This window comes from Burkholderia sp. AU28863, from assembly GCF_002223195.1.
Classification (GTDB): domain Bacteria; phylum Pseudomonadota; class Gammaproteobacteria; order Burkholderiales; family Burkholderiaceae; genus Burkholderia; species Burkholderia sola.
This window is the reverse complement of record NZ_NKFE01000005.1, coordinates 2,111,442-2,169,112: the sequence shown is the minus strand read 5'-3', so window position 1 is coordinate 2,169,112 and position 57,671 is coordinate 2,111,442. Positions and strand designations below refer to the sequence as shown.

Sequence of the window (57,671 nt, the reverse complement as noted above, 5' to 3'; positions counted from 1 at the left end):
CGGGCTGCGTGAGCGACAGCGCTTGCGCGGCTTGCGTGAAGCTGCGTGCGTGTGCAAGGACGACGAAGTGCTGGACCTGCCGCAGCGTGAGCGCGGGGAGTAGCGACGAGCGGTCGGACATCGGGCAATGACGGTCGGGATGCGGTACGCGGCAGTATAAGACCGCGCTGCACGCCCCGACACAGGACAATATTCGGAATCACAGGAGAACCACCATGTCAGCGACTGACACGATGCCGGCGCGCGCGCCGGCCAACTGGCTCGAGCGGCGCTTCGCGCTCGCCGCGCGCGGCACGAGCGTGCGCACCGAGACGATCGCGGGCGTCACGTCGTTTCTCGCGGCCGCGTACCTGCTCGTCGTGATCCCGTCGCTGCTCGCGACGGGCGGCATGGACCGCGGCGCGGCCACGACCGCGACGATCGTCGTGTTCGTGCTGTTCACCACGCTGATGGGGCTCTACGCGAATCTGCCGTTCCTCGTCGGCCCCGGTATCGGCGGCTCGGTGATCATCGGCGTGACGCTCGCGACGACCGAGCACGTCGGCTGGCAGACGGGCCTCGGCATCGCGTGTGTGTCGGGCGTGCTGTTCTTCCTGCTGACGATCCTCGGCGCGCGCGGTGTCGTGGTGCGGCTGATTCCGGTGCAGATCAAGCTCGGGCTCGGCGCGTCGATCGGACTGTTCGTCACGATGCTCGGGCTGCGCAATGCGGGGATGGTCGTCGCGAACGCGAAGACCAACGCGTTCGCGCTCGGCGACTTTTCGCGGCCGGGCGCGCTCGTCGCGCTGATCGGCCTCGCGGTCGCGATCGTGCTGCAGGCGCGCAAGGTGCCCGGCGCGATCCTGATCGCGATTCTCGTCGCCGCCGCGGCCGGCGTGCCGCTCGGCGTCACTCACCTGCCCGCGTCCTTCATGTCGCTGCCGCACGGCATCGCGCCGATCGCGTTCAAGCTCGACATCGGCAGCGCGTTGAGCCTGGCCGCCGCACCGTACCTGTTCGCATTCTTCGCGGCGGAGTTCTTCTCGACGCTCGGCACCGCGCTCGCGGTCGGCGCGAAGGCGAACCTGCTCGACGAACAGGGCAACCTGCCGAACATCAACCGGCCGTTTCTCGTCGACTCGCTCGCCGCGACGCTCGGGCCCGTGTTCGGCATTCCCGCGCTGACCGCGCTGATCGAATCGGCGGCGGGCGTCGAGTCGGGCGGCCGCAGCGGGCTGTCGTCGGTGGCGGCGGCCGTGCTGTTCGCCGCGATGCTGCTGTTCGTGCCGGTCGCGCTCGCGATCCCGAAGGAAGCGACGGCGCCGGCGCTGATCCTGATCGGGCTGTCGATGTTCGCGACGATCCGCCATACGCATTTCGACGACTTCACCGATGCGCTGCCCGTGATGTCGATGGTGCTGCTCACGCTGATGTCGAACAGCTTCGGCACCGGCATCGCGGGCGGGCTGCTGTGCTACGTGCTCGTCAAGCTGCTGGCCGGCCGCTGGCGCGACGTGTCGTGGGGGCTCGTCGTGCTCGCGATTCCGCTCGGCTATTACTTCTGGACCGTCGTGAAGCCGCACTGAGAGACGGCTTCGCGACGCAATGGCACTACCGAAAAGAGACTGACATGAAGGGAACACCAGGCAACGTCCCGGCCGCGCGCACGGGTATCGACATCACGCCGGCCCATCGGGCCTTCTTCCGCGCGCTGCCGAAAATCGAACTGCATTGCCACCTGCTCGGCGCGGTGCGGCATGACACGTTCGTCGCACTGGCCGAACGCAGCGGCGCGCCGATCGAGCGTGCGGAGATCGACGCGTTCTACGCACGCGGCGAGAAACCGGTCGGCGTGCTGCACGTGCTGCGCGCGCTCGACAAGTATTTGCTCACACGCCCCGACGATTTGCGGCGCATCGCGTATGAGTATCTGGAAGACGCAGCCGCCCACAACGTGCGGCACGCGGAATTCTTCTGGAATCCGACGGGAACGGTACGCGTGTCGGGCATCGCGTATGCGGATGCGCAAGCCGCGATCGTGACCGGGATCCGCGATGCCGCGCGCGACTTCGGGATCGGCGCGCGCCTGATTCCGAGCATCGACCGTGAGCAGGATCCTGATGAAGCCGTGGCGATCGTCGAGTGGATGACGGCCAATCGCGCGGACGAAGTCGCAGGGATCGGCATCGACTATCGCGAGAACGACCGGCCGCCGGAACTGTTCTGGAAGGCATATCGCAACGCGCGCGCGGCCGGCTTTCGCACGACCGCGCATGCCGGCGAGTTCGGGATGCCGTGGCGCAACGTCGAGACGGCCGTCGACCTGCTGCAGGTCGATCGTGTCGATCACGGCTATACGATCGTCGACAACCCCGAGCTGTGTGCACGCTATGCGGAGCGCGGCATCGTGTTTACCGTCGTGCCGACGAATTCGTACTACCTGCGCACGCTGCCGCCGGAGCAATGGGCCGAGCTGCATCCGATGCGCAAGATGCCGGGGCTCGGGTTGAAGATCCATCCGAACACCGACGATCCGGCGCTGCACAAGGTCAATCCGAGCGAGGCGTGGGAACTGATGCTCAGCCATTTCGGCTTCACCGTGGCCGAGTTGAAGCAATTCATGCTGAACGGGATCGACGGCGCATGGGTCGACGATGCGACGAAGGCGGTGTGGCGTGCGACGTGGGCGCCGGAGTTCGATGCGCTGGCCGATACGCTCGCGGCGGGCTGAGCGCGCCCGGTCGGCACTTCGTCCAGACGGCCTCGGGCCGTGCACGGCGGGAACAGGATGCCGCGCACGCGTCCTGTCGTCTGTCCGCACCACGCTGTGCGTGTCGGGTTGGCATACCTCGATCGCATTCGCTATATTGGCGTCCGGCAGCGCTCGAGCGTGTCGCTGCCGCCGCGCGCGCCCGCGCCGGCATTCCGACAATAATTCGAATCCGAGAGGCTCCACGTGCGTATCCCTGTCTTCTGTCTGATGTTGTTCGTCTCGCTGTCCGCGCGAGCCGGCGGTGCCTGCGATGGGCTGCTCGGCGATTACGCGCCGGCCGCCGGCAAGCCCGCGACCATGCGGGTCGAGAAGGTGGGGGGCGACATCGTGCTGCGCGGCCGCGAAGCTGGCCAGTGGAGCGCCGAAACCGCACCGACGCACGTGGCGGAACTCGATATGGACGGGCCGGAGAAGCCGCCTGCGGACGCATGCGTGCTCGAGGTGCCGGGCGGCCAGCTGATCAGGATGCGGATCGGGACCCCGTATCAGGTCACGTCGATCACGGGCAGCAACTTCACGACGAAGCATTCAACCACCGGCGTTCTGCTGCTGATGACACAAGGCTTCCAGGTCGACGGCATCGAGCTGTATCGGGTCGCGCGCAGCGGCGATTCGCCGACGGCGCCGTGAAGGCGGGCGCCGCGCGCTGACGGCGAGCGGGCCGGCATGTTGCTGCACACGACGACACAACAACGAGGCGACCCCTTCCGATGGGCAATCGAGCATGGCTGTATCTCCAGTCAGGTGACGGAGACGACGCGCGAACGATCGGGTTCGCGGAATCCAACAATCACTTCCCGCTTCTGTGGCGCGTGCTGCTCGCCGACGGCGGCGCGGGCGGCGCGATTACTGACCAGCGTGTGTTCGGCGACGCAGGCACGCCGAATCTCGCCAGCGACGCGCGGGCCGCGCATGCGCGCCTGAGCCGGCTCGCATCGTTCGTCGTCGCGCATCCGCTGCACGGCGACGATCCCGCACTCGCGCGTCAGTTCGATGCGCTCGTGCGTCATCTCGGCGAATCGATCGACGCGCTCGGCGATGCGCATGGCGCGCCGCGGTTATCCGCGAACCTCGACGAACTGTCATGGCTCGACGACGGCGATCCGAACGACTACATCGACGAGGAGCGCGATGCCTGTACGCGCCTGTGGTGGCGCGTCGCGAACTGCATGGACTTCCGAGACGTGCGCGGCGTGCGCGAGGTACTCGAGATCGACACGCCGGCCGACTGGCGCGACTGGGCGTGGGGCTTCGGGTTCGGCGGGGTGTCGCATCACTATTTCGTCCGTCAGAATCCGCCGCGCCGCGTGACGTTCGCCGAGATGTTCGACGCCGGCGAGCTGCACGGCAACTGGCTCGGTCACGGCACGTTCAGCTTTCGCGGACGCAACGGCCTCTGGGGCGTGCGGCGCGAAACCGACGACGCGTGGGACGTGATCGTGCCGCCCGAGTGGACGAACCTGTGGGCCAGTGGCGCGCGTGACGACCGGCTGTTGTGGGCCGCGCGCGACGGCAAGGTCGGCCTGCTGCTTGCCGATGGCGACGATGAAGGCGACGGTGTCAGGATCGTGCGCGAACCGGCGTTCGACGCGGTGTGGGATTTCAACGGCGACGTCGCCTGCGTACGCGTGGGCGAGCGGTTCGGGCTCCTGCGCACGGATGGCGTGTGGGCGCTCGAACCGTTGCTCGACAACTTCGGCGAATTCACGGGCGGGATTGCGTCCGCGAGCATGGACGGCCGCTGGGGCTTCGTCGATACGCATGGCGCGTGGGCGATTGCGCCGCGCTTCGACGATGCGCACGAATTCGTGAACGGCGCCGTCGCGGCGGTCGCCGAAGGCGAGCAGTGGGGGCTGATCGGGCGCGACGGAAAATGGCGCGCGGAGCCCGAGTGGGCGGCGCTCGAATGGTCGTCCGAGTGCGGCGCGTTCGTCGCACGGCGCGACGGTCGCGTCGGTCTCGTCGATGAGAAAGGTCGGATGATCGTCGAACCGCATTACGCGGAAGTCGCTCCACTGACCGACGGCGAACGAGCGGAGATGCTCGACGAACTCGGCGCGATCCGCCATATCGTGCGGCGCGAAGACGGCCGTTGCGCGATCGTCGACGGGCAGGGCCGCGTGCTCACGCCGTTCGACTTCGTCAACATGGGCGCGCTGTCGTGGCTGCCCGACGACGAGATGGTGCCGGGCGAGCTGTTCACGCGTTATGCGATCGGCGTCCTGCCGGGCGAGCCGGTGCAACTGGCGATTTGCGATCTCGAGACGGGCGCGACGATCGCCCTGGGGCGCTACGACGATGTGGCCGGCCTGTTCTGGGGCGCCGACCATGGCTGGCTCGCCAGCGTGCAGGACGACGACGGCCACGACGTGCACGCGACGGCATTGCGCGCGGACGGCACCGTGCTGCATCCGGCGCGTTACACGCGAATCGGCGACGATGCGCTGTTCGACGACGATCGCGACGACGATGCACGGCATGCGACGTTGATGCCGTGGTTCGTTCGCCGTGTCGAGATCGCGCGGCGCTGGAGCACGGACGAACCGGTCGCCGCATTGCGCGACGACGGCGTGCCCGTGTGGCTGTACGCGGACGGGCACGCGACGACGACGCCTCGGTAGCCCGGTACGCAGCCACCCCGATCAGCGAAACAACCTCAGCCAGTCGAACAGGCCCGAATGCTGCGGCGCGCGCCGCCTCGACGCCGGCGCGCTGCGCGGCCGGAAATCGGGCGAGAACTGCACGTGCGGATCGATCGCCTGCGCACGCAGCGCCGCATCGTAGAACGACCCGACGATCGGCAGCGCGCTGTGCGCGCCCGCGCCCCAGTAGTCGCTGCGCAGCGTCACGCTGCCGTCGTCGAAGCCGACCCATGCGCCGGCCACCAGTTGCGGATGCATCAGGATGAACCAGCCGTCCGTGTTGTCCTGCGTCGTGCCGGTCTTGCCCGCGACGTCGATCCGGATCCCGTAGCGCGAGCGGATGTCCGCGCCGGTCCCGTAATCGACGACGCCACGCATGGCGTCGACGAGCGTCTGCGCGGCAGGCGCGGGCAACGCGCGTTCCGGCGGCGCGCTGCCGAACGCGGCGAGCACCTTGCCGTCGCGATCCTCGATGCGCGTGATCATCTGCGGCGCGACGTACACGCCGCGGTTCGCGATCGTGCCGTACGCGGACACCATCTCCTTCAGCGTGACGGGGCTCGTGCCGAGCGCGAGCGACGGCACCGCATCGAGCGGGCTGTCGCGCACGCCCATCGCGCGTGCAAGCTGCGCGACCTTCGCGGCGCCTTCGTGCTGCATGACCTGTGCGGTGATGCGGTTGCGCGACAGCGCGAGCGCGTCGCGCAGCGTCATCGGCTCGCCGGTCGGCGGTTCCGCATCGGTCGGCCGCCACACGGCGCGGCCGTCGATCGGGATCGCGACGGGCCGGTCGACGAACGTATCGCCCGGCCGCATCCCGTCCGCGAACGCGGCGCCATAGACGAACGGCTTGAACGTCGAACCCGGCTGGCGCCGCGCCTGCACCACGTGATCGAACGGCTCGCTGCCGAAATCGGGGCTGCCGACCCACGCGCGAATCGCACCGTTGCGCGGATCGATTGCGACGAAGCCGGCCTGCACCTGCGTCTTGCGCTCGCACAGTGCACGCATGAATTCGCGATTCGCGCCGAGCTGCTTCAGCGCTGCCCCATCGGCGAGCCCCGTATCGCGCGCCTGGCGATACTCGGGCGTCTGCCGAACGAAGCCGAGGAACAGGTCGTTGCGCAGCCCGCAACCGGACGGCCCGCGCCATGCGCTGTCGGCGACCGCCTGCAGTCGTTCGGTCTGCCGCGTCAGCGCCTGCGTGGCCATGTCCTGCAGACGCGCGTCGAGCGTCGTGCGCACGACGAGGCCGTCCGAGTACAGATCGTAGTTGTTGCGGTCGGCCCATGCGATCAGCCACTTGCGCAGTTGCACCGCGAAATGCGGCGCGAGGCCCGGCTGCGCCGTCTGCGGTTCGAAGTCGACGCGCAGCGGCCGGCGCTGCAGTTTCGCGAGCTGCTGCGGCGACAGCATGCCCATCTGCGCCATCCGGCCGAGCACGATGTTGCGCCGCTGGACCGCGCGTTCCGGGTTCAGCACCGGGTTGTAGTAGCTGTTGCCCTTCAGCATTCCGACGAGCGTCGCGCTTTCCGTGATGTCGAGCTGGTCCGCCGACTTGCCGAAGTAGGTGCGCGCGGCCATTTCGACGCCGTACGCGTTGTACAGGAACGGCACGGTATTCAGGTAGGTTTCGAGGATTTCGTCCTTGCTGTACACCGCTTCGATCTTGAACGCGGTGATCAGCTCCTTCAGTTTGCGCGTGAGCGTCGGCGCGCGGCCGACTTCGTCGGGATACAGATTGCGCGCGAGCTGCTGCGTGATCGTCGAGCCGCCCTGGCGGTCGCCCGAGAACGTACGCAGCCCGGCCGCGAGCGTGCGACGCCAGTCGATGCCGTGATGCGCGTAGAAGCGGTGATCCTCGGTTGCGATCAGCGCATCGACCATGTGCGGCGAGATCTGCTTGAGCGGCACCCATTCACGGTTCACGGGCCGGAATTCGGCGATCAGCTGGCCGTCGGCCGACAGCACGCGCGCGGGGCGGTCGATGCGCGCCTTGCGGATGTCGCCGATACTCGGCGTGAACGGAACGAACGCGAGCAGGACCAGCAGGCCCAGCACCGGGATCGCGGCGAGCGTCAGCGCGACGCCGCGTCGGGTCGGATGGCGCAGGCGATGCAGCGCGCCGGCGCCCAGCGCGCGGACGCGCGTGCGGCACGCGGCGGCGAGCGGCGCGACACGGGCGCGGCAACGGAGCCACGCGTCTCGGAGAAACGGCACGAAGCGGTTCAAGGCGGCAGGGGCGCGGATGGAAGACGCGCGATCCTAGCAAACGGAACCCGCGCGCCGACGGCCGAAACGGCCGTTTGCTTGCAGGATTTACAGACGATTACGTTTGTTGCCCGTCGCCAACCTTTTACCGCGCGCGGGGCCGCGATTCCGCCGACGAAACGACGTCCGCGAGCCGCTGCGCGGCCGCTTCCATCTGCGCGCGGCCGAACCCGCCGAAGCCGAGCACGAGCCCGGGGCGCGCGGTGCCGGGCGCGAACATCGGCGACACCGCGCGCACCGCGACACCGGCCCGGGCGGCGCGCGCGACCACGTCGAGATCGTCGATGCCTTGCGCGAGCCACAGCACGACGTGCATCCCCTGGTCGCCGGGCTGCACCCACGCGCGTTCGCGCGGCAGGCGCGCGCCGAGCGTGTCGATCAGCAGCGCGCGCTGCTCAGCATAGACGCCGCGCACGCGGCGGATGTGGCGATCGAGGTGACCCTCCGCGATGAACGCGGCGAGCACGTGCTGATCGGCGGTCGGCGCATGGCGGTCCATCAGCACGCGCGCGCCGCAGAACGCGGGCACGAGATCGTCGGGGGCGATCACGTAGCCGAGCCGCAGCGACGGAAACAGGATCTTGCTGAAGGTGCCGAGATAGATCACGCGGTCGGGCGCGAGGCCTTGCAGCGACGGGAACGGATAGCCTTCGTAGCGCAACTCGCTGTCGTAGTCGTCTTCGACGACCCAGGCGCAGTGCGCGCGCGCCCACGCCAGCAGCGCATTGCGCCGCGCCATGCTTAGCGGCATGCCGAGCGGGTACTGGTGCGACGGCGTGACGAATGCGGCGCGCGCATCGGGTGCGACGCGGATGCCGGCGTCGACGTCGAGGCCGTCGGCGTCGACCGGCACGCGCACCATCGCATCGCGTCGCCCGGTGCTTTCGAGCAGGGCGGTGATGCCGCGATAGGCCGGATTCTCGACCCATGCGCGGTCGTTTTCGCCGAGCAGCACCTGGCTCGCGAGATGCAGCCCTTGCTGCGTGCCGCTCGTGATCACGACCTGGCCGGCGTCGCAGCGCACCGAGCGCGACCGGCGCACGTAATCGGCGATCGCGTCGCGCAGCGGCAGCGCGCCTTGCGGGTCGGCATAGCCGGACGGCGCGCCGGCGCCGCGGGCGCGCAGGCGATTGCCGAGCCGGCGCCAGATGTCGTCGGGCGCGGTGAGGCCGACCGGCACCGAGATCGCGAACGGCATGGCCGGCAGCGGACTGAATTCGCGGGCGATCCGCGCGAAGGTGGCGGCCGGCTCGGGCAGGCGGTCGCGTGCCGCGTGCCGACGGCTGGCAGCGGGAGCGGGGGCTTCGACGGGCGGCGGTTCCGCGAGCGCGTTCGCCACCCGCGTGCCCGCGCCGCCGCGTGATTCGAGAAAGCCTTCGGCGATGAGCTGCGCATATGCGTCGACGACGGTGCCGCGCGCCACCTGCAGCGACGCGGCCAGCAGCCGCGTGGACGGCAGCGCGTCGCCGGGCCGGACGTCGCCGCGGCGCACCGCGTCGCGCAGCGCCTGCGCGAGTTGGCGGCTCAGGTCGCCGGCCGCGCGGTCGAGCGCGCCGAGCGACGGGATTTCGACGATCCGGGCCGTTCTTGCCATGATTCTGGTCCGCTGAAATTGTTTCAAACCGGCTCTACAGAATAAACCAGTTCGGGCTCACAATCGGCGCATGACGGGCCAGCACCCGCGCCATTTCCCACCCCGCACGATCGTGGAGCCGACATGTACGTCCCCGCCGATTTCAACGAACCCAACCCCGACGTACTGCGCGAACTGATCGTGCGGCACCCGTTCGGCAGCCTGATCACGCACGGCAAGAGCGGGCTCGACGCGAACCACCTCCCGTTCGAGCTGATGCCCGACGACGACGGGCTCGGCGAACTGCATGCGCACGTCGCGCGCGCGAATCCGGTCTGGCACGACGTCGCGGACGGCGACGAGGTGCTCGTGATCTTCCGCGCCGGCGACGCATATATTTCGCCGAACGGGTATCCGAGCAAGCACGTCGCGCACCGGCAGGTGCCGACGTGGAACTACCGGGTCGTGCATGCGCACGGCCGCATCACGGTGCGCGACGACGCGAAGTTCGTGCGCGGCGTGGTCGCACGGCTGACGCGCACGCACGAAGCGTCGCAGCCGGTGCCGTGGAAGATGGGCGATGCGCCGCCGGACTATATCGATACGATGCTGCAATCGATCGTCGGGCTGCAGATCAAGATCACGCGGTTCGTCGGCAAGCGCAAGCTCGGGCAGAACAAGGCCGAGGCTGATATCCGCGGCGCGGGCGAAGCGCTGGTCGCGGCCGGCAATCTTGCGATCGGCGAGGCGATGCTCGCGGAGGCCGACGCGAAGCGCGAATGAGCGCGCGACGCGAGCGGGCGCGGCGAGTATCGCGCCCGCTCGCCGCTCAGGTCACTGCGTGCGCGTCGAACCCTTCGCCCCTTCGCCCGCCTGCGCGAGCGCCCCCCGAATCGCCGCCTCCGTCTTGTCGTACCCGCCCTCGCCATACCGCGTATAGACGATCTTGCCGTTCGCATCGATCAGGTACAGCGCGGGCCAGTACTGGTTGCCGTACGCGCGCCACGTGTCGTAGTGGTTGTCCTGCGCGACCGGATAGCGGATGTCGAAGCGCTTGATCGCATCGGCGACGTTCTTCGCGTCGCGTTCGAACGGATACTCCGGCGTATGCACGCCGACCACGACGAGCCCCTGGTCGCGATATTTCCGATACCAGTCGTTCACGTACGGAATCGTATGAATGCAGTTGATGCACGAGTACGTCCAGAAATCGACGAGCACGACGTTGCCGCGCAACTGGTCGAGCGTCAGCGGCGGGCTGTTGTGCCAGCGGTCGATGCCGGTGAGACCGGGCGCCGTCATGCCGGCCGGCGACGCCTGGATGCCCGCGTCGTCGCGGGTGCCGGCGAACGCGGCAAGCCCGGCCGTGGCGGCCAGGGCGAGGACGAGGGCGGCGGTCTTGAGTCGGGACAGCATGGCGTTCTCCTGATCTTTGGCGGCCGCGGCGCGAGGGCGGCGGCCCGACGTGTTTCGACAGGCCCCATTAGGCGGCGCCGACGTATCTGCGATGTGTCCGGCCGGTCGCGCGTGTGCAATGTTGTGTGTCGTCGCGGTCGCGCGATACATTGGGATACAAACGCGTGCCCGCCGTGCGGTATAAAAGCGGACATCGCCCGCCCGAACCCCGATACCGATACCGACCACGACTCATGGACAAGATCGACCACGTGCTGATCGTCGACGATGATCGCGCGATCCGCGAACTGATCGCGGACTACCTTGAGAAGAACGGCATGCGCGTGTCGCTCGCCGCAAACGGCCGAGAGATGCGCAACGTGCTGGACGACGGCGCGCCCGACCTGATCGTGCTCGACCTGATGCTGCCCGGCGAGGACGGCCTGACGCTGTGCCGCGACCTGCGCGCCGGCAAGTTCCGCACGGTGCCGGTGCTGATGCTGACCGCCCGCGGCGAGGAAACCGACCGCATCATCGGCCTCGAGATGGGCGCCGACGACTACCTGGCCAAGCCGTTCGCGGTACGCGAGCTGCTCGCGCGGATCCGCTCGGTGCTGCGTCGCGCGCGCATGCTGCCGCCCGGCATGCAGGTGACGGAAACGGCCGCGCTGCTCGCATTCGGCGAATGGCAGCTCGACACGACCGGGCGCCACCTGCTCGACGCCGAAGGGACGCTGGTCGCGCTGAGCGGCGCCGAATACCGGCTGTTGCGCGTGTTCCTCGACAACCCACAGCGCGTGCTGACGCGCGACCAGTTGCTGAATCTCACGCAAGGGCGGCAGTCCGATCCGTTCGACCGCTCGATCGACCTGCTCGTGAGCCGGTTGCGCCAGCGCCTGCGCGACGGTGCACGCGAACCGCGCTACATCAAGACGCTGCGCAACGAGGGCTACGTGTTCTCGTCGACCGTCACCGCCGTCGACGGTACGCCATGAGCGCGCGCACGCCGTGGCATTGGCCGCGTTCGCTGTTCGCGCGGCTCGCGCTGATCCTGTGCGTGGGCCTCGCGCTCGCGCAGACGCTGTCGTTCTGGCTCACCGTGACCGAGCGCGACCAGGCGACCACGAACCTGATGATGGGCTACATCGAGCGCGAGGTCGCGAGCTCGGTCGCGCTGCTCGACCATCTGCCGCCGGCCGAGCGGGCCGCGTGGCTGCCGCGCCTCGCGCGGCGCAGCTATGCATTCATCCTCGGGCCCGGCCAGACCGGCACGCCGCCGGAAGCGCGGCTGTCGGCGCGCGTCGAGCGCTCGATCTCGGACGGCATCGGCGGCGACTACCCGTTGACCGCGAATTCGATCCCCGGCGACAGCGAACATCTGCAGGTGCATCTGCGGCTGACCGACGGCTCGCCGCTGACGATCGACATCCACCCGATGTCGACGGTGCCGCTGTCGGGCTGGCTGCCGGCCGTGCTCGTGGTGCAGCTCGCGGTGCTGGCCGCGTGCTGCTGGCTTGCGGTGCGGCTCGCGACGCGGCCGCTCAAGCAGCTCGCGCAGGCCGCCGACGCGCTCGGCCCCGACCTGAAGGGCGAGCGGTTGAACGAAGACGGGCCGTCGGAAGTCGCGCGGGCCGCGCGGGCATTCAACGCGATGCAGGACCGCATCGCGCAGTACATGGCCGAGCGCATGCAGATCCTCGCGTCGATCTCGCACGATCTGCAGACCCCGATCACGCGGATGCGGCTGCGCGTCGACGTGATGGACGACGACGCGCAGGGCGCGAAGCTGCGTCAGGATCTGCTGGAGATGGAGCATCTGGTGAAGGAGGGCGTCGCGTATGCGCGCACGCTGCACGGCACCGAGGAAGCCGCTCGCCGCATCGATCTCGATGCGCTGCTCGACAGCATCGTGTACGACTACACGGATGCGGGGCAGGACGTCGCGCTGCACAGCGATGCGCCGCTCGCGCTCGTCACGCGGCCGAAGGCGCTGCGCCGCATCGTCGGCAACCTGGTCGACAACGCGCTGAAGTTCGCGGGCGCGGCCGAGATCGACGTGCGGGCGGCGCCGGACGGCGGCGCGGTGATCGCGGTGCTCGACCGCGGGCCCGGCATTCCGGACGATCAGCTCGACGCGGTGTTCGAGCCGTTCCGGCGCGTGGAGACATCGCGCAATCGCGACACGGGCGGCACGGGGCTCGGCCTCGCGATCGCGCGGCAACTCGCGCTTGCGATGGGCGGCACGCTTACGCTGAACAACCGGGCGGACGGCGGCGGGCTCGAAGCGCGGCTGACGCTGAGGAACGCCGGGTGATGCGACGCGGCGCGCGAGCGTCGCGGTGTCGGACGCGTGCCGAACCGTGCAAGGTATGCGGCGTCACACGCGTTGCAGATGTGCGTCGACGAGCGGCGCGAGCGCTTCCGCGTGCACGGCCGCGAGATCGTGCCGGCTGCCCGGCACGACATGCAGCTGCGCATCGGGCAGCCGTTCGAGCAGGCGCCGGCCGGCCGCGACAGGGCTGATCGGATCGTCGTCGCCCCACAGCAGCAGCGTCGGCTGCGCGATACGGCCGATGTCCTGCGACAGGTCCGCGCGAAACGTGATGAACCAGTCGGGCAACTGCGGGTTCGCTTCAGCGAAACCGGCGCGCCAGTCCTGCGCGCCCAGCCCGGCCATGTCGAGGCCGCCGGACGTGACCGTCAGCACGAGATGCGTGACGAGATCCGGCTTGTCGAGCGCCGCGCGCATCGCGATCACGCCGCCCATCGATTGCGCGATCACGGCGGTCGGCCGATCGACGCTCGCGAGCACATGACGCACGAGACTGTCGAAATCGTCGACGGCCGGGTCGTGCGGCGTGTCGCCGAAACCCGGATACGTGACGATCCGCCGCTCGGCCGGATGCGCGAGCATGCCGGCCAGCGGCTGCCAGAACGCGGTACTGCCTGATGCGCCGGGCAGGAAGAGCAGTTGAGACGGGACGGGCATGACGTTTCGTGTTCCTGTAATCGAAGCGAAGCGGGAGGGGCGGGCGGTACGCGCGCGTCAGCAGCGGCCGGTGCGCAGCGCGACGGTCCAGTCGTCGCGTCCGCGCGACGCCGCGATGGCGGCGGCCGTGTGCCAGTCGTATTCGACCGCATGGAAGGCGACGTTCCAGCCGGCCGCCGTGCGCGACACCATCGCGTAGCGCGCATGCGGCGAGCCCGTCTCGATCCGGTGCGGATGCGGCAGATCGTCCGCGTACGCCTGCAGCCCGACACTGCCCGGATTGACGATCAGCCGGCCGTCGTCGAGCTTCGCGGTGCGCGGCACGTGCGTGTGGCCGCACAGGATCAGCGAGGCCGCCGTGTCGCCCGCGCGTTGCGCGACTTCATCGGGCGTGGCCGCGCGGCAGCCGTCGGGCGTGACCGTTTCGAGGAAATAGACGAGGTCGCTGGCCGGCGTGCCGTGCACCATCAGCACGTCGCCGTCGAGCATCAGGCGTTCGGGCAGCGCGGCGATCCACGTGCGGTGGTCGGCGCGCAGCGTGTCATGCGCCCAGCGATCCGACAACCCCATCGCGTCGCGCTCGAGCGTCAGCAGTTGCCGTTCGTGATTGCCCTTGATGGTCGGCACGTCGAGCGCGATCAGGCGATCGGCCGTCTCGGCCGGATGGAGCGCGCCCGACAGGATGTCGCCGAGGTTGACGATCACGTCGGCGCCGCGGCGGCGGACGTCGTCGAGCACCGCGTCGAGCGCGGCGAGGTTGCCGTGAATGTCGGACAGCGCGGCGATTTTCATGGCGGAGCGTCGATGAGGGGAACGGCGATTGTCGCCAATTCGGCGCGGCGCGTCCAATTGCGTCACGGCATTGGCGCGCGATGCGCGGCGGCGTGGCGTGTCAGTCGGTCGCGAGCCGCGCGTACATCGCGAAATCGCCCGGTGTGCCGCGCACCATCTTGTATGCGCGCAGCAGCCCTTCGTAGCGGTAGCCGCACTTCTGCAGCACGCGCGCGGAGCCCGCGTTGCTGGTCAGCACGACGGCCTGCATGCGGTTGAAGCCGCCTTCGGCGAACGCCCACGCGGTCACGGCTTCGCACACCGCGCTCGCGATGCCGCGCCCCCAGTGCGACGGCGCGAAGTCGTACGCGAGCTCCGCCGAGCGGTTTACGGTGGACACCGTATGCAGTCCGATCGTCCCGGCGAGCGCACCCGATGCGGTGTCGACGATCGCGAGGCGCCGGATCGAATCGGGATCGGCCGATTCGATGTTGTCGAACAGCGGCAGCAGGTCGTCGGGCGAGCGCAGGTTCCAGCTCGTGTGGCGGAAGACGTCGGGATTCGACAGGTACGCGTACCACGCGTCGAGGTCCGCGCGTTCGAGTTGCCTGAGCGACAGGCCGGGGAATCCGGCGTCGGGCGGTGCGGCGATTCTCATCGAACCGAGCGCCTACGTGGCATGGCGCCGGTACAGCGCGAGCGAACCGGCGAGCGCGAGCAGCATCGCGCCGCACGTGCGTTCGAGCCACAGCGCGCCCGAGCGCTTCAGCAGCCGCACCGCGCGTGCGCCGAGCAGCGCGTAGCCGAACATCACGATGCCGTCGAGCAGCGCGAATGTGACCGCGAGCGCGACGTACTGCGGCGCGAGCGGCGCCAGCGGATCGAGGAACTGCGGCAGGAACGCGGAGAAGAACAGATAGCCCTTCGGGTTCGTCACCGCGGTCAGGAAGCTCTTCGCGAAGATCGACGCGTTGCGCCCGGAGGCCGTGGCTGTGCCGCCCTGGGCGGCCGCGACGTCGAGCGACCCTTTCGACGTCAGCAGCCGGATGCCGACATAGCCGAGATACGCGGCGCCGAGCCACTTCACGACCGAGAACCAGAACGCCGACGCCAGCAGCAGCGCGCCGAGGCCGAGCGCGACCGCGACGATCAGCACGAAGTCGGACAGCATCGCGCCCGCGAAACCATAGGCCGCGCGGCGCACGCCGTAGCGCGAGCCGTTGGTCAGCGCGAGCAGCACGGTCGGGCCGGGTGTCGCGATGCCGACGAACGCGACGGCGGCGAAGATCAGCAAGGTCGTTTCGTGCATGAAGAAGCTCCCGATGGACGGCGCGCAGCCGATTATCGTCCGCGTCGCCCCGCGCTGTACAGGCGCGGCAGTCGCGTTTCCGGCCGTTCGCCGACTATCTCAATTTTGACAAGAAACTGTTGCCATTATTCCGCTTTGGAACGGAACCGGTTCCAACTACCATACCGGCCGCAGCGGGCGTGCCCGCCGCGTCGTCGCGCGCGGACGTCGCCGGGCTCGGACGCCGGCGGATGTCGGCGCCCGCGCGTGCCACTCGCAACAGCCAGAACAACGGGTTCAGCGCCCGGAGACACCAAACCATGAACAAGCAACTGATCGCAGCGCCGCTGCTGCTCTCGCTCGCGGGTATCGCCGCCGCGCAAAGCTCCGTCACGCTGTACGGCATCGTCGATGCGGGCGTGACCTATCGCAGCAACGAACGGGTCGGGTCGGCGGGCGCGTACACCGGGCATTCGAGTGTCGGGCTCACGACCGGCAACCTGTCCGGCAGCCGCTGGGGCATCAAGGGTTCCGAGGATCTCGGCGGCGGGATGCGCGCGCTGTTCGTCCTCGAGAACGGCTTCGACATCACCAACGGCACGTCGGGCCAGGGCGGCCGCCAGTTCGGCCGGCAGGCGTTCGTCGGCGTCGGCAGCGACCGCTACGGCACGATCACGCTCGGCCGCCAGTACACGTCGCTCGACGATTTCGTGAGCCCGGTCGGCCCGTCTTCGTTCATCGGCGGCTTCGGCGCGCATCCGGGCGACATCGACGATCTCGACCAGACCGCGCGCGTCGACAGCGCGATCAAGTACACGAGCGCGAACTACTCGGGCTTCACGTTCGGCGCGCTGTACGGCTTCGGCGGCCAGCCGGGCAGCATGAAGCAGCGCAACACATGGAGCGTCGGCGCCGCATACGCGGCCGGGCCGCTGCGCGTGGGCGTCGGCTACGAGCGCTCGGACAACAGCAAGACCGGCGCGACCGATCCGACGGCGGGCAAGTGGCAGAGCACCGACGACGGCCTGTTCAATTCGTCGATCAACGAAGGCTATGCGAGCGCGCAGTCGCAGCAGGTGATCGCGACCGGTGCGACGTACGACTTCGGCCCGGCCGTCGTCGGCGTGAACTACAGCAACGTGCAGTACCGCGGCGGCGGCCAGTCGCTGTTCTCCGGGCATGCGACGTTCAACGTCGCGGGCGTGTTCACGCGCTGGAACGTGCAGCCGCAGACGCAGCTGTTCGCCGGCTACAGCTACACGCGCGGCAGCGACGTCGACGGCATCGACAACCGCGCGCAGTATCACAACGTCACGCTCGGCGCGGCTTACGACCTGTCGAAGCGCACCAGCGTGTATCTGCTCGGCGCGTATCAGCATGCGTCCGGCACGACGCTCGACGCGCTCGGCCGGCCGGTGGCGGCAACTGCGTCGGCGTCGGACAAGGCGAACGGCCATTCGTCCGACTCGCGATCGCAGGCGATCGTGAGCCTCGGGCTGCGCCAGAAGTTCTGACGCGGCGATCGTTGCGCGTGCAACGGCGCCCGTGGCTACGGCGGGCGTCGTTGTCGGCATGCTCGCCAGCAACCGACGATGCACCTGTTCTCCGGGCAACGCGTGATCGACGTCGTCGATGCGCTGACGAAATACGTCGACGGCTGGGACGGCCCGACGCTCGACCGGCCGCGCTGAACGATCGCCGCCGCGTGCCGGTCCGGCCGGCGCGCGGCTTTTCCCGCCACATTCCTCCTTTCCCTGCCGCTTTCCCTGCCGCTTTCCCTTCCGTGTCCGAAATCGCGAAAAGCCGATCGCGCCGCACAATATTTTTTCTCTTTCATTTTAATTTCGATTTGTAATAATCGAAAAGAATTCCGGGATGAAAAGGCGATGCGGCATGTCAGAAAAAATGACGTATTTGCATTGGCGGTCCGGAAGAAAATGCCGGGGAATGCGCCGAAACCGCGCGGCTGGCAGGCCGTCGTGGCACGGTTTCGAAGATTTTGCGATCGTTGACGAAAAAGCGCCGGACGGCAAAGGGCGTGGAGTGAATAATTCGATGGAACGGCGAATACGCATTTGTCGGAATCACCAACATTTCATGCGCCGCGATTTACAGTGTCGACCATTGTTCGTCTGGGAGCATTATTCATGTCAATGAAACAAATCCGCGCAGCGTTGCTGGGAATGTGCATGGCGATGCTGGCCGCGGCAAGCCATGCGCAGGCGCAATACTCGACCGACTGGCTCGCGAACACGTACGGCACGCTGGCCTCGCACGTCGGCAACGGCGCGCGCTCGATGTGGGTCGCGCCCGAAGGCGTGATCTACACGGCGTCGCGCTGGGACGAGAACGCGGGCGGCGTCGCGATCTACCAGAACGGCCAGCCGCTCGGCACCATCGGCATCCACGACGAATTCCAGGGCGGCGCGATCACCGGCAATTCGACGTCGCTGTTCGTCGCGCTCGGCTACAACCGCACGTTCGGCAGCGGCTCGGTGGGCCGCTACAACCGCAGTACGAACCAGCGCGACCTGCGCATTCCGGTCAGCACGTGGACGGGCATCCAGTATGCGGACGTGATCACCGGCCTCGCGACGGGCGGCAACCTGCTGTACGTGAGCGACTTCTACGGCAACCGCGTGCGCGTCTATACGACCGACGGCGTGTGGCAGCGCGACATCGGCGTCACGGGCCCCGGCGCGCTGGCGCTCGATGCGGCCGGCAACCTGTGGGTCGCGCGCAAGAGCGCGGGCGTCGTCGCGCAGTTCAGTGCGACCGGTGCGGCGATGAACACGCTCCAGATGGCGGCCGGCGCGCGGCCGGCGTCGCTGTACTTCGATGCGTCGATGGGCCGGTTGATGGTGGGCGACGAAGGGCCCGACATGAACATCAAGGTGTACGGCGGGCTGCCCGGAATGCCGGTGCAGGTCGGTACGTTCGGCGTGCAGGGCGGCTATCTCGACACGACGACGGGCATCAAGGGGCAGGTCGGCGACAAGCGCTTCACGCGCGTCGCGGCGCTCGGCAAGGATGCGGCGGGCAACCTGTACGTACTGAACAACGCGTGGGGCGGCGGCTGGGATCTCGGCCGCAACGGCAGCACCGATCTGCATGCGTACAGCCCGGTCGGCACGCTGCAATGGAAGCTGCAGGCGCTGAACTTCGAGGGGATCGCCGCACCCGATCCCGCGACCGACGGCGCGTTGTTTTTCAGCGGCAACAACGTGTATACGGGCACCGCGGGCGGCACGTTCGTCGCGAACACGATCGACCCGTTCACCTATCCGAAGGACCCGCGCCTCGACATGAACGACTATCAGCGCGGCCAGCACTTCGGTCAGCTCGTGACGGTCGGCGGCAACCGGATCCTCGTCGCGTCGGGCCAGAACCCGGGCAACTTCAACTTCTATTACTTCACGCCGGCGACCGGTTATATCGCGATTCCGGCCGGCTCGCTGCCCGGCAAGCCGTTCAACACGACGCTGCAGGTGACGGCCGGCTTCGACATCGACGGCAACGGCGACGTGTGGGCCGGACTGAACGGCTCCAACGTGATCACGCGCTACCCGATGACGGGCTTCGACGCGACCGGCAAGCCGTCATGGGGCAAGCCGGTGACGACGGCCGTGCCGAGCAGCGTGGCGCCCGTGACGCGCATCCTCTACCAGGCCGACAGCGACACGATGATCCTCGCGCAGGGCCTCGCGGGCAACTGGGACTGGACCGCGATGAACGGGCACATCGAGGTCTATCGCGGCTGGAAGAACGGCAACACGAGCACCCCGAACCCGGTGATCAACCTGACGAGCGCGAACCCGAAATCGATCGCGGCGGCCGGCCACTACCTGTTCGTCGGCTATGTGCATACCGTGCCGAACATCGACGTATTCGACCTGAACACCGGCGCGCTCGTCACGACGCTGACGAACTCGAACGCGTCGGCGATGGACGTCGGCAACGACGTCGACTCGATGTACGGCGTGCAGGCGTACCTGCGCTCGACCGGCGAATACGTGATCACGAAGGACAACTACAACGGCTCGAGCATCGTCGTGTATCGCTGGCGGCCGTGAGCGCGCCGGGGCGTCAGAACGATACCGTCGTCGTCAGCGTGACGAGCCGCGGCTCGCCGACCGCGACGATCAGGTTGCTGTTGCTCGACGGATAGTAGGTCTTGTCGAGCAGGTTCTTCACGTTGAGCTGGAAGCGGGTCGGGAACTTGCCGATCGTCGTTTCGTACGCCGCGAACGCGTCGACGGTCACGTAGCCGGGCAGCGAGAAGCTGTTCGCGGTGTCGCCGGGCCGCGCGCCGACGAGCCGCGCGCCGCCGCCGAAGCGCCAGCGCCCGGGCAGATGCGCGATGGCCGTGTCATATACCGCGAACAAGCTGCCCGTGTGGCGCGCGACGTTGACGAGCGGCGTGTTGCTGTCGCGATCGTTCGCGTTCGTATACGCATAGCTGCCGATCACGCTCAGGTGGCGCGTGATCTGCCCGGCGACGTCCAGCTCGACCCCGCGCGAGCGCGCGGTGCCGATCGTCGACGTGATGTCGCCGACCGTGACCGCGACGTTGCGCTTGTCGATCTGGTAGACGGCGAGCGTGCCCGTGATCGCGGGCTTCAGGCTGAACTTCAGCCCGGCCTCGAGCACGCGGCCGTATTCCGGCGCGAGCGGCGCCGCGACGTTCGACGCGACGTTCGGCTTGAACGAGCGGCTCACGTTCGCGTAGGCGGTCAGCGCCGGCGTCAACGCATACGCGAGCCCGAACTGCGGCAGCCAGACGCTGCCGCGCGAGCGGTCGGCGAACGCGAACGGCCGGCCCATCCCCGATTCCTGCTGCCAGTTTTCCCAGCGCAGCCCGCCTACCGCGGTGAGGCGATCGGTGATCTTCACCGAGTCCTGCACGATCGTCGAATACGCATGCACGACCGAGCGCGAATCGCTCTGCTTCGGATTCGGCACGCCGCCCGGCGCGAGCAGGCCGTACACGGGATCGTAGAGATTGAAGCCCGTCGTCGCCTTGCCGCGGATCGTGTCGCCGCGGAAGCTGCGCTGCCGCTCGTATTCGCCGCCGACGTAGATCGCGTGTTGCATGCCTGCGAGCGTCACGTTGCCGAGCAGGCCGAGCGTCGCGATCTGGTCCGAATCGTTGCGCCCGAGGTTCGCATCGGACGAGCGCGTGAGCGCGCCGGTCCTGCTGTTGAACGCGGTGGCGCGGGTGAGGTATTGGTCGTAGCGGTCGCGGCCCCAGCCGTAGGTCGCGCGCACGCGCCACGCATCGGAGAAGCGGTGCTCGATACGCGTACGCAGCGTTTCCTGGATGCCGCTGCTTTGCGACCACGCCTCCTCGTAGCGGCGATAGCGCAGCGCATCGTCGAGCTGGCCGTTGACGAGCACGGTGCCGCGGTCGAACGGCGTCGTGTAGTCGACGTACTGGTAGCTGACGTCGATCGACGTGTTCGCGTCGTGCCACGACAGTGCGGGCGCGATCAGCGCATTGCGTTCGCGGCCGAAGCTGCGCCAGTAGCGACCCGTGTCGTATTCGCCGGTCAGCCGGAATGCGAGCGTGCCGCCCGCGACCTGCCCGGGCTTGCCGAGCGGCCCCGTGAGATCGAACTGGGCGGTGCTGCCGCCGTGGTTCGTGCGCGACGCGGAGATCGAGCCGCCGAACGTATCTTCCGGCTTGCGCGTGACGAGATTGATCACGCCGCCCGGGTCCTGCATCCCGTACAGCAGCGAGGCCGGGCCCTTCAGCACTTCGACGCGATCGATCGTCGCGAGATAGCTGTGCAGCACCGGCGTGCGTACGCCGTCGACCAGCACCGAGCCGTCGTTGTTCGACCCGAAGCCGCGCTTGATGAACGCGTCGCGCGTGCCGCCGAGCGTGTTCGTCTGCGTGATGCCGCTGACGTTGCCGAGCACGTCGTCGAGCGAGCGCGCCTGCTGGTCCTGCATCACGCTGCTGCTGACCACCGCGACCGATTGCGGGATCTCCTTCAGCGGCCGGTCGTCGCCGCCCGCGATGCTCGTCGTGCGCGGCTGATAGCCGATCGTCGGATCGACGGTGGCCGATGCATTGACGCTGATCGCCGGGAGTTCGTGTTCGGCGGCGGTCGCCGGAGCCGATGCGGGGGCAACGGGTTCGGCGCCGGCCGCATGCGCACCGGTCGCGGCACACAGGGTGAGCAGGGCAGGCAGGCGCGTGCGCCACGGACGCGGGGTCCGGACACGGCAGGGCGTTCGACGGGATGGCATGAATCGATGCGGGAAGAGGAAGGCGAAGGATCGTGGCGTGGGCCGCGACATTGCGTTGCGTACAGGACGCGCATGATATATGTAATGAGAACCATTTGCAATTGTAATGGGGCGACCGGGCAATGCCCGGCCCTCGGTTGCCGCCCTGTCGGCCGTCTGCTACCGTAGCGGCCAAAATCAGACGCAGTGAAATTCAACGAGAGAGCCGGGGGCCGCACCATGTCATCTTCCTGTCACGTCGCGCTCGGCGCGACGCCATGCGCCGCGCACGACCGCGTTGGCGACGAAGCGATCGCAGCCGTTTACCGCCGTTCGAACGATTAAAACGACGCAAGCGAATTCAACCGGCATCGCGCCGGGCTTCGATCATTCCAACCACCACGCTAGACGGGAGAGACCACCCATGAAGAAGATTTCCGCGCCGTTCGCGGCGGCCGCGCTTGCGGCCTGCGCGCTGCTGGCGGGCGTACACCAGGCCGCGCGTGCGGCTTCGAACGCCGAACCCGCGATCGACGCGCACTACGGCGCGATGATCGAGGCCTATACGCAGGACATGGCCGCTGCGAAGACGAAGTACGACGGCAAGCGCGTCGCGTTCGTCGGCGCCGTGATCCGGATGGGCAGCGACCCGGGCGGCACGTACTTCGGCGCGCTGACGGCCGACGGCGAGCAGTTCGACACGCATTTCGACGTGGCCGACCAGGAGGCGCTGAAGCCGAAATTCCCCGGCGGCGAGATCAAGCCGTTCGTCACGTCGGCGGCGTTCCGGTTCAGTTGCGTGAACGAAGGCTATGTCGATGCGCCGGTGCTGCCGGGGTTGAAGCTGTCGCATTGCCGGCTCGCCGATTGAGCTGAGCGATGGACGGCGCGGCGTGCGATGGTCAGGCGGGTTCGGGTTGCAGCACCATCGATCGTCGCCATGACGGCGGCTGGCCGCCGCGTGTCGGGCGGTCCGTCTACCGATCTACAGATCGAGGACCAGCAGGTCGGTTCGCGATCGCGAGCAGCACGGCATGAACTGGTCGCCGGCCGCTTTTTCATCGTCGGTCAGATACGCATCGCGATGATCGGGCTCGCCTTCGAGCACGCGGGTCAGGCAAGTGCCGCACACGCCTTGCTCGCACGACGTCAGCACGTCGACGCCGTTCGCCGCCAGCGCCGCGATCACCGTGCAGTCGGCCGGCACGTCGATCACCTTGCCGCTGCTCGCGATCCTGACCTGGAATGCACGATCCGCGCCGGACGATGCCGCCGCGCCGCCGAAGAACTCGTAGTGCAGCCGTGCGTCGGCCCAGTCGCGCTCGCGCGCGGCATTCAGCACCGCGTCCATGAAGCCGCGCGGGCCGCATACGTACAGATGCGTGCCTTCGGGCGCGGCCGCGAGCACGGCGGCCAGATCGAAGCGTTGCGCGGGATCGCCGTCGTCGACGTGGAAGCGGACGCGATCGCGAAACCCGGCCGCATTGATCCGTTCGACGAAGGCCATGCGGTCGGCCGAGCGCGCGCAGTAATGCATGTCGAACGGGATGCCGGCCGAGAACAGCCGTTCCGCCATGCTCAGAACCGGTGTGACGCCGATCCCGCCGGCGAGCAACAGATGGTGCGGCGCGTCGGGCGCGAGCGGGAATCGATTGCGCGGCAGGCCGATCCGCACGGTATCGCCTTGCCGGACTTCGTCGTGAATCGCGCGCGACCCGCCGCGGCCGTCGGCCTCGCGCAGCACCGCGATCTGATAGCGATCGCGTTGCTGCGGGTGGTTGCACAGCGAGTACTGGCGCACGAGCCCGCCCGGCAGATGCACGTCGATATGCGCGCCGGCGTCGAAGTGCGGCAACGGCGAGCCATCGTCGCTGACGAATTCGAAGCCGCAGATGTCGCGCGCTTCCTGCCACTTGCGGGCCACGCGGACCGTCAATGTCGCGCCGCTCATGACGCTGCCTTGACCTGCGCGACCGGCATCACGGGCCGCTGCGGGCTCGCCGCGTTTTCGGCGGCGAGCAGCCGTTCGATCAGCTTGCGCGACAGCACGCCGCCGGCGTCGATGTTGAGCTTCAGGAGCGTGCGCTCGGGCCACTGCTCGAGATTGCGCTGCTGGCGTTCGAGCATCTCGAGATCCTCCGCGAAGATCTTGCCCTGGCCTTCGCGGATCTCGGCGGTCAGAGCGTCGTCGTCGGGCCGGAAGTTGCGCGCCATCCCCCAGAAGTACCAGATCGACGTGTCGGTCTCCGGTGTGATGAAGTCGACCACGATCGACGACGCCTTCTTGTTCGCCGGCGCGTCGTAGCCGCCGTGGCCCGCGTGCGCGACGCCTACGTCGATCATCACGTGGCTCGGCGGCGTGAAGCGGCAGATCTGCCAGCGGTCGACCGGCACGTCGTCGGCGAGCCCGTTGCCGCGCAGCGCCATCCGCCAGAACGGCGGCGGCATCACGTTCTCCATGAAGCGGCTCGTGACGATCTCGTCGCCATGGCTCGCCGTCTTCGGCGGCGCTTCGTCGATTTCCTTCTGGCCGATGCTCGACGCATGCACGTAGGTCTCGTGCGTGAGGTCCATCAGGTTGTCGATCATCAGCCGGTAGTCGCAGCGGATCTGATACAGGCCACCGCCATACGCCCAGGCTGGATCCTCGGCCCACGCCAGCGCGGGCAGCCTGGCGGGATCGGCTTCGGACGCGTCGCCCGGCCAGACCCACACGAAGCCGTACCGCTCGACCGCCGGGAAGCTGCGAATCGGCGGGAAACCGCCGACGCGCTGGCCCGGCATGCCGGCCGTCTTGCCGTTGCAGCCCATTTCGAGCCCGTGATAGCCGCACACGAGCACCCCGTCGCGCACGAAGCCGAGCGACAGCGGCGCGCCGCGGTGCGGGCAGAAATCCTCGAGCGCGGCGACCCGGCCGTCCGCCGCGCGGTAAAACACCATCGATTCGTTGCAGATCTTGCGGCCCAGCGGCTTGCCGTCGATTTCGTCGGGCGTGCATGCCACGTACCACGCGTTCTTGAGAAACATGTTCTTGTCTCCTTCGGGGCGGTGCCGCCGGGGATGCGGCCCGATCATCATTCCGTGTACTGAATGAGATTCAGTGTACTCATTGATATGGGGCGGGACAAGGCGAGCGGTATACTGGTTTTCCCGGGAAATGGCGCGAGCAGCGCCATGCCGACGGCGCGCGCAACCGTGCGCGCCGCCTATGTCATCGACTCATCCATGGAAAAAACGAATCCCGCCGACCTGCCGGCTTTCCCGATCGACCTGTACGACGAACCCGGGCACCTGATCCGGCGCGCACACCAGATCGCGGTCGCGATGTTCTACGAGAAGCTTGGCCGGGACGTGACGCCCGTGCAGTATGCGGTGCTGCGGATGCTCTACGAGAATCCGGGGCTCGACCAGGTGACGCTCGCGCAGCGGGTCGCGCTCGACACGTCGACGACAGCCGATCTCGCGGTTCGGCTCGAAGCGAAAGGATTGATCGTCCGCGAAGTGCTGCCGCGGCGTCAGCGGCGTCTGTTGTTGACGCCGGCGGGTGTCGAGCTGCTCACCCACCTGATGCCGTCAGTGAAGGAACTGCGTGCCGGGCTGTTCGACGGCATGGGCGAGGACGATTCGCAGGAGCTGATGCGCCTGTTGCGCAAGTTCGTCCATTTGAACAACGAGCAAAGCCGCGCGCCGCTGCGGGTGAGCGAGGATTCGTAGCAGCGCCGCACCGTGAGCGATGGCGCGGAAGCCGCGGCGGGGCGGCCGCCGCGCCGCCCATCCGCGTCACGCGCGTGACGCTTCCCCTTCCAGCCGCCGCACCGCTTCCGCCACTTCGTTCCTGAAGCGCACCAGCGCTGCCTGCTCCGGCGCGGGCGGCTGCATGGCGGCCCACAGCATGTCGATCAACTGCGTGGCCGTCGTTTCCGTATCGAGCTTGCGGTGCCCGAGGATCGCATCCCACAGCACGTGCTCCATCGGCCCGAACACCATCGAGCGCAGCAGGCTCAGCGGCAGATCCGCACGCACCTGCCCGGCCGCCTGGCCGCGCGCGAGCACGTCCATCAACGGCGCTGTGTAGCGGCGCTGCAGCGCGGTGAGTTCGTCGCTCAGCGCATGCTGCTTCGCGCGCCCCTCGGACAGCACCAGCGCGCACAGCCCCGTGCCGTTCACGAGCATCAGCCGCAGGTGGGTGCGCACGATGAACGCGAACTGCTGCTGCACCGACGCGTCCCGCGGCATCCCGTGTTCGAACGCGGCGATGATTTCGTCGTACCAGTCGGCGATCACACGCGCGCACAGCTCGCGCTTGCCGCGGAAATAGCTGAACACCGTCGCTTCCGACACGCCCACGCGCTGCGCGATCTCCGCTGCCGTCGCATGCTCGTAACCTTTTTCGGCGAACACTTCACGACCGGCGCGCAGGATGTCCTGCACGCGCTGCTGGGATTTGCGTCCGGCGGGTGCGCGCGGCGTGTCGGCGCGGTCGGCTTTGGCGGGGGCGGTCATGGTGTCGGCGGGAGCGGCTGTCATGCTCGCATGATATCTGAGTATCACTCAGAAAACTATTGACGCAGAACCCGGCGAGGCGCGAAACTGTGCAAAATTTCTGCTGTATTGGTCAATGAATACCCGTATTCATTCGATTTGAGTGAAACTCAGAAATCGGTGAGTGCGACACACTTTCTGGAGACGGAGGAGACATGATCAACCTGCCCGGCGTGCAATTCATGCTCGGTGAAGACATCGAGATGCTGCGCGACGCCGTCGCGACGTTTGCGGCGAAGGAAATCACGCCGCGCGCGGCGGAGGTCGACCGCACCGACCAGTTCCCGATGGATCTGTGGAAGAAGTTCGGCGATCTCGGCGTGCTCGGCATGACCGTCTCCGAGGAATACGGCGGCGCGAACATGGGCTACACCGCGCACATGGTCGCGATGGAGGAGATCTCGCGCGCGTCGGCGTCGATCGGCCTGTCGTACGGCGCGCACTCGAACCTGTGCGTGAACCAGATCCACCGCAACGGCACCGAAGCGCAAAAACGGAAATACCTGCCGAAGCTCGTGTCCGGCGAACACATCGGCGCCCTCGCGATGAGCGAGCCGAATGCCGGCTCCGACGTCGTCAGCATGAAGCTGCGCGCGGACAAGCGCGGCGATCGCTACGTGCTCAACGGCACGAAGATGTGGATCACCAACGGCCCCGACTGCGACACGCTCGTCGTCTACGCGAAGACGGACGTCGAGGCCCATTCGCGCGGCATCACCGCATTTATCGTCGAGAAGGGGATGAAGGGCTTCTCGGTCGCGCAGAAGCTGGACAAGCTCGGCATGCGCGGTTCGCACACGGGTGAGCTCGTGTTCCAGGACGTCGAGGTGCCGGAAGAGAACATCCTCGGCCAGTTGAACGGCGGCGTGAAGGTGCTGATGAGCGGCCTCGACTACGAGCGCGCGGTGTTGTCGGGCGGCCCGACGGGCATCATGGCCGCGTGTCTCGACGCGGTGGTGCCGTACATCCACGACCGCAAGCAGTTCGGCCAGTCGATCGGCGAATTCCAGCTGATCCAGGGCAAGGTCGCCGACATGTACACCACGTTCCAGGCGTGCCGCGCGTACCTGTACGCAGTCGGCCGCCATCTGGACTCGGCGGGCAGCGACCACATTCGCCAGGTACGCAAGGACTGCGCGGGGGTGATCCTCTATACGGCCGAGAAGGCGACGTGGATGGCCGGCGAGGCGATCCAGATTCTCGGCGGCAACGGCTACATCAACGAATACCCGGTCGGCCGCCTGTGGCGCGATGCGAAGCTGTACGAGATCGGCGCCGGCACGAGCGAGATCCGCCGGATGCTGATCGGCCGCGAGCTGTTCGCGGAAACGATGTAACGCCCCACGTCACGCGAACGGAGCCCCGTCGATGCCGATCATCGAATCGAAACTGAACCCGCGTTCGGAAGACTTCCGCGCGAATGCCGCGGCGCTCGAGGCGGTCGTTGCCGACCTGCGCGCGAAGATCGAACGGCTCGCGCAAGGCGGCGGGCAGGCCGCGCGAGACAAGCACCTGTCGCGCGGCAAGCTGCTGCCGCGCGACCGCATCGCGCAACTGCTCGATCCGGGCGCGCCGTTCCTCGAGTTCTCGCAGCTCGCCGCGAACGGCATGTACAACGACGACGCGCCGGGCGCGGGCGTCATCACCGGGATCGGCCGCATTGCCGGCCGCGAATGCGTGATCGTGTGCAACGACGCGACGGTCAAGGGCGGCACCTACTACCCGATCACCGTGAAGAAGCACGTGCGTGCGCAGGAAATCGCCGCCGAAAACCGGCTGCCATGCGTGTATCTCGTCGATTCGGGCGGCGCGAACCTGCCGAACCAGGACGACGTGTTCCCCGATCGCGATCACTTCGGCCGCATCTTCTTCAACCAGGCGACGATGTCGGCCGCGGGGATCGCGCAGATCGCCGTCGTGATGGGCTCGTGCACGGCGGGCGGCGCGTACGTGCCGGCGATGAGCGACGAGTCGATCATCGTGAAGGACCAGGGCACGATTTTCCTGGGCGGCCCGCCGCTCGTGAAGGCCGCGACCGGCGAGGAAGTGAGCGCCGAGGATCTCGGCGGCGGCGACGTGCATACGCGCCTGTCGGGCGTGGCCGACCATCTCGCGCAGAACGACGCGCATGCGCTGTCGATCGCACGCAACATCGTCGGTCACCTCGCGCCGAAGATCGCGCCGCCGATCGCGCTGCGCGAGCCGAAGCCGCCGCGCTACGACGCGAAGAGCCTGTACGGCGTGATTCCGGTCGACACGCGCAAGCCGTTCGACGTGCGCGAGGTGATCGCACGCATCGTCGACGATTCCGAATTCGACGAATTCAAGGCGCGCTTCGGCACGACGCTCGTCACGGGCTTCGCGCACATCTGGGGCCATCCGGTGGGGATCGTCGCGAACAACGGCATCCTGTTCTCCGAATCGGCCGTGAAGGGCGCGCATTTCATCGAGCTGTGCTGCCAGCGCAAGATCCCGCTCGTGTTCCTGCAGAACATCACGGGTTTCATGGTCGGTCGCAAGTACGAGAACGAAGGCATCGCGCGGCATGGCGCGAAGATGGTGACGGCCGTGTCGAACGCGAAGGTGCCGAAGTTCACGGTGATCATCGGCGGCTCGTTCGGCGCCGGCAACTACGGGATGTGCGGCCGCGCGTTCGGCCCGCGTTTCCTGTGGATGTGGCCGAATGCACGAATCTCGGTGATGGGCGGCGAACAGGCTGCGTCGGTGCTCGCGACCGTGCGTCGCGACGGCATCGAGGCGAAGGGCGGTTCGTGGTCGCCCGAGGAAGAGGATGCGTTCAAGCAGCCGATCCGCGACCAGTACGAACGCCAGGGCCATCCGTATTACGCGAGCGCGCGGCTGTGGGACGACGGCGTGATCGATCCCGCGCAGACGCGCGACGTGCTCGGGCTCGGCCTCGCCGCGTCGATGAACGCGCCGATCGACGACACGCGCTTCGGCGTGTTCCGCATGTAACGCCCGGGAGGACCGACCGATGCGATACGAAACGATCAAGGTAAGCGAAGCCGGCCGCGTGGCGACCGTCACGCTCGCGCGTCCCGACGTGCGCAACGCATTCAACGAGACGACGATCGCCGAGCTGACCACCGCGTTCGAATGGCTCGATGCGCACGAAGGCGTGCGCGCGATCGTGCTCGCCGCGGAAGGCGCCGCGTTCTGCGCGGGCGCGGACCTGAACTGGATGAAGAGGATGGCCGGTTATTCGGACGACGAGAACCGCGCCGATGCGCGCAAGCTCGCGCGGATGCTCGAAGCGATCCATCGCTGCGGCAAGCCGGTGATCGCGCGCGTGCATGGCGATGCGTATGCGGGCGGCGTGGGCCTCGTCGCGGCGGCCGACATTGCGATCGCCGCGGACGGCGTGAAGTTCTGCCTGTCGGAAGCGCGGCTCGGGCTGATTCCCGCGACGATCGCGCCGTACGTCATCCGTGCGATGGGCGAGCGCGCGGCGCGGCGCTACTTCACGACGGCCGAAGTGTTCGACAGCGCGCGCGCCGCATCGCTCGGCTTCATTCACGATGCGGTGCCGGCCGACGCGCTCGACGAAACGGTCGCGAAGCTGGCCGCGACGCTCGTCGCGAACGGCCCCGATGCGGTGAGGGCGTGCAAGCGGCTCGTTGCGGACGTGGCCGGGCGCGCGCTCGACGCGACGCTGATCGAGCAGACCGCCGACTGGATCGCGAGGACCCGCGCCGGCGCGGAAGCGCGCGAAGGGATCGCGTCCTTCCTCGAAAAGCGCACGCCATCGTGGCGCGAATGATCGCGTGACCTTAACCTTCCGGACGACATCGAAGCCATGTTCGACAAGATTCTGATCGCCAACCGCGGCGAAATCGCGTGCCGCGTCGCCGCGACGTGCAAACGTCTCGGGATCGCGAGCGTCGCCGTCTATTCCGACGCGGATGCGAACGCGAAACACGTGGCCGCGTGCGACGAGGCCGTGCATATCGGCGGCTCGGCCGCGGCAGACAGTTACCTGCGCGTCGAGCGCATCATCGAAGCCGCGCGCGCGACCGGCGCGCAGGCAATTCACCCCGGCTACGGCTTTCTGTCGGAGAACGAAGATTTCGCGCACGCGTGCGAAGAGGCCGGCATCGTGTTCATCGGGCCGCCGGTCGACGCGATCGCGGCGATGGGCTCGAAGGCTGCCGCGAAGGCGCTGATGCACGCGGCCGCCGTGCCGCTCGTGCCGGGCTATCACGGCGACGACCAGGATGCGGCCAATCTGCATCGCGAAGCCGACCGGATCGGCTACCCGGTGCTGCTGAAGGCGAGCGCGGGCGGTGGCGGCAAGGGGATGCGCGTGGTCGAGCGCTCCGACGATTTCCCGGCGGCGCTCGCGTCGTGCCAGCGCGAAGCGGCCAGCAGCTTCGGCAACGATCGCGTGCTGATCGAGAAATACCTGACGCGCCCGCGTCACGTCGAAGTGCAGGTGTTCGGCGACACGCACGGCAATACCGTCTACCTGTTCGATCGCGACTGCTCGGTGCAGCGTCGTCACCAGAAGGTGCTCGAGGAAGCGCCGGCGCCCGGTTTGCATGCGGACGTGCGCCAGGCGATGGGCGAAGCGGCCGTCGCGGCCGCGCGCGCGGTGGGCTACGTCGGTGCGGGCACCGTCGAATTCATCATGACGGGCGAAGCGTTCTACTTCATGGAGATGAACACGCGCCTGCAAGTCGAGCATCCGGTGACCGAGATGGTCACGGGGCTCGATCTCGTCGAATGGCAATTGCGCGTCGCGTCGGGTGAGCCGCTGCCGCTGAAGCAGGAAGAGTTGCACGTGCACGGCCATGCGCTCGAGGCGCGCCTGTACGCGGAGAACCCCGCACGCGGCTTCCTGCCGTCGACGGGTACGCTGAAGCATCTGCGGTTGCCGGCAGGCGTCGAATTCGACATCGGGGCGGCCGTGCGCGTCGACAGCGGCGTGCGCGAGGGCGATGCGATCACGCCGTTCTACGATCCGATGATCGCCAAGCTGATCGTGCACGGCGCGGATCGCGCGGAAGCATTGAGCCTGATGCTGCGTGCGCTGCGCGCGTGCGAAGTGGTCGGCCTGCATACCAACGCCGCGTTCTTGCAGCGGATCGTCGCATGCGCGCCGTTCGCGATCGCCGATCTCGACACGGGCCTGATCGAGCGCAACCACGATGCGCTGTTCGCGCCGCAACAGCCGCCGCGTGCGATGCTCGCACTCGCATGTGCCGCGCTCCTGGCACGCGAGCGTGGCGGCGCCGCGCAGGACGGCGCGTCGCCGTGGTGTTCGCTGCCGGACTGGCGGCTGAACGGCGGCTATCGCCGCACGCTCGAATGGCGTGCGACCGATCGCGAAGCGGACGTGACGGTTGCGTACGAGGACGACGGCGCCGGCACGCGCGTCGCGATCGGCGACGCCGCCGCGCAACCGTTCGCGTGGACGCGCGGCGCCACGCCGCTCGATTTCGACGTGACGCTGGGCGGCGTGCGCAGCAGCGGCCGCGTGTATGCGGACGGCGACACGTTCCACGTGTTCACGCAGGGCGCGGCCGAGACGTTCGAATGGCGCAACCTGCTCGCGCATGCGGGGGACGCCGAGCAGGGCGGCGGCCGCCTGACCGCGCCGATGCCCGGCAAGGTGATCGCGGTGCTGGTCGAGCCGGGGCAGAAGGTCGAAGCCGGCACGCCGCTGATCGTGATGGAAGCGATGAAGATGGAGCACACGATCGGCGCGCCGAGCGCGGGCGTCGTCGCGGAAGTGCTGTACGGCGTCGGCGATCAGGTCGCGGACGGTGCGCAGTTGCTGATGATGGCGGAAGGCTGAGCGTTGCATACGCGTGAGGGCCGTTGCCGGCTCTCACGCAGGGGCCATCGTGCCCCGTATCATCCGAGCGCCCCGACGCCATCCGGCTGTGGATACTTGATGTGCCTGCATCAGGACGACATTGCATTCTTGTGTCGCGACCGTCGCACTCGTCGCGCATAGACAAAAACAAATAATTCGCGTGTCGCATCTTCCAGATTTTTGAATAATCCGGAGATTCTCGTCGGTGACCGGCCGCTCGACATGCGCTGCCTTGCACCGGATTGCCCATTGCAACAGTCGTTCAAAGATCGAAACCGGACCCTGTCCAACTTCTTCGCCAAAACGCACTGCCTGCTTCCTCTTGTGGAGAAAGGCCACACGCGATCGCGACTGCTTTCCGGAGTGCCCGGAAAGTCAGGCTCGATTGGAGAAACAGCTGCGCGTTTCCGCCCATGTGCGACATGGCTGCGTTAGCGTAACCGCCGGGATGTGCAGCCCGGTGTCCTGCGCAATGTAGCCGAGAGAAAGACTGAGATGGCGAACAAATATAAATACGGGATTCATATCGACCGTACCCCGCCAGAGCTTTTCTGCCTGATTGTTATCGACGTGGCCTGTGATGAATTGGGTATCGATGATGCTGTCGGGATCGCAATGATTTTGTTAGGTCAGAGGTTCGTGCCGACCAGAGGGAAATTCGGCGGAACGGTCAAGGGGCCTTCGATCGCATCCAGGACATCGAGAAAGGTGTTGCCCTATGAACTCAAGTACAAAATTCTGCCGACGGTAACGTCATTCAGGAGCCTCCTGCTGCTCAAGATCAAATTTACCCGGGAGTTCGGCGCCTTTGTCGGGCGGGCCGTACCGGTGGTCGGCTGGATCATTACCGCCATCGATATATCAGTGATCATGTATCGCTCGACAGTCACGTACAATGGCTTGGTCAAGCAGGAGGATCGCTTTTGATGGACGGTCGTCTGACAGAGATGGTGCGGGATGAGGCCGATTCGCCACTATGGGGTGAGCTCGAGATTACCGAGGACACGGATCTCTGCATCGATCTTGAAATTTCCGACAGGGCCATGTTGAGATTGATACGGAGATTTTCGGAAACGTTTGGTGTCGATATTTCCGATTTCGACATTGATTATTATTACCCGTCCCGGAAACTGGGATTGGGTCGATTCTTGATGACGGTATTCAGGTCGCCATTCAGCGCCGACGCCAGGGACAAAATACTGGAGCGTCCGCTCACGATCAAAATGATGGAGGCGGCGATTGAAACCGGGCGGTGGACGATGTAGCGGCTCGAAAAAGGGCCAGTCGATGGCGCACCTGCGATTTCCGCACCAACGCGGGGATCTGTCTGCGCGTCGGCTGCTGTCGCTCGACACCGTCGTGTAACAAGTCGAACATAGCATCTCGGCGTCGATATGACCGGCGCGGGTTCGCGTCCGCGTCACGTCATCATCCTCACGGAGAACCGTTATGCGAACGTCGGCCCTACGGCCTTTCGCGGTCGCCGGTCTGGTCGTGCTGAGCGCCGTCCTCGGCGCCTGCAACGACGACCTGACCGCACCCGCCGCGCCCGTCGCGCAGCAGAAGGCCGCGTGCGGCGGCGCCGTGGTCGCCACCGCGCAGATGCGCTGCCCGCCGGGCTTCACCGCGCCTGCTTCGTCGCCCGCTTCCTGATACCGGCCGTTTCCACCAGAAATCCCATCAAGCGCAACCAGCATGGCCATCCATTCTCGACGCGATTTTCTGAAGTTCTCGGCCGGCCTCGCCGGCGCGACCGCCGCCACCGCACTGCTGCCGGAATCGATCCGCAAGGCGCTGGCGATCGAGCCGAACACCGTGACGGGCACGATCCAGGATGTGCAGCACATCGTCGTGTTCATGCAGGAGAACCGTTCGTTCGACCACTACCTCGGACACCTGAGCGGCGTGCGCGGCTACAACGACCGCTTCCCGGTCACGCTGCCGAACGGCAAGCCGGTGTGGTTCCAGCCGCGCCAGGAAGACAAGTCGAGCGTGATCGCACCGTTCCGCTACGACACGACCAACCCGGGCGTCAACGCGCAATGTATCGGCGGCCTGCCGCATACGTGGGCGACGACGCACGGCGCGATCGACAACGGCCGCGCGGACCAGTGGGCCGTGCAGAAGTCGAACATGACGATGGGCTATCACGTTCGCGACGACATCCCGTTCCATTACGCGCTCGCGGATGCGTTCACGGTGTGCGACAACTACTTCTGCTCGATCCCGGGCAACACGCACCCGAACCGCATGTACCTGATGACGGGCATGGTCGATCCGCTCGGCACGGGAGGCGGCCCGCTGCTCGACAACACCGACTACATCGACAACCAGTTCGACAAGGTCCAGTTGCCGCCCTTCAACTGGGCGACCTACCCGGAGCGGCTCGAAAAAGCCGGCATCTCGTGGCAGATCTATCAGCAGGGCACCGGGTTCGACAACTTCACCGGCAACTACGGCACGAACATGCTCGCGTGCTTCAACAACTTCGTGAACGCGCCGGCCGGTTCGTCGCTGCAGACGCGCGGGATGAGCACGCGCCCGATCACGCAGCTCAAAGCGGACGTGCAGGCGAACGCGCTGCCGCAGGTGTCGTGGCTGCTGCCGCCGGCCGCGTATTCGGAGCATCCGAAGTTCACGCCGCTGTACGGTGCGTACTACCTGTCGACGATCCTCGATGCGCTGACGTCCAATCCGGACGTGTGGAGCAAGACGGTCCTGCTGATCATGTACGACGAAAACGACGGCTTCTTCGACCATGTCGTGCCGCCGTCGGCGCCGACGCTGCCCGGCTCGGGCATGAGCACCGTGGACGTATCGCTCGAGCGGCACAACGTCGTGACCGCGACGCAAGCCGGCACCTATACGGCCGACAACCTGCCGTACGGCCTTGGCCCGCGCGTGCCGATGTTCGTCGTGTCGCCGTGGTCGAAGGGCGGCTTCGTGTGCTCGCAGGTGTTCGATCACACGTCGGTGCTGCAATTCATCGAGAAGCGCTTCGGCGTGATGGAGACCAACATCTCGCCGTGGCGCCGCGCGATCTGCGGCGACCTGACGTCGGCGCTCGACTTCTCGAAGTCGGATGCGACGCTGCCGACCCTGCCGAGCACGCAGGCGTATGTCGCGCAGGCGGATCTGCAATGCTCGCGCGCGTCGTCGCAGACCGCGCCGGCCAGCACCGCGCAGCAGATCGTGACCGCGCAGGAACCCGGCACGCGGCCGGCCCGCGCGCTACCGTACGAATTGCACGTGACCGGCCAGCTGCAGGCGCAAGGCTATGCGGTGACGTTCGCGAATACCGGCACGCAGGGCGCGCACTTCTGGGTCTATACGGGCGACCCCACCGCGATGCCGCGCCGCTATACGGTCGAAGCGGGCAAGCAGTTGACCGATACGTGGGCGCTCGATGCGAACGGCAACTACCTGGTGAGCGTGTGGGGGCCGAACGGCTATTTCCGGCGCTTCGCGGGTTCGGCCGCCGCGGATGGCGCTGCCAAGCCTGAAATCATGCCGTGCTACGACACCGCGAACGGCGACGTTTACGTGACGATTGCCAATGCCGGCACCGGCCCGCTCACCGTCACGGTAACCGATGTCGCGTACGGCGGCGTGGCGCGCACGCTGACGGTCCCGGCGGGGCAGCGCGTCGAAGCGCATTGGGACCTGTCGTGCAGCAGCCACTGGTACGACCTGCAGTTCGCCGTGGCGGGCAATGCCGGCTGGACGCGCCGCATCGCGGGTCACGTCGAAACCGGCAAGCCGAGCATCACCGACCCGGCGGCCGTCACGCCAACGATCGCGGCGATCTGACGACGGCAACCGATGCGACGACGCGCCGGCCGGTCGCATTCGGCCGGCGCGTCGCGTTTACCGGTCGATGACGGTGCGGCGGCTGCGTCGGCGATTCGCGCGGTGCGCTTCAGCGTGGCGCCGCGCCCGGAAGCGCTTTCCCGCGAGCGCCGCGCCGGTTCGTCGTGGAGGATCTGGAGGACTTGCGCGGCGTCGTGTTCCATTCGATGATCGCGGTGCGTTGAGGTCGCCAGTTGCCCGCTCGAATGCCGCGAGAAAAACCGGCTGCCGGGCGGCGCGAGCATCGCATAACGGTCGGGCGGATGGGCACGGCCGGACCGGCCGCTGACCATCCCTGACAGTGTGCGGCCGGCGCTCCGCTAGAATGCGCCATGCCATCCCCATTCAACTTTCCATCCCGCCGACGATGACGTCTCCTGTCCTGACCGGCCTGCGCATCGGTATCACGATCGGATTGCGTGCCCCCGACGAAAGCCTGTGGATCAACGGCATCAAGCAGAACGCGCTGTTTCTCGCGAAGCTGTTGATGGCGTCGCCGCACGGTTACCGTGTGACGCTGGTCAACACGACCGACGTGCCGCTGACCGACGCCCTGCCGTGGGATCGCGGCGTGTACGACACGCGCGCGTTCGCCGACATGAAGGATGCGCTCGACGTGGTGATCGAACTCGGCGGGCAGATCGATGGCGAGCAGACGGCCTACCTGAAAGCGCGCGGCGCGAAGCTCGTCAGCTATTGCTGCGGGGTCGAGTACATCAACGCGATGGAGTCGATGCTGTTCGGCCGCCGGTTGTGGGAGTCGCTGTTCATCAACCGCGGCTACGACGAGGTGTGGGCGATTCCGCAGATCGCGCCGTCGTCGCTGCCGTTCCTGCAGTCGCTGCGCCGCTGTCCGGGGCGCGTCGTGCCGTTCGTGTGGGATCCGATGTTCCTGACCGAGCGCGCGCAGTCGCTGCCCGAGCACGGCGAATACCGGCCGCGCAGCGAGCCCGGCAAGCGGCTCACGGTGATGGAGCCGAACCACAACGTCGTGAAGTTCTGCGTGTATCCGATGCTGATCATCGACGAAGCGTATCGCCGCGACCCCGACGCGATCTGCTTCACGCACGTGACGAACGCCGATCGCCTCGCACACGACAGCCCCGAGTTCGTGATGCTGATGAACTACCTGGATATCGTGCGCGCCGGCAAGGCGAGCTTCGTCGGGCGCTTCGATACGCCGCTGTTCCTGGCCGACCTGACCGATATCGTCGTGTCGCACCAATGGTCGAACCCGCTGAACTATTTCTATTTCGACGTGTGCTGGCAGGGTTATCCGCTCGTGCACAACGCGAGTCTCGCGCCCGATCTGGGCTACTACTATCCGGACAACGACGTGCAGCAGGGCGCCGATGCGCTGCTGCGCGCGCTCCATACGCACGACGACGATTGGCAAGCGTATGCGCGGCGCCAGCGCGAGATCCTTCGCCGTTACACGTCGGCGAATCCGGCGCTCGTCGCCGAGTACGACGCGCTGCTCGCGAACCTGATCGGCGCGCCGGCCGCCTGAGGCCGGGTTTCCGCGGCGCACGTTCGTTGCGCCCCGCCCGTCTTGCGCCGTCGGGTTTGTCCCGCCCTCATGTCTGACGAAATGATGCCGTTAAAAAAGAAACCGACGAACCCGATGGGTTCGTCGGTTTTGAAGGCACGAAATTGACGGCTCCGAGGGAAGTCCGTCAAAAACAAGTTTATAGGTTAACAAATTGGAAAGATTGTTAAATATGTTTCGATCTATAATCTTCATATAATTGAAGTTGGTATTATCGGTTAGGCAGTGGATATTCCTGTTAGGCATTCAATAATATCGTTTGAAACGTGAAAATTGCGTGCTGCGATGATCGAATGGCACGCGGCGGCAGGCGTGGCGCGGGAGACCGCATGCAAGGAGAGCGGCATGTCGCCCCGACATATCGAGCGCGGGCGCTACTTCATTGCATGGTATTTATCTGATCAATTGACGGTTTCCTGTTTCTCGCAACAAGCAAATTCGGGAAAAGACGATTCGGATAAAACCGTCTGAATGAAAAAAAGTAAGCGATTCGGATTTGAGGTTCGCGTAATTCGCGTTGTGTAACCTGTCGCACTGTCGGCAGTGTGCGTGCGTGGTGTATTTCAAGTAATCGAATATCGTAAAAATATCGAATTTGACGGCGCCGAAGCGACCAGTACGCTCCCCGGAAAAAATCGACATACAGGATGGGCCGGGTAGGCGGCGGAGCGCGTCGAGGTTGGTGCGTTCCGCCTGGGTGTTGAGGTCGAGCCGCGATCGGCGGCTCGCCATTTGCCGGAGCGCCGGATGAATGCGGTCGAAGCTCGCCAGGAGGCGAATCGGAAAGCGAATCGCGACGAAATCGATCTCGTGTTCGGCGCGCGCGACGATCACCCCGACCTTGCGTCGGTACGCAGTTTCGTCGAAAGCCGGCTCGGATTCGCGCACGAGCCCGTGTGCCGCGCCGACCTGTCTGGCGGCGTGCTGTACGAGGAGCGCCTGGCGCGGTTGCGGTGGGGCGAGCGCGATGCGCTGCCGCCGCTCGCCTTCCTGCCGCGCCTCGAATCGCTCGGGCTGATGCGCTGGTTCGACCGGCTGGTGGTCGGCCGCACGATCGATGCGCTGCGCGCCGATCCGGGCGCCGTGTACGGTTGCAACGTCGCGGCGGCAAGTGCGGTCGTGGACGACGCGTGGCTCGCGATTTTCAGGCGGCTCGAGCGCGAGCCGTCGGTGGCGGCGCGGCTGGTCGTCGAGATCACGGAGACGGGGCCGTTGAACCCCGTCGCGGGCCGGTCGTTCGTGTACCGCTTCCGGCAGGCCGGGTGCCGGATCGCGATCGACGATTTCGGTGTCGGTTTCAGTGCATTGAACAATCTGGTGGTCGGCAATCCCGACATCGTGAAGCTCGACCGCTCGATCCTGTCGATGATCAAGCACAACGCGATCGGGCGCTACCAGTTCCGGCGGCTGATCGCGTTTGCGCATGAAGGTGCGCGGCACGTCGTCGTCGAAGGCGTGGAAAGCGAGACTGACCGGCAGATGATCGTGGATGCCGGCGTCACGTGGGCGCAGGGCATTCGCTTTTCATGGCGATCGCCGGCCGCCGCGTGACCGCGGGAACGGGCAGGGCGGCGCGCGGGGTGCGCGTCGGGGGCGGGACGAGTCGCAAAAGGAGCGTGGGCATGGCGGGGACGAAAGCCGGAGGCGGAACGGGCACGCAGGCAACCGATGTGCGCGACCTGGTCGCGATCGCCGAATTGGCCGACATACTGGGGCAACTGGGCGCCGAATCGACCGATGCGCCGATCGACGTCGCGCCCTGTCTGGACGGCCTGACACGCGTCGCGCGCCGCATTCGGCGGATGAGCCTGCTCGATGCGGGTGGCCGCGAGCTGGCGGCCCGGCACTATTATGCGGGCGTCATCGCCGGCGCGTGCGGCGACGAGTCGGCGATCGCGCGCGGCGTATCCGACAGCCTCGTCCGGCAATCGGCCGACGCAGGCCGGCCGGCAGCCCGTTGTTTCGCGATGCTCGCGCGCATCGGGCGGCGGCATGGCCGTGCGTTCGCCGCACAAAGCGGCGACCGGGTACTGGCGTAACGCAACCGGCGCGTGCGCGGGCAATCAGCCGAGCGGGCGGCCGGCAAACAGGTGCTGGATCTGCGTGGAATAGGCGCGGACGTTGTGCTCGGCGAGCGTGTCGACCTGGTGCAGGCAGTGGCGGGCGGCCGCCGCGTAGTCGTCGAGCCGTGCGTCGTGCGTCTGCGCGGCGGTCGCGATCGCGCGCGCCGCATCGAAGATCTCGAAGTCCGGATAGTAGTAGCCGACGTCGCGCAGGAACGGCGAGTTGTGCACGAGCGGGTAGTTGCCGTACAGCGCGTCGTACAGCAGGTAGTTCAGGCCGTTTTCCCAGTGGTGCGACACGACGATGTCGGTGTGATGCGCGGCCCACGCGACGAACGGCGCGCGCACGTCGGCGGTGGCCTTGCCGTCGCGCACCATCTCGAGCCCGAGCGCGAGATGCTTGAAGGCGACGTTTTCCTTCTTGTCGAACGTGTTGGTCATGTACACGTGCTCGACGAGCTCCGGATGCTCGACGTAGCACGCGTTCGCGGCGAGCATCGGCACGATCGCGCTCTTCACGACGTTCAGGTTCGGCTCGAAGAACGCGATGCGCTTGGCCGGGCCGTGGTTGCGATAGCCGAAGCGTGCCTTCAGTTCAGGGTCCGCGTCGAGGCTGCGTTCGATGAAATACGGCGACCAGATATGCGGCAGCTCGATCACCGGCGCGCGGTACACGGCCTGGAAATACGCGGCGCACGTGTGCATGTGCTGCGGATTGGTCCAGATCTCGTCGAACTGCACGCGGTGCGGGTTCGGCCGCCAGTCGTTCTTCTCGAAGTTGATCGTCTCGACCGCGATCACGTAGTCGTTGCCGAAGCGATACGACACGCACTTGCCGCCGCGCTGGCGCACGACGTCCGTGTGCGACGGATCGACGAACGCGTTCATCTCGATCAGCAGGTCGGTCTGGTGGACGACGGCCGACAGCGGCCGCAGCGCGTCGCCGAACGCGTCCATCATCAGCGCCTGCGGATACCCGGCGATGCCGTCGTCGTGCGCGAGCCAGACTTCACCGATCAGCGGCGATTGCTTCAGCAGCATGTACAGGTACACGCAGTGCTGGTTCGCGCCGTTGTACCAGATCGACTGCGTCGCGTCGCGCTGCACGTTGATCGTTATCGCGACATTGAGTTTCATCGGCTCGGCTCCGTGGGGCGAGGATCTGTCATGCGTCGCGATAGAGCGTGGCGATCGCGTCCGTATAGGCCGCGACGTTGTCGGGGTTGTAGATGCTGACCGAATCGAGCACGTGCTTCGACTGCTCGCGATACGCGTCGAGGTTCGCGTCGTGCTCGGCGAACGCCTGCAGCAGCGCGCGGCCGCCGGCCTGACAGTCGAAATCCGGATAGAAATACCCGGCCTTGCCGAGGAACGGCGAGTTGTGGATCAGCGGATAGTCGCCGTACAGCAGCTCGTAATACAGGTAGTTCTGCGCGTTCTCCCACGTGTGCGACACCACCGCATCGCCGTACGCGGCCATGAACTCGTACACCGCATAGCGGCTTTCGAACGTCGTGATGCCGTGGTTCACGATGTCGAGGCTCTTCGCGAAGTGGATGAACGTCGCGTGATCCTTCAGGTGGATCGTGTTGCACACGCGCACGAATTCGAGGAATGCCGGATTCGCGCGGTAGGCTTCCTCGGTGACCAGCATCGGAATGATGCTCGTCTTCACCATGCAGATGTTCGGCTCGAACATCGTCACGCGCCAGCGCGGCTTGCCCGGTTGATAGCCGAACGACAAACCGGCACCGAGCGTCGCGCGCGCCTTGTCGAACAGCATCGGATGCCAGATGTGCGGAACGATCGTGACCGGCGCGCGCAGGCCCGTCTGGTAGTAGTGCAGGCACGAGCGCTCGAACTCGGGGATCGTCCACACCGCGTCGTACGGCGCGCCCGAGAACAGGAAGCCCGACGGCTTGTCGAACATCGCGCGTTCGATGTCGATCACATAGTCGTTGCCGACCCGCATCGTGACGACCTTGCCGCCGCGCTCGCGGAACGCGCGCAGATAGTCCGCGCCGAACTGCGCGCTCATTTCGATCAGCACGTCGCAGCGCTCGAGCGCTTCGTCCATCGACAGCAGCGGCACGTTCCACTCGCCGAGCATCATCTGTGGATCGGCAACTTGTTCACCGCCGTTCACCATCACGGCATCCGCGACGAGCGGCGACTGGCGCAGCAGCAGGATCAGCAGCAGGCAGTTCTGGAAAATGCCGTTTTCCCACAGCGACTGGCCGGCGCCGCGCACGAACAGCGACACGCCGACGACGAGACGCTTGCCCTCGCCGGGCGCTTGACGGGCATTGGAGTCCGACATGCGTATGCTCCGGTTCAGGCGACCAGACGCGAGACGAACGCGTCGAGGTTCGCGGGGTTGTCGATCGAGACCGAGTGCAGCAGCCGGTCGGCCTTCGCACGGTAGTCGTCGACGCGTTCGTCGTGATGCAGCCACGCCTCGAGCAGCGCGCGGCCGCCGGCGGCGGCGTCGAAGTCCGGGTAGTAATAGCCGGCGTCGCCGATCAGCGTCGAGTTGTGGATCAGCGGATAGCCGCCGTACAGCACGTCGTAATACAGATAGTTCTGCCCGTTTTCCCAGTGGTGCGACACGACCGCATCCGCGTGGCGCGCCATGAAGCCCGGCAGGTCGATGCGCGGTTCGAACGTCGCCTTGTGCTGGCGCACGAGATCGAGGCTGTTCGCGAAGTGCACGAAGGTCGGATGCGCTTTCATGTGCATCGCGTTGACGACGAACATGTGTTGCACCGCATCAGGCCGTGCACGGTAGAACGCGTCGCACGCGAGCATCGGGTAATGGCACGACTTCACGACCGAGATGTTCGGTTCGAGCATCGCGAGCTTCCATGGCCGCGGGCCGGGCCGATAGCCGAACGTCGCGCCTTCGTCGGCGAGCGCGGCCACGCGGCGCTCGAGGAAGTACGGCGACCAGATGTGCGGCATCAGGTGCACGGGGGCGCGCAGGATCGTCCGCAGCATCGGCGCGGCGGTCTTGTCGTATTGCGGCAGCAGCCACACTTCGTCGAAAGGTGCGCCGTTGAACACGTGCCCCGACGGTTTCCCGAAGATCGGCGTTTCGCCCAGCCCCGCATACACGTGCCCGCAGAAGAACGCGGCGGTCTTCTTTCCGAGCGCCTTCATGTGCCGGAGCCATTCGACCGGCAACTGCGCGCCCATTTCGATCACGACGTCGAGTTCGTGCGTGACGTCGGCGGGTTTCACGAGCGGGATATCGAGGCCGTCGAGTTCGAGGCCGGCCGGCAGTGCGTTGGCGTCGCCACCGTTCAGGAAATAGACGGGGCCGACGCGATCCGAGCGTTTGAGCATCATCGCGAGGAATGCGATGTTCTGGTGAATGCCGTTTTCCCAGATCGCCTGGCCGTCGCGCGCAAACAGCGAGATGCCGACCGCCGGCCGTTGCTTGCGGGTGCCGCCCGCGGCGGCTTCATTGATGTCCGTCACCGGTTGTTTCCTCTGCGGCGTCGTGCGTCCGGCATCGCGTCGAGCGTCTGGCCGGCAGCGGCGCGCCGTGGATCGTCATGGTTGGATTCGCGCCGGTGCGCTGCGGTGCGCGAATCGGGCGACGAGATTCGCGAAGGCGGCAGCCGGATTCCGGCGTGTCGTCGGGCACGCGTGGCACGGCGCGCGTCGGGCAGGCTGCCCTGGCGACTGTTTGCGGCGATTGTGGCATGGAAACCGCCGGTTTTGGCGGCGCGTGACGAACTTTGACATAGCCGCCGGCCAACGGGAGCGGGCGCAGGCGAAGCGGCGCCCGGCGGTCCGGCGGAATTCCGGCGCGGCGCTGTGGCCTGCCGGATCGCGCGGCCGCATGGGCGGCCGCAGGCGCCTCAGTGCTGCAGCCGGATTTCGACGCGACGGTTGCTGGCGCGGCCTTCCGGCGTCGCGTTCGAGGCGACCGGATCGGCCTTGCCGCGGCCTGAGACCGTCATCGAATCGGTCTTCAGCCCATGCGCCTTCAGATAGGCGGCGACCGATTCGGCGCGGCGCTTCGACAGCGCGAGGTTGTAGTCGTCGCTGCCCACCGAGTCGGTGAAGCCGGTGACCGTCACCAGCGAGTACGTGCGCTCGGCGCGCTCGCTCAGCAGCCGGTCCAGCGATTCGCGCGCGGTCGGCGCGAGCGTCGCGCGATCGGTCGCGAACAGCGCGTCGCCCGACAGGTTCACGCGTTCGACGACCGCGGCAGCGGGTGCGGGTGTGGCGCTCGAGGCCGCCTCGGCCGGCGCGGCGCCGCACTGGAAGACCAGCGTGGCCGGATCGGATTTGTCGCGCAGCGCGCGGGCCGAGTCGACGGCGCGCACGGGCGCGTCGCCGCAGATCTTGCGGGCGGCCTTCATGCAGGTCTGCGGGCCCGACAGCAGGCCGTGGCAGTCCACCTGGAAGGTGCGCACGCCGTCGCGCGGCTGCAGTTCGGAGGCGCTGAAGGTCGGGCCGGATGCGGTCGAGCACGCGGCGAGGACCGTTGCGGAAAGCGCGAGCGCAAAAGCGAGTTTGTTCACGGTGACGTCCTTAAAGCTTGGGTTGACCGAGGCCCGCCGCGCGGCGCGCGGCGGGCTCGTCCTGCCGTCGGCGCCGCGGGCGTCCGGCTGGCAAGCCGGACGCGCGGGCGGTGCGACGCGTTACTTCCACTGATACAGCATGCCGGCGCCGATCACCTTCTGACCGCCGCTGAAGCCGCCGTTGACCGACGCTTTCAGGTTCTCCGTGATACGCGCCTGCATGCTGACCGCCATCGCCTTCTGGCCGAGGAAGGTCGACGTGCCCACGCCCATCCCGAAGTTGGCGTCGCGGTCGAGCTGCGGGATCGACGCCATCGCGCCGACGGCCGCGATACCCTGCTTCGCCATCTGGTCGGTTTGCTGCAGTTGCGAACCCAGCGAGTTGATCTGTGCCTGCTGGCCCGACAGTGCCGTCGACAGCGTCGTCTGCACCTGCGTCAACTGGTTCACGTTCACCGCGTCGGTGCCTTGCGTACCCGGCGCGACGTTCGTGATCTGGCGCTGCTGCGTGTCGCTGCCGACCGACACCACGTTCGAACGGCCGCCGTCCGTCGAATTCGCGCCGATCGCCACCGAGTTCGAGCCGGCGGTGACGGTCGGGTGATCGTTGCCGGTGCCGTTCATGTCGGCCGCCACGCCGTTGTTGTTCGCCGCACGCGTCGTGTTGTTGTTGAGCGTCGTCGACAACTGATTCAACTGGTTGTTGATGTTCGTCACGCCAGTCGACAGCGAGGCCACCGTGCTGTTGGTCGAACTCAGGCCGGTCGACAGCGAGCCGAGGCCGGTCGAGGTCGACGTGGACAGCGACGTGAGGTTGCTGTTCGTCGAACTGAGGCCCGTCGACAGCGAGTTGATCGCGGTCGAGGTCGACGTGGACAGCGAGGCCACGTTGCTGTTCGTCGTGCTCAGGCCGGTCGACAGCGAATTGATGCCGGTCGACAGCGACGCGACGTTCGACGCGGTGGACGTCGACAGCGTGTTGAGCGCGTTGTTCGTCGCGTTCAGCTGGCTGCCGTTGATCGCGTCCGTGCTCGTGGCCGAGATCCGGCCCGCGGCGACGTTCGTGATCTGGCGTTCCTGGCCCGGTGCGCCGACGCTCACCACGCCGACCGGCGAGCTGCCCGCGAACGGGTAGGTGACGCCGCCGATCGTGGCGCTCGGGGTGCCGACGGCTGCCGCCGTGACCGAGTTCGCGCCGAGTGCGATCGAGTTCGCGACGTTCGCTTGCGCGTTCGTGCCGAAGGCGAGCGCGTCGGCGGCCGTGGCCTTGGCGGCCGAGCCGTAGGCCTGTGCGCCGGCGGCGCTGGCCGTGGCCTGGCTGCCCAGTGCGATCGTGTTGTCCGCGGTGGCCTGGTTCGAGCTGCCGAGGGCGAGCGCGCTGGCGCCGGTTGCCGTGTTCTGGTTGCCGAGGGACACCGTGCCGTCGCCGGTCGCCGTGTTGTTCGCACCCATCGCCACGGCGCCGGTGCCCGTCGCCACGTTCGGATCGCCGATCGCGACCGCGCCGTCGCCGGACGCCGTGTTGCCGGATCCGATCGATACGGCCTTGCCGCCCGTTGCCGATGCGCTCTGGCCGATCGCGACCGCGCCTGCCGTCTGCGCGTTCGAACCGTCGCCGACTGCGACGCTGCTCGCGCCCGCCGCGCTGGCGTTCACGCCGGCGGCGAGGGCGTTGGTGCCCGTTGCACCCGTATTGTCGTAGTTGGCTTGCTGCACGCCGTTGTCGTTGACGCTGTAGTAGTGCGTCTTCGCGGCGTTGATCGCGGTGGAGGTCGACGTGGACAGCGATGCCACCGAGCTGTTCGTGCTGCTCAGGCCGGTGGACAGCGAGCCGATGCCGGTCGACGTCGACGTGGACAGCGACACGATCGTGCTGTCCGTGCTGCTCAGGCCGGTGGACAGCGAGTTGATGCCGGTCGAAGTCGAGGTCGACAGCGACGTGATCGAGCTGTTCGCCGAGGACAGGCCGGTGGACGTGGAGGTCGACAGCGACGATACCGAGCTGTTGGTCGAGCTCAGGCCGGTGGACAGCGAGTTGATACCGGTCGAGGTCGAGGTCGACAGGGACGTGATCGAGCTGTTCGCCGAGGACAGGCCGGTCGACGTGGAGGTCGACAGCGACGATACCGAGCTGTTGGTCGAGCTCAGACCGGTGGACAGTGAGCTGATGCCCGTCGAGGTCGAGGTCGACAGCGAGGTGATCGAGCTGTTGGCTGACGACAGACCCGTCGAGGTTGAAGTCGACAGGGAATCGATCGAGCTGTTAGCGGACGACAGGCCGGTCGAGGTTGAAGTCGACAGCGACGTAATCGAGCTGTTGGCTGACGAGAGGCCCGTCGAAGTCGAAGTCGACAGGGACGTGATCGAGCTGTTGGCCGAAGAAAGGCCGGTCGAGGTCGAAGTCGACAGCGACGTGATGGAGCTATTCGCCGACGACAGGCCGGTCGACGTGGAGGTCGACAACGACGTCACCGAGCTATCGGTCGAGCTGAGGCCCGTCGACAGCGAATTGATACCCGTCGAGGTCGAGGTCGAGAGCGAGGTGATCGAGCTATTGGCCGACGACAAGCCGGTCGAAGTCGAGGTCGACAGGGACGTGATCGAGCTATTGGCCGACGAGAGGCCCGTCGAGGTCGACGTGGACAGGGACGTGATCGAGCTGTTGGCCGACGAGAGGCCCGTCGAGGTCGACGTGGACAGGGACGTGATCGAGCTGTTGGCCGACGAAAGGCCAGTCGAGGTCGAAGTCGACAGCGACGAGATCGAGCTGTTAGCCGACGAGAGACCGGTGGACGTGGAAGTCGACAGCGACGTCAACGAGCTATCGGTCGAGCTAAGGCCTGTCGACAGCGAGTTGATGCCGGTCGAGGTCGAGGTCGACAGCGAGGTGATCGAGCTATTGGCCGACGACAAGCCGGTCGACGTAGAGGTCGACAGCGATGTTACCGAGCTATTGGTCGAGCTGAGGCCCGTCGACAGTGAATTGATACCCGTCGAGGTCGAGGTCGACAACGAGGTGATCGAGCTGTTGGCCGACGACAAGCCGGTCGAAGTCGAGGTCGACAGCGACGTCACCGAGCTATCGGTCGAGCTGAGGCCTGTCGACAGCGAGTTGATGCCCGTCGAGGTCGACGTGGACAACGACGTGATCGAGCTATTCGCCGACGACAAGCCGGTCGACGTAGAGGTCGACAGCGACGTCACCGAGCTATCGGTCGAGCTGAGGCCGGTAGACAGCGAATTGATACCCGTCGAGGTCGACGTCGACAGTGAGGTGATCGAGCTGTTGGCCGACGACAAGCCGGTCGACGTAGAGGTCGACAGCGACGTCACCGAGCTATCGGTCGAGCTGAGGCCCGTGGACAGCGAGTTGATGCCGGTCGAGGTGGACGTGGACAGCGACGACACCGAGCTGTTCGTGCTGCTCAGGCCGGTAGACAGCGAGCCGATACCCGTCGAGGTCGAGGTCGAGAGCGAGGTGATCGAGCTGTTCGCCGACGACAAGCCGGTCGACGTGGAAGTCGACAGCGACGTCACCGAGCTGTTGGTCGAGCTGAGGCCGGTCGACAGCGAATTGATACCGGTCGATGTCGAAGTCGACAGGGACGTGATCGAGCTGTTGGCGGACGAGAGGCCCGTCGACGCCGAGGTCGAGAGCGACGTGATGGAGCTGTTAGCCGACGAGAGGCCGGTCGAGGTCGAAGTGGACAGGGACGTAATCGAGCTATTCGCCGACGAGAGGCCGGTCGAGGTCGAAGTGGACAGCGACGTGATCGAGCTATTCGCCGACGACAAGCCGGTCGACGTAGAGGTCGACAGCGACGTCACCGAGCTATCGGTCGAGCTGAGGCCCGTCGACAGCGAATTGATACCCGTCGAGGTCGAAGTCGACAGCGAGGCGATCGAGCTATTCGCCGACGACAAGCCGGTCGACGTAGAGGTCGACAGCGACGTCACCGAGCTATCGGTCGAGCTGAGACCGGTGGACAGCGAGTTGATGCCGGTCGAAGTCGACGTGGACAGGGACGCAATCGAGCTATTCGCCGACGACAGGCCTGTCGACGTGGAGGTCGACAGCGACGTTACCGAGCTATTGGTCGAGCTGAGGCCGGTGGACAGCGAGTTGATGCCGGTCGAGGTCGACGTGGACAGGGACGCAATCGAGCTATTCGCCGACGACAAGCCGGTCGACGTGGAGGTCGACAGCGACGTCACCGAGCTATTGGTCGAGCTGAGGCCGGTGGACAGCGAATTGATACCCGTCGAGGTCGAGGTCGACAGCGAGGTGATCGAGCTATTCGCGGACGACAGACCCGTCGAAGTCGACGTCGACAGCGACGAAATGGCGCTGGTCGCGGTACCGACTTGTTGGGCGACGGAGTAAAGCTGGCTGCCGTTGATGGCGTCGGTACTGGTCTCGGTTACTTGGCCGGCGGCGACGTTGGTGATCTGCCGTTCCTTGTTGAGGTCGCCGACGCTGACGGTGCCGACCGGCGTGGCGCCGGCGAATCCGCCGAACGTCACGCCGTTGACGGTCGCGCTGCTCGTCGGGGTGGCCGCGGCGGTCGCCGAGTTCGCGCCGAGCGCGACGGAGTTGTTCGTGCCGGCGACGGCGCCGGTGCCGATGGCGACGGCGTCGGTGCCCGTCGCGGTGCTGTCGGCGCCGGTCGAGTTCGCGTGGAAGTACTTGATGCCCTGGCTGTTGATGTTGTTGATCGCCGAGCCCACGCTGTTGGCCGTCGATGTCGTGCCGTTCGCGTTGTACGTGGTGTACGCCGGAGCCGAGACCTTGCCCGTCGTCGGGTCGTACGTCGAACCACCGCCCAGTGCTGACGCGGTGCTGTTACCCAGGTTGTCTGTCTTCGTCGAGACCGAGCTGAGGCCGGTGGACAGCGAGTTGATGCCAGTCGAAGTCGAGGTGGACAGCGAGGTGATCGAGCTGTTGGCCGACGACAGGCCCGTCGACGTGGAAGACGAAAGCGACGTCACCGAGCTGTTTGCCGAGCTGAGGCCGGTGGACAGCGAGTTGATGCCGGTCGAAGTCGAGGTCGACAGCGAGGTGATCGAGCTGTTGGCCGACGACAGGCCCGTCGACGTGGAGGACGAAAGCGACGTCACCGAGCTGTTAGCCGAGCTGAGGCCGGTGGACAGCGAGTTGATGCCGGTCGAAGTCGAGGTCGACAGCGAGGTGATCGAGCTGTTGGCCGACGACAGGCCCGTCGACGTGGAGGACGACAGCGACGTCACCGAGCTGTTTGCCGAGCTGAGGCCGGTGGACAGCGAGTTGATGCCGGTCGAGGTGGAGGTCGACAGCGACGTGATCGAGCTGTTGGCCGACGACAGGCCGGTCGACGTGGAGGACGAAAGCGACGTCACCGAGCTGTTGGTCGAGCTGAGACCGGTGGACAGCGAATTGATGCCGGTCGAGGTGGAGGTCGACAGGGACGTGATCGAGCTGTTGGCCGACGACAGGCCCGTCGACGTGGAAGACGAAAGCGACGTCACCGAGCTGTTGGTCGAGCTGAGGCCGGTGGACAGCGAATTGATGCCGGTCGAAGTCGAGGTGGACAGCGAGGTGATCGAGCTGTTGGCCGACGACAGGCCCGTCGACGTGGAAGACGAAAGCGACGTCACCGAGCTGTTAGCCGAGCTGAGGCCGGTGGACAGCGAGCTGATGCCGGTCGAAGTCGACGTCGACAGCGAGGCGATCGAGCTATTCGCCGACGACAGACCCGTCGACGTGGAAGTCGACAAGCTGACGATGCTCGACGTCGTGGTGCTGGCCACCGCGTAAAGCTGGCTGCCGTTGATCGCGTCCGTGCTGCTTGCACCGATCAAGCCGGCCGCCACATTCTGGATGCGGCGCTCGGAACCGGCGGCGCCCACACTCACAACGCCAGCGGCCGAATTCGCGCCGGCATAGGTACCGAATGTCTGACTTCCGATCGTCGTGCTGCTGACAGCACCGGTGCCGCCCGTCGCTGTACCGGCGGCAGCGGTCGTGGTCGCACCTGGGCCGAGCGCAACCGAGCCCGTCACGTTCGCATTGGCGCCAGCCCCGAAGGCCAGTGCATTCGTCGCGCCGGATACTGCGGTATCGCCGATCGCGATGCCGCCGGCCGCCGTAGTCGTACTGCTATTGCCCAGTGCAACCGAGCCCTGGCCGATCGCACTGTTGCTGTTGCCGATTGCCACGGCGCCGTTCGCCGCCGTCGTTCCCGCTGCATTGCCTGCGGCGACGTTGTTTGCACCCAGCGTCACGGCACCCGTGCCGTTCGCAATGTTCGGATCGCCGATCGCCACCGCGCCGTTACCGCTCGCGGTCTGTTGACTGCCGATCGCAACGGCGCCGACCCCGGACTTGACAGTCGAACGGTAACCAATCGCCGTTGAACCCAAACCGGCCGTCGACGACACGCTCGAGGTATCGCCGATTGCAACCGACGAATTCGCCCCCGCCGTTGAAGTATTTCCCAGTGCCACAGCGGCGGAACCCGCGGCGGTCGACTGATTGCCGGCAGCCAGCGTAGCGAAATTCGACGCGACGGTTCCGATACCCAGCGCCGTTGCGTTCGTGCCGCTTGCATTCGCGCCGAGGCCAAATGCCGAGGCTTGTCCGGCCGACGCGGTAGCGGTCGCACCGACGGCGGTTGCATTCGCGGCCGTTGCGGCCGCTTTGTTGCCGAGCGCGATCCCGTTCCCGCCCGACGCAACGGCCGTCACACCGATGGCGGTATCCTGTGCACCACTTGCAGTGGCTTGATTGCCGATAGCCGTTGCATCCGTGTTCGACGCAACCGCAGCAAAGCCGGCCGCGTAACTCGTGGGCCCGGTGGCGCTTGCGTTGAAGCCAGTTGCCATGCTGTTGGCCCCGGATGCCTTGGCGCCACCACCCAGTGCAATTGCATTGCCACCTGTCGAAGATGCTGCAGCCCCGACTGCGACGTTATTCGTTATCGAGGTGTTCCCCGCGACCCCCGCAACCGCGCCGTCGCCTTGCGCGATGCCGTATGCACCGTTGACGGTCGCGCCGCGGCCGACTGCAATACCCGACGTGGCGGCCGACGCGACGGACGACTGCCCGCCGATCGCGATGCCGTCCGACGCGGCGGACTGCGCGCCCTTCGTTGCGTTGCTGCCGATGGCGACTGCGCCCGCGCCCGAAGCGATGGTCGAGTTTGCCTGCGACAGCGGCGTCGTTCCGTTGCCGCCTGCGCCGCCGATCGCGACGGAGTTCAGCGCGTTCGCCGTCGAGCCGAAGCCGAGTGCGGTCGCGCCGGCACCGCTGGCGGTGGTTTCGAGGCCGGCCGCGACGCCCCAGAGGCCGGCCGACGATTGCATGCCGGTGGCGACGGCGCCGTTGCCGGTCGCCTGCGCGAACGAGCCGTATACCGTGACACCAGTCCAGCCGTTGCCGTTGGAGTTACATCCGGCTACGACCGAATACGTGCCGGAGCCGTCGCCGGCCTGGTTTTGCGTACCACCCGGGTTGACGCGGCCGACCGCGCCGTTGCTTCCGGTGAAGCAGGTTTGCTGTGTGTTGAGCGTATTGGCTTCGGCCAGTCCGGGCAGGCTGATCGCCAGCGCCGCGACGGCGGCGACCACGACGGCCGACTTGTTCGGCTTGCCCCGTGCCGAATCGATTTCCGATGCAGCGACCCAGGCGCCAAGTGCCTCGTTCCAGATCGAGCGGTATGTGCGGTTCATGTCCTACCTACCTCCAAATGTGCACGCCACACACCGGTCTCTTTTGTTAGAGGATTGCTCCGTGCGCTCGCGCGAATCTCAAAATTGATGGGCGGAGTTTATTGGAGGTCGATTTTGGAGATTGATAAACAGTGATAAATGAAGTGGTTTTAAAGTTAAAGAATGGTTAATACGCTGCGTTTTGATGTGCTGGAGAAAAGCGAATGTCAAGGATGTGAGATTGTGTCGGGCAGCCCACGGACTACTCCGGCAATGAGGGTGATTTTCTATAAAAATCAAATGGTTACGATGGTTTTGTGCGGTGGATAACACAACTCAGAGGCATAAAAGTAAGATGAATGAGGCCGCAAACGTTTGCGCGCAGTCGAAGTCTTTCATGTTTGTAATGTTGAAAGGTGGGTTTGCGAATAATGCTTTTGATATTTTATTAACTTGTTAATGTTTTTGTTTGAATCGAATTGTTCTTGGTATTGGCTGGTTATCTGATAATTGGATTGGTCGGATGTCGAGCGTATTGGTTTGTGCTGATTTGCGCATCTCGCGCGGCGCAGGGGCCCGAGCGGCGGGCGTTGCGGCCTGCCCGGACCGTGGAAGTTGTAAAAAAGTGCTACAGAGGCGACAGAGGAAACGATTCGCGTCAATTTATCGGTTTTGTCCTATTGACGATCGCATTGACATCGGTATCAGCGCGGAATCGGCGCGCATGCCGGAACTCGAGCGGGCGCGCGCGCGGCGGGCGTTTCGCGGGGTGTCGACAGGCCGTCAGAGACCGAGCGTCGAGGGGAGCGGCGGTGGCTGAAATGTCAGATCCGGAGGGCGGCGATGTGCCCGCCATGCCGCTGGCGCCCGACGTGTCGAGGAAAAAGAGGGAGGGGTCGAATGTATCGGGCGCGCCACACCCGAGCGGGCGTGGGCCCATTCGGGCGCTTGCCGCATCACCCGCGGCAAGCGCCTGACTTCACTTCTTCAGAAACCGCAGCGCAAGCCGCGCCATCCGCGGCACGAACATCGGACGCAGCAGGCGCTTGTCGTAACCGGCCATCCGCCGGTCGTTCTCCACGAGACACAGCTCGATCAGTTCGCGCGGGTTCAGCGCATCGCCGATATCGGCCGTGCCGGTCGCCGGAAAATTCGCGTCACGCGCGGCGCCGTCGGCATCGATGCCGCGCGCGATGTTCATGCGGTCACGGATCAGTTGCACCCACACGGCCGCGACACGTGCGAAAAACCACGGCCGGCGCCACCACGGCATCGTGCGCCAGTACCATGCGTACCAGTTCACGAAGAACAGGATGTGGCGGCCTTCTTCCTGGATCACGGGCTCGAAGGTCTCGACGAGCTCGGGCGGGAAATAACCGGAGCGCTGCGCGGAGCGGAACAGGCCGAATGCGAAGAAGCTGTCGATGCATTCGCTGAAGCCCGTCATCATCCACGACCATTCGGGATCGGTCGGCGCCGGGTAGGCCGGCTCGGGCGCGAGCCGGATGCCGTACGCCTCGACGAGCTTCGACAGCACGACCTTGTGGCGGGCTTCCTCGCCGCCGTCCATCTCGAGCGCGCGGCGCAGCAGCGGATCGTCGACCGTCGCGGCGTAGGTCGCGACGCGAATCGACGCGCGGCCTTCGGTTTGCACCGCGATGTCCCAGATCGGCAGCGACGTGAGCCGTCTGAGTTCGGCCGGCTGGAGCGCCGGCCAGTCGATTACCGCCGGCTTGTACGGATTGTGTGTGTCGAGCAGCATCCGACAGAACATCTGCTTGTGCGCATCGGAACCGATCCGGACCGGGCCTTGCCTCTCGAAGGTCCAGTTGCGCATCGCGTGATCTGCCGCGGCATGCTCGTCCTGCAGCGTGTCGGTCATGGCTATTGTTATGCGATTACGGATCGAAAGATTCTTGCACAGCTTCCGTCATCGCGTATTTTCGAGTGGCCATGTGCACGCCGGCCCCGCGGTCACGCGTTCGTGTCGACCCAGAGGCGGCCCCAGCGCGAGGCGTACGCGAGGGCGTGCTCTTCCTCGAAGAAGAAATCGATCGCGTCGAACGACACGGAGCGCGGCGACGGCCCGCCGCTCGCGCGTTCGATCGTCAGGTTGGCGGCGAACAGCCCGTTCGGCAACCGGGCGGCAGCGGGAGCGACTTCATAGCCCTTGTAGCGGATCGTACGGTTCATGGCGTGCGCGTAAAAAGTTCGGACTTTCAGCGTACGAAAACCTGCCGGCCGCGTGAACCAATCTTTCGGCCAATGCAAATCATGCGGCGGGCTGAATCGTTATCGGGGCGGTACGCGCGAACGACGTGTTCGAGAGGCGAGACGGGCACGCCCGGCACATCGCCGCGCGTCGGAAGACGCGCCGCGCACCTGCGTCGAATCGTGTCGACCGGAGGGGCGCGGCGGAATGCGGAGGTTACTGGTTGGCGACCTTCAGCACGGGCGCGAGCGCATCGACCGATGCCGCATGCGAGGCCGCACGATGCGACGCGAACGCGAGCGCGAATTCGGCGGCTTGCGCGCCGACCGTCTCGAGTTGCGCGACGACCTTCGGATCCGAGCAGCTATCGGCGCTTTCGAAGCGCGTTTCCAGCGTGTTGACGGTTGCGCCGAACGGCGTCGGCCACCCGCGCAGCGCATGGACGATCGAGCGCAGCGACGTCAGCACGGTGCCGGCCGCCTGCCAGCCGTACGCGGTGACGATCAGGCCGACCGCGCGGCCGTCGAGATACGGGCGGTCGTCCGCGCGCAGTTCCTCGAGCGTGTCGAGCGCGTTCTTCACGAGGCCGGACACGCCGCCGTGATAGCCGGGCGTCGCGATGATGATCGCGTCGGCCTCGCGCACGGCGTCGATCAGCTCGCGCTGCGCGTCGGTCAGCGTTTTGTGCTCGGGTGCGTAGTGCGGCAGCGTATGCAGGAACGGGCCGTCGAACAGGCGCGTGCGCGCGCCGGCGGCTTGCGCACCGCGCAGTGCGAACGACAGCGCGCGTTCGGTGGACGACGCGGCCCGGGTGGTTCCGCCAATGCCGACGACGAACGGACGGCGGTGTTGATCGAATGCAGTCAAGGGGCGCTCCTGGAGTGGCTTGCCCGGCTAAGCACAGGCTTAAAACCAGATGGTAACGACCCCGTCGCCACTCTGAAAACGACTTTTCGTTCTATCGATATGCCGCGCGGCGAGGCAACCGTGTGCGCGGCCGCGCAGATCGATAGCAGAAATGCTTGGTTGGGACGGTGCGCCGGGCTCGATAAGATGGGCTCGTCTCCTCCATGATGTCTCTACTGACATGGGTTGGCCCCGCCGCGCGGATGCTGGCGGGGCTTTTTTTCGTCGTCGGCCGGAAAACGGGGCGCGATGCGCGGCGACGCGCCCGTTACTCGAACACCGGCCGGAAGAAGCTGCGCTCGTAGCTGACGATGCACCGCGTGTCCTCCGCGTAGCGGAATGCGGCCTGGCAGGCCGGATCGTCCTTCGAGCGTTCGCGGTAGCGCTCGTAGTCGGCGAGGCTGGGGAACGAGAACATCGCGAGCGCGATGTTGCTCGCGCCTTCGGATGGCAGGAAGTAGCCGTGATGCGTGCCGCCGAACTGCTCGACGAGCGGAATCCACATCTTCCCGTAAGTTTCGAATTCGACGAGTTTGTACGGATCGACGACGTAGCGGAGGAAGCAGGTGACCATGGGCGCTCGCGATGCTGTGACGGAGCAGCGAGTCTGGAGCGCGGGGCAGTACGTGTCAACGGCGTGCGCGCCGGGCCCTCGATCTCGTCCACTTGATGCGTTGCTTGCGCGTGCAACGATCGGTGCTTCGAGGCGTTCGCCGCGACGTGCGCACGGCATCGAAACGCACCGTACCCGGCACTTCCGTCAGCCACGTTACCGCGGCATTTTTACGACATTTTTTCTTGCGATGGCGACCGGCGCGCTCCTAGACTTCGGGCATCTTCACCACGGAGCATGGCCATGTCGATACCCTGGAACGCGATCGCCGAACGCACCCCTGCCGCGCCGCCTTTCGCGTGCGCCGATCGGGTGATCGTCCGGCGTTTCGATCCGGCAATCGACAGCTATGCGCAACTCACGCCGATGCTGCATCGTGCGTTCGCGCGGCTCGGTGCGATGGGGCTCAACTGCACGTGCGTCGATCAGGACGAAGACGTCACGCGCCGTCGCGCGGAAGCCGGCGAGTGTTATGTCGCCGTGTGCGGCGGGCGTGTCGTCGGCACGGCCACGCTGTATGCGACCGATCCTTCGTCGGCCTGCTCGCTGTACCGGCGCGAAGGCGTCGCGAGCGTGCGCCAGGTGGCGGTGGACCCGGCGTGTCAAAGCCGCGGGATCGGCGCGTTGCTGCTGTCGTTCGCCGAGCAGTGGGCTGCGTTGCGCGGCTATGCGCTGCTCGCGCTGGACACGCCGCATCCGGCTTCGCACCTGCTGGCGTTCTACGGCGCGCAGGGCTTCGAGGTGGTCGACGTGATGCGCTTTGCCGGCAAGCGCTACGACAGCGCGATCCTGTGCAAGCGGCCCGTTGCACGCGCCGCGCGGCGCGTGTCGCCGGCGTCGCGGCTGGCGGCGCGCGTGGCGGCCGTGCGGCGGGTCATGCATGCGTGGGCGCCGCGCATCGTCGCGATCGGCCGGCGCGAGTCGGGCCTGCGTCGCGGCGGAGGTTTCGCGGCGCGCCGCGCGGCCGGTGCGGCCAGTTGCCGGTCGTCGCCGTGGCGGCCGCGTCAGCATGGCCGCTTCGTGGCCCGATGGCGGCGGGCGGGTTCCGATTCGCGCCGCTGACGCGTCGCATGGCCTTCACGTAAAGACGGGGCGCGGACCACTCGATGAATCGGTGCGATCGCGCGTGGCGATGGCCCAAGGAACGGGCCGGCGCGTCAAGCGGCACGCAAATGCGTGCGGACGTCACTCGTCGCGGCTGCGCGTGTCGCCGCCGCCTTTCGCGAGGCGCCACGCGATCGTGCCGAGCACGCCGACCGCAACAATCAGCGCGCCCCACAGCACGTAGCGACGTCCGGCATCCGCATCGGCGGCTGCCGCCGTCGCGACCGCCGATGCGGGCAGCGCCGCGCCGACGCGGGCGGGCCGTACTTCGGGCGCCATGCCGACCAGCAGCGCGTCGCGGCTCACGGCCGAGGACATGAGCGATGCATCGCCCACGCCGAGCGTAAACGGCGGCGTGCCGCGCGCGACGAAGGTCAGCGCGGCCGGATGCCAGCCGATAGCGACCGCCGGCCGGCCGCCGCCGAGGCCGCCGTTGCGCATGTCGACGACGATCCGCCACGCGCGATCCGTATTCGCCGCGAACTCGAGCGGCGGATTGCGCTGCTCGCCGCCCTTGCCCTGCAGGCGGAACAGCACCGCGGCCGAGACGTCGCGCCACGGCGCCTGCGCATCGGCGCGGCTTTGCAGCGTCGCGCGCGCGACGGTGTTCGGCTGCGGCAGGTCGATGCGCACGCGGTCGACCGGATACGCGCCGTCGGTGTCGAACAGATACTCGCCCGGCGCAGCGCCCGCGCGTATCCGCACGGCGTCGCGCCACTGGCGCGGCACGGACGCCGTGTCGGCGCCGCGTGCGTCGCGCGGATGCGTCTCGACGTCGACCGACGCGATTGCCGGCGCGCCGTCGAGCCAGTCCAGCCGCAGGTAGCGCGGCGTCGCACCGTCGAGCGCGATGCGTTC

General features: G+C 66.8%; 47 protein-coding genes (2 of these 47 cut by a window edge). 24 read left to right on the top strand and 23 right to left on the bottom strand.

Features of this window, described 5'->3' with window-relative positions:
* Positions 1-121, bottom strand: the beginning of a protein-coding gene (locus CFB81_RS26400) for a LysR family transcriptional regulator (RefSeq protein WP_069620640.1). 788 nt of this gene lie to the left of the window's left edge; 121 of the gene's 909 nt are visible here — the first part of the coding sequence; its start codon is at positions 119-121; the stop codon falls past the left edge of the window.
* Positions 122-215: 94 nt separating this feature from the next.
* On the opposite strand from CFB81_RS26400, the gene CFB81_RS26395 reads away from it, so the two are divergent.
* From CFB81_RS26395 to CFB81_RS26380, 4 genes are all read left to right on the top strand, one after another.
* Entirely contained in the window at positions 216-1,565 is a 1,350-nt protein-coding gene (locus CFB81_RS26395) for an NCS2 family permease (protein WP_089437011.1), read from the top strand.
* Between the two features lie 44 nt (positions 1,566-1,609).
* Positions 1,610-2,710: an adenosine deaminase gene (add, locus tag CFB81_RS26390; protein ID WP_069620642.1), complete on the top strand. Its 1,101-nt coding sequence runs from the start codon at positions 1,610-1,612 to the stop codon at positions 2,708-2,710.
* A gap of 225 nt (positions 2,711-2,935) precedes the next feature.
* Positions 2,936-3,382, top strand: a complete 447-nt coding sequence (locus tag CFB81_RS26385; protein WP_256122095.1) for a hypothetical protein — start codon at positions 2,936-2,938, stop codon at positions 3,380-3,382.
* An 80-nt stretch (positions 3,383-3,462) separates the two neighbouring features.
* Positions 3,463-5,373 (top strand): WG repeat-containing protein, encoded by a 1,911-nt coding sequence (locus CFB81_RS26380; protein ID WP_089437010.1) that lies wholly within the window; start codon positions 3,463-3,465, stop codon positions 5,371-5,373.
* Between the two features lie 21 nt (positions 5,374-5,394).
* On the opposite strand, the gene CFB81_RS26375 is transcribed toward CFB81_RS26380, so the two are convergent.
* Both CFB81_RS26375 and CFB81_RS26370 read right to left on the bottom strand, forming a co-directional pair.
* The gene (locus CFB81_RS26375) at positions 5,395-7,626 is read right to left on the bottom strand and encodes a penicillin-binding protein 1A (RefSeq protein WP_089437009.1); all 2,232 of its coding nucleotides are present in this window, start codon (positions 7,624-7,626) and stop codon (positions 5,395-5,397) included.
* Between the two features lie 124 nt (positions 7,627-7,750).
* Positions 7,751-9,259 carry a PLP-dependent aminotransferase family protein gene (locus CFB81_RS26370; RefSeq protein ID WP_089437008.1) on the bottom strand — a complete coding sequence of 503 codons (1,509 nt, stop codon included), beginning with the start codon at positions 9,257-9,259 and terminating at the stop codon, positions 7,751-7,753.
* Between the two features lie 123 nt (positions 9,260-9,382).
* Between CFB81_RS26370 and CFB81_RS26365 the strand changes: the two genes are divergently transcribed.
* Positions 9,383-10,021: an FMN-binding negative transcriptional regulator gene (locus CFB81_RS26365; RefSeq protein WP_089437007.1), complete on the top strand. Its 639-nt coding sequence runs from the start codon at positions 9,383-9,385 to the stop codon at positions 10,019-10,021.
* 51 nt (positions 10,022-10,072) lie between these two features.
* On the opposite strand, the gene CFB81_RS26360 is transcribed toward CFB81_RS26365, so the two are convergent.
* Positions 10,073-10,654, bottom strand: a complete 582-nt coding sequence (locus CFB81_RS26360; protein WP_089437006.1) for a thioredoxin family protein — start codon at positions 10,652-10,654, stop codon at positions 10,073-10,075.
* A 233-nt stretch (positions 10,655-10,887) separates the two neighbouring features.
* On the opposite strand from CFB81_RS26360, the gene CFB81_RS26355 reads away from it, so the two are divergent.
* Both CFB81_RS26355 and CFB81_RS26350 read left to right on the top strand, forming a co-directional pair.
* A complete protein-coding gene (locus CFB81_RS26355; RefSeq protein WP_050016245.1) occupies positions 10,888-11,628 on the top strand; it encodes a response regulator in 741 nt (246 codons plus the stop codon).
* Complete coding sequence (locus tag CFB81_RS26350; protein WP_069620649.1) at positions 11,625-12,947, top strand: ATP-binding protein; 1,323 nt, start codon at positions 11,625-11,627, stop codon at positions 12,945-12,947. Before CFB81_RS26355 ends, CFB81_RS26350 begins: the two co-directional genes overlap by 4 nt.
* Positions 12,948-13,010: 63 nt before the next feature.
* On the opposite strand, the gene CFB81_RS26345 is transcribed toward CFB81_RS26350, so the two are convergent.
* The 4 genes from CFB81_RS26345 to CFB81_RS26330 form a co-directional block, all read right to left on the bottom strand.
* Positions 13,011-13,622 (bottom strand): alpha/beta fold hydrolase, encoded by a 612-nt coding sequence (locus CFB81_RS26345; RefSeq protein WP_089437005.1) that lies wholly within the window; start codon positions 13,620-13,622, stop codon positions 13,011-13,013.
* A gap of 57 nt (positions 13,623-13,679) precedes the next feature.
* Complete coding sequence (locus CFB81_RS26340) at positions 13,680-14,414, bottom strand: metallophosphoesterase (protein ID WP_089437004.1); 735 nt, start codon at positions 14,412-14,414, stop codon at positions 13,680-13,682.
* A gap of 100 nt (positions 14,415-14,514) precedes the next feature.
* Positions 14,515-15,051, bottom strand: a complete 537-nt coding sequence (locus CFB81_RS26335) for a GNAT family N-acetyltransferase (protein WP_069620652.1) — start codon at positions 15,049-15,051, stop codon at positions 14,515-14,517.
* 12 nt (positions 15,052-15,063) lie between these two features.
* Positions 15,064-15,702, bottom strand: a complete 639-nt coding sequence (locus CFB81_RS26330; RefSeq protein WP_089437003.1) for a LysE family translocator — start codon at positions 15,700-15,702, stop codon at positions 15,064-15,066.
* Between the two features lie 299 nt (positions 15,703-16,001).
* Between CFB81_RS26330 and CFB81_RS26320 the strand changes: the two genes are divergently transcribed.
* Together CFB81_RS26320 and CFB81_RS26310 are read left to right on the top strand one after the other, a co-directional pair.
* Positions 16,002-17,195 carry a porin gene (locus CFB81_RS26320; RefSeq protein WP_089437002.1) on the top strand — a complete coding sequence of 398 codons (1,194 nt, stop codon included), beginning with the start codon at positions 16,002-16,004 and terminating at the stop codon, positions 17,193-17,195.
* A 633-nt stretch (positions 17,196-17,828) separates the two neighbouring features.
* Positions 17,829-19,754 (top strand): SMP-30/gluconolaconase/LRE-like region family protein, encoded by a 1,926-nt coding sequence (locus CFB81_RS26310; protein WP_089437001.1) that lies wholly within the window; start codon positions 17,829-17,831, stop codon positions 19,752-19,754.
* 13 nt (positions 19,755-19,767) lie between these two features.
* On the opposite strand, the gene CFB81_RS26305 is transcribed toward CFB81_RS26310, so the two are convergent.
* The gene (locus tag CFB81_RS26305) at positions 19,768-21,936 is read right to left on the bottom strand and encodes a TonB-dependent siderophore receptor (protein ID WP_089437000.1); all 2,169 of its coding nucleotides are present in this window, start codon (positions 21,934-21,936) and stop codon (positions 19,768-19,770) included.
* A 403-nt stretch (positions 21,937-22,339) separates the two neighbouring features.
* Between CFB81_RS26305 and CFB81_RS26300 the strand changes: the two genes are divergently transcribed.
* A complete protein-coding gene (locus CFB81_RS26300; protein WP_069620657.1) occupies positions 22,340-22,786 on the top strand; it encodes a hypothetical protein in 447 nt (148 codons plus the stop codon).
* A gap of 114 nt (positions 22,787-22,900) precedes the next feature.
* Here the strand turns inward: CFB81_RS26300 and CFB81_RS26295 are convergent, their stop codons facing one another.
* Positions 22,901-23,866, bottom strand: coding sequence for a PDR/VanB family oxidoreductase (locus CFB81_RS26295; RefSeq protein ID WP_089436999.1), 966 nt, complete (start codon positions 23,864-23,866; stop codon positions 22,901-22,903).
* Entirely contained in the window at positions 23,863-24,942 is a 1,080-nt protein-coding gene (locus tag CFB81_RS26290; RefSeq protein ID WP_089437151.1) for an aromatic ring-hydroxylating dioxygenase subunit alpha, read from the bottom strand. Before CFB81_RS26290 ends, CFB81_RS26295 begins: the two co-directional genes overlap by 4 nt.
* Before the next feature lie 198 nt (positions 24,943-25,140).
* Here CFB81_RS26290 and CFB81_RS26285 point away from each other — a divergent pair, with 198 nt between their 5' ends.
* Complete coding sequence (locus CFB81_RS26285; RefSeq protein ID WP_069620660.1) at positions 25,141-25,629, top strand: MarR family winged helix-turn-helix transcriptional regulator; 489 nt, start codon at positions 25,141-25,143, stop codon at positions 25,627-25,629.
* Between the two features lie 66 nt (positions 25,630-25,695).
* Here the strand turns inward: CFB81_RS26285 and CFB81_RS26280 are convergent, their stop codons facing one another.
* Positions 25,696-26,442, bottom strand: a complete 747-nt coding sequence (locus CFB81_RS26280) for a TetR/AcrR family transcriptional regulator (protein WP_069620661.1) — start codon at positions 26,440-26,442, stop codon at positions 25,696-25,698.
* Positions 26,443-26,612: 170 nt separating this feature from the next.
* On the opposite strand from CFB81_RS26280, the gene CFB81_RS26275 reads away from it, so the two are divergent.
* The 8 genes from CFB81_RS26275 (at position 26,613) to CFB81_RS26240 (ending at position 36,106) form a co-directional block, all read left to right on the top strand.
* On the top strand, positions 26,613-27,794 hold the full coding sequence (locus CFB81_RS26275) for an isovaleryl-CoA dehydrogenase (protein ID WP_069620662.1): 1,182 nt from the start codon (positions 26,613-26,615) through the stop codon (positions 27,792-27,794).
* Between the two features lie 31 nt (positions 27,795-27,825).
* Positions 27,826-29,433, top strand: coding sequence for a carboxyl transferase domain-containing protein (locus tag CFB81_RS26270; protein ID WP_069620663.1), 1,608 nt, complete (start codon positions 27,826-27,828; stop codon positions 29,431-29,433).
* A 19-nt stretch (positions 29,434-29,452) separates the two neighbouring features.
* The gene (locus CFB81_RS26265; protein WP_089436998.1) at positions 29,453-30,238 is read left to right on the top strand and encodes an enoyl-CoA hydratase/isomerase family protein; all 786 of its coding nucleotides are present in this window, start codon (positions 29,453-29,455) and stop codon (positions 30,236-30,238) included.
* A gap of 36 nt (positions 30,239-30,274) precedes the next feature.
* A complete protein-coding gene (locus CFB81_RS26260; RefSeq protein WP_089436997.1) occupies positions 30,275-32,275 on the top strand; it encodes an acetyl/propionyl/methylcrotonyl-CoA carboxylase subunit alpha in 2,001 nt (666 codons plus the stop codon).
* Positions 32,276-32,791: 516 nt separating this feature from the next.
* Positions 32,792-33,223: an STM2901 family protein gene (locus tag CFB81_RS26255; RefSeq protein ID WP_089436996.1), complete on the top strand. Its 432-nt coding sequence runs from the start codon at positions 32,792-32,794 to the stop codon at positions 33,221-33,223.
* Positions 33,223-33,561, top strand: coding sequence for a DUF1493 family protein (locus CFB81_RS26250; RefSeq protein ID WP_089436995.1), 339 nt, complete (start codon positions 33,223-33,225; stop codon positions 33,559-33,561). Before CFB81_RS26255 ends, CFB81_RS26250 begins: the two co-directional genes overlap by 1 nt.
* A gap of 184 nt (positions 33,562-33,745) precedes the next feature.
* The gene (locus tag CFB81_RS26245; protein WP_069620667.1) at positions 33,746-33,949 is read left to right on the top strand and encodes a hypothetical protein; all 204 of its coding nucleotides are present in this window, start codon (positions 33,746-33,748) and stop codon (positions 33,947-33,949) included.
* A gap of 42 nt (positions 33,950-33,991) precedes the next feature.
* Positions 33,992-36,106 carry a phosphocholine-specific phospholipase C gene (locus CFB81_RS26240; RefSeq protein WP_089436994.1) on the top strand — a complete coding sequence of 705 codons (2,115 nt, stop codon included), beginning with the start codon at positions 33,992-33,994 and terminating at the stop codon, positions 36,104-36,106.
* Here CFB81_RS26240 and CFB81_RS36275 read toward each other — a convergent pair.
* Positions 36,037-36,309 (bottom strand): hypothetical protein, encoded by a 273-nt coding sequence (locus CFB81_RS36275; protein WP_179236066.1) that lies wholly within the window; start codon positions 36,307-36,309, stop codon positions 36,037-36,039. The genes CFB81_RS26240 and CFB81_RS36275 overlap by 70 nt on opposite strands.
* A gap of 203 nt (positions 36,310-36,512) precedes the next feature.
* On the opposite strand from CFB81_RS36275, the gene CFB81_RS26230 reads away from it, so the two are divergent.
* The 4 genes from CFB81_RS26230 (at position 36,513) to CFB81_RS26220 (ending at position 39,733) form a co-directional block, all read left to right on the top strand.
* Positions 36,513-37,655 carry a DUF2827 domain-containing protein gene (locus CFB81_RS26230; protein ID WP_089436992.1) on the top strand — a complete coding sequence of 381 codons (1,143 nt, stop codon included), beginning with the start codon at positions 36,513-36,515 and terminating at the stop codon, positions 37,653-37,655.
* Positions 37,656-37,979: 324 nt separating this feature from the next.
* Positions 37,980-38,165, top strand: a complete 186-nt coding sequence (locus CFB81_RS36270) for a hypothetical protein (RefSeq protein ID WP_179236064.1) — start codon at positions 37,980-37,982, stop codon at positions 38,163-38,165.
* Between the two features lie 276 nt (positions 38,166-38,441).
* Complete coding sequence (locus CFB81_RS26225) at positions 38,442-39,245, top strand: EAL domain-containing protein (protein WP_069620671.1); 804 nt, start codon at positions 38,442-38,444, stop codon at positions 39,243-39,245.
* A 71-nt stretch (positions 39,246-39,316) separates the two neighbouring features.
* Positions 39,317-39,733, top strand: coding sequence for a hypothetical protein (locus CFB81_RS26220; RefSeq protein ID WP_179234952.1), 417 nt, complete (start codon positions 39,317-39,319; stop codon positions 39,731-39,733).
* A gap of 24 nt (positions 39,734-39,757) precedes the next feature.
* On the opposite strand, the gene CFB81_RS26215 is transcribed toward CFB81_RS26220, so the two are convergent.
* From CFB81_RS26215 to CFB81_RS26140, 9 genes are all read right to left on the bottom strand, one after another.
* The gene (locus CFB81_RS26215) at positions 39,758-40,894 is read right to left on the bottom strand and encodes a DUF2827 family protein (protein WP_089436991.1); all 1,137 of its coding nucleotides are present in this window, start codon (positions 40,892-40,894) and stop codon (positions 39,758-39,760) included.
* Positions 40,895-40,922: 28 nt separating this feature from the next.
* The gene (locus CFB81_RS26210; RefSeq protein WP_089436990.1) at positions 40,923-42,077 is read right to left on the bottom strand and encodes a DUF2827 domain-containing protein; all 1,155 of its coding nucleotides are present in this window, start codon (positions 42,075-42,077) and stop codon (positions 40,923-40,925) included.
* Positions 42,078-42,091: 14 nt separating this feature from the next.
* The gene (locus CFB81_RS26205; protein ID WP_089436989.1) at positions 42,092-43,237 is read right to left on the bottom strand and encodes a DUF2827 domain-containing protein; all 1,146 of its coding nucleotides are present in this window, start codon (positions 43,235-43,237) and stop codon (positions 42,092-42,094) included.
* Positions 43,238-43,623: 386 nt separating this feature from the next.
* Complete coding sequence (locus CFB81_RS26200; RefSeq protein ID WP_089436988.1) at positions 43,624-44,292, bottom strand: OmpA family protein; 669 nt, start codon at positions 44,290-44,292, stop codon at positions 43,624-43,626.
* A 120-nt stretch (positions 44,293-44,412) separates the two neighbouring features.
* Entirely contained in the window at positions 44,413-51,999 is a 7,587-nt protein-coding gene (locus CFB81_RS35765; RefSeq protein WP_143328640.1) for an ESPR-type extended signal peptide-containing protein, read from the bottom strand.
* 958 nt (positions 52,000-52,957) lie between these two features.
* Positions 52,958-53,860: an aminomethyltransferase gene (locus CFB81_RS26155; RefSeq protein WP_069621782.1), complete on the bottom strand. Its 903-nt coding sequence runs from the start codon at positions 53,858-53,860 to the stop codon at positions 52,958-52,960.
* A gap of 92 nt (positions 53,861-53,952) precedes the next feature.
* The gene (locus CFB81_RS26150; RefSeq protein ID WP_006480563.1) at positions 53,953-54,171 is read right to left on the bottom strand and encodes a hypothetical protein; all 219 of its coding nucleotides are present in this window, start codon (positions 54,169-54,171) and stop codon (positions 53,953-53,955) included.
* 235 nt (positions 54,172-54,406) lie between these two features.
* Positions 54,407-55,057, bottom strand: a complete 651-nt coding sequence (locus CFB81_RS26145; RefSeq protein WP_069621783.1) for an NADPH-dependent FMN reductase — start codon at positions 55,055-55,057, stop codon at positions 54,407-54,409.
* Positions 55,058-55,364: 307 nt separating this feature from the next.
* The gene (locus CFB81_RS26140) at positions 55,365-55,670 is read right to left on the bottom strand and encodes an NIPSNAP family protein (RefSeq protein WP_069621784.1); all 306 of its coding nucleotides are present in this window, start codon (positions 55,668-55,670) and stop codon (positions 55,365-55,367) included.
* 282 nt (positions 55,671-55,952) lie between these two features.
* On the opposite strand from CFB81_RS26140, the gene CFB81_RS26135 reads away from it, so the two are divergent.
* Entirely contained in the window at positions 55,953-56,771 is an 819-nt protein-coding gene (locus tag CFB81_RS26135; RefSeq protein WP_089437148.1) for a GNAT family N-acetyltransferase, read from the top strand.
* Positions 56,772-56,894: 123 nt separating this feature from the next.
* Here the strand turns inward: CFB81_RS26135 and CFB81_RS26130 are convergent, their stop codons facing one another.
* On the bottom strand, positions 56,895-57,671 hold the 3' portion of the coding sequence (locus CFB81_RS26130) for a DUF3999 domain-containing protein (protein WP_089436986.1). It continues 576 nt past the right edge of the window; the window shows 777 of its 1,353 coding nt (coding positions 577-1,353); its start codon lies beyond the right edge, outside the window — the gene reads right to left on this strand; the stop codon is at positions 56,895-56,897.

What these genes read in the sequence shown, in the direction of transcription:
- CFB81_RS26395 (WP_089437011.1), top strand. Translation starts at nt 216, where the DNA reads ATGTCAGCGACTGACACGATGCCGGCGCGCGCGCCGGCCAACTGGCTC.
- add (WP_069620642.1), top strand. Translation starts at nt 1,610, where the DNA reads ATGAAGGGAACACCAGGCAACGTCCCGGCCGCGCGCACGGGTATCGAC.
- CFB81_RS26380 (WP_089437010.1), top strand. Translation starts at nt 3,463, where the DNA reads ATGGGCAATCGAGCATGGCTGTATCTCCAGTCAGGTGACGGAGACGAC.
- CFB81_RS26370 (WP_089437008.1), bottom strand. Translation starts at nt 9,259, where the DNA reads ATGGCAAGAACGGCCCGGATCGTCGAAATCCCGTCGCTCGGCGCGCTC.
- CFB81_RS26365 (WP_089437007.1), top strand. Translation starts at nt 9,383, where the DNA reads ATGTACGTCCCCGCCGATTTCAACGAACCCAACCCCGACGTACTGCGC.
- CFB81_RS26360 (WP_089437006.1), bottom strand. Translation starts at nt 10,654, where the DNA reads ATGCTGTCCCGACTCAAGACCGCCGCCCTCGTCCTCGCCCTGGCCGCC.
- CFB81_RS26355 (WP_050016245.1), top strand. Translation starts at nt 10,888, where the DNA reads ATGGACAAGATCGACCACGTGCTGATCGTCGACGATGATCGCGCGATC.
- CFB81_RS26350 (WP_069620649.1), top strand. Translation starts at nt 11,625, where the DNA reads ATGAGCGCGCGCACGCCGTGGCATTGGCCGCGTTCGCTGTTCGCGCGG.
- CFB81_RS26345 (WP_089437005.1), bottom strand. Translation starts at nt 13,622, where the DNA reads ATGCCCGTCCCGTCTCAACTGCTCTTCCTGCCCGGCGCATCAGGCAGT.
- CFB81_RS26340 (WP_089437004.1), bottom strand. Translation starts at nt 14,414, where the DNA reads ATGAAAATCGCCGCGCTGTCCGACATTCACGGCAACCTCGCCGCGCTC.
- CFB81_RS26335 (WP_069620652.1), bottom strand. Translation starts at nt 15,051, where the DNA reads ATGAGAATCGCCGCACCGCCCGACGCCGGATTCCCCGGCCTGTCGCTC.
- CFB81_RS26330 (WP_089437003.1), bottom strand. Translation starts at nt 15,702, where the DNA reads ATGCACGAAACGACCTTGCTGATCTTCGCCGCCGTCGCGTTCGTCGGC.
- CFB81_RS26320 (WP_089437002.1), top strand. Translation starts at nt 16,002, where the DNA reads ATGAACAAGCAACTGATCGCAGCGCCGCTGCTGCTCTCGCTCGCGGGT.
- CFB81_RS26310 (WP_089437001.1), top strand. Translation starts at nt 17,829, where the DNA reads ATGTCAATGAAACAAATCCGCGCAGCGTTGCTGGGAATGTGCATGGCG.
- CFB81_RS26305 (WP_089437000.1), bottom strand. Translation starts at nt 21,936, where the DNA reads ATGCCATCCCGTCGAACGCCCTGCCGTGTCCGGACCCCGCGTCCGTGG.
- CFB81_RS26300 (WP_069620657.1), top strand. Translation starts at nt 22,340, where the DNA reads ATGAAGAAGATTTCCGCGCCGTTCGCGGCGGCCGCGCTTGCGGCCTGC.
- CFB81_RS26295 (WP_089436999.1), bottom strand. Translation starts at nt 23,866, where the DNA reads ATGAGCGGCGCGACATTGACGGTCCGCGTGGCCCGCAAGTGGCAGGAA.
- CFB81_RS26290 (WP_089437151.1), bottom strand. Translation starts at nt 24,942, where the DNA reads ATGTTTCTCAAGAACGCGTGGTACGTGGCATGCACGCCCGACGAAATC.
- CFB81_RS26285 (WP_069620660.1), top strand. Translation starts at nt 25,141, where the DNA reads ATGGAAAAAACGAATCCCGCCGACCTGCCGGCTTTCCCGATCGACCTG.
- CFB81_RS26280 (WP_069620661.1), bottom strand. Translation starts at nt 26,442, where the DNA reads ATGACAGCCGCTCCCGCCGACACCATGACCGCCCCCGCCAAAGCCGAC.
- CFB81_RS26275 (WP_069620662.1), top strand. Translation starts at nt 26,613, where the DNA reads ATGATCAACCTGCCCGGCGTGCAATTCATGCTCGGTGAAGACATCGAG.
- CFB81_RS26270 (WP_069620663.1), top strand. Translation starts at nt 27,826, where the DNA reads ATGCCGATCATCGAATCGAAACTGAACCCGCGTTCGGAAGACTTCCGC.
- CFB81_RS26265 (WP_089436998.1), top strand. Translation starts at nt 29,453, where the DNA reads ATGCGATACGAAACGATCAAGGTAAGCGAAGCCGGCCGCGTGGCGACC.
- CFB81_RS26260 (WP_089436997.1), top strand. Translation starts at nt 30,275, where the DNA reads ATGTTCGACAAGATTCTGATCGCCAACCGCGGCGAAATCGCGTGCCGC.
- CFB81_RS26255 (WP_089436996.1), top strand. Translation starts at nt 32,792, where the DNA reads ATGGCGAACAAATATAAATACGGGATTCATATCGACCGTACCCCGCCA.
- CFB81_RS26250 (WP_089436995.1), top strand. Translation starts at nt 33,223, where the DNA reads ATGGACGGTCGTCTGACAGAGATGGTGCGGGATGAGGCCGATTCGCCA.
- CFB81_RS26245 (WP_069620667.1), top strand. Translation starts at nt 33,746, where the DNA reads ATGCGAACGTCGGCCCTACGGCCTTTCGCGGTCGCCGGTCTGGTCGTG.
- CFB81_RS26240 (WP_089436994.1), top strand. Translation starts at nt 33,992, where the DNA reads ATGGCCATCCATTCTCGACGCGATTTTCTGAAGTTCTCGGCCGGCCTC.
- CFB81_RS36275 (WP_179236066.1), bottom strand. Translation starts at nt 36,309, where the DNA reads ATGGAACACGACGCCGCGCAAGTCCTCCAGATCCTCCACGACGAACCG.
- CFB81_RS26230 (WP_089436992.1), top strand. Translation starts at nt 36,513, where the DNA reads ATGACGTCTCCTGTCCTGACCGGCCTGCGCATCGGTATCACGATCGGA.
- CFB81_RS36270 (WP_179236064.1), top strand. Translation starts at nt 37,980, where the DNA reads ATGATCGAATGGCACGCGGCGGCAGGCGTGGCGCGGGAGACCGCATGC.
- CFB81_RS26225 (WP_069620671.1), top strand. Translation starts at nt 38,442, where the DNA reads ATGAATGCGGTCGAAGCTCGCCAGGAGGCGAATCGGAAAGCGAATCGC.
- CFB81_RS26220 (WP_179234952.1), top strand. Translation starts at nt 39,317, where the DNA reads ATGGCGGGGACGAAAGCCGGAGGCGGAACGGGCACGCAGGCAACCGAT.
- CFB81_RS26215 (WP_089436991.1), bottom strand. Translation starts at nt 40,894, where the DNA reads ATGAAACTCAATGTCGCGATAACGATCAACGTGCAGCGCGACGCGACG.
- CFB81_RS26210 (WP_089436990.1), bottom strand. Translation starts at nt 42,077, where the DNA reads ATGTCGGACTCCAATGCCCGTCAAGCGCCCGGCGAGGGCAAGCGTCTC.
- CFB81_RS35765 (WP_143328640.1), bottom strand. Translation starts at nt 51,999, where the DNA reads ATGAACCGCACATACCGCTCGATCTGGAACGAGGCACTTGGCGCCTGG.
- CFB81_RS26155 (WP_069621782.1), bottom strand. Translation starts at nt 53,860, where the DNA reads ATGACCGACACGCTGCAGGACGAGCATGCCGCGGCAGATCACGCGATG.
- CFB81_RS26150 (WP_006480563.1), bottom strand. Translation starts at nt 54,171, where the DNA reads ATGAACCGTACGATCCGCTACAAGGGCTATGAAGTCGCTCCCGCTGCC.
- CFB81_RS26140 (WP_069621784.1), bottom strand. Translation starts at nt 55,670, where the DNA reads ATGGTCACCTGCTTCCTCCGCTACGTCGTCGATCCGTACAAACTCGTC.
- CFB81_RS26135 (WP_089437148.1), top strand. Translation starts at nt 55,953, where the DNA reads ATGTCGATACCCTGGAACGCGATCGCCGAACGCACCCCTGCCGCGCCG.